Annotated in this window: 44 protein-coding genes, 1 tRNA gene and 1 pseudogene (1 of these 46 running past the window's edge); 21 read left to right on the top strand and 25 right to left on the bottom strand. The window is 61.3% G+C overall.

All coding sequences use genetic code 11. The features are described from left to right. Positions 1-277, top strand: partial view of a DUF7059 domain-containing protein gene (locus tag HMPREF2894_RS01295; RefSeq protein ID WP_246826995.1) — the 3' end only. The gene continues 1,475 nt to the left of window position 1, outside the view; the window shows 277 of its 1,752 coding nt (coding positions 1,476-1,752); its start codon lies off the left edge, out of view; its stop codon occupies positions 275-277. 2 nt (positions 278-279) lie between these two features. After that, positions 280-828, top strand: a complete 549-nt coding sequence (locus tag HMPREF2894_RS01290; RefSeq protein WP_012902938.1) for a pyrimidine dimer DNA glycosylase/endonuclease V — start codon at positions 280-282, stop codon at positions 826-828. Between the two features lie 220 nt (positions 829-1,048). Here HMPREF2894_RS01290 and HMPREF2894_RS09165 read toward each other — a convergent pair. From HMPREF2894_RS09165 to HMPREF2894_RS01260, 6 genes and pseudogenes are all read right to left on the bottom strand, one after another. Beyond that, positions 1,049-1,135, bottom strand: a pseudogene (locus tag HMPREF2894_RS09165) (luciferase); the annotation flags it as partial. A gap of 38 nt (positions 1,136-1,173) precedes the next feature. Continuing rightward, positions 1,174-1,824 carry a cation efflux transmembrane domain-containing protein gene (locus HMPREF2894_RS01280; RefSeq protein WP_070677513.1) on the bottom strand — a complete coding sequence of 217 codons (651 nt, stop codon included), beginning with the start codon at positions 1,822-1,824 and terminating at the stop codon, positions 1,174-1,176. After that, positions 1,821-2,180 carry a Cd(II)/Pb(II)-sensing metalloregulatory transcriptional regulator CmtR gene (locus HMPREF2894_RS01275; RefSeq protein ID WP_049327487.1) on the bottom strand — a complete coding sequence of 120 codons (360 nt, stop codon included), beginning with the start codon at positions 2,178-2,180 and terminating at the stop codon, positions 1,821-1,823. The genes HMPREF2894_RS01280 and HMPREF2894_RS01275 overlap by 4 nt, the downstream gene beginning before the upstream one ends. A gap of 195 nt (positions 2,181-2,375) precedes the next feature. Next, positions 2,376-3,464 carry an LLM class flavin-dependent oxidoreductase gene (locus HMPREF2894_RS01270; RefSeq protein ID WP_070677511.1) on the bottom strand — a complete coding sequence of 363 codons (1,089 nt, stop codon included), beginning with the start codon at positions 3,462-3,464 and terminating at the stop codon, positions 2,376-2,378. A gap of 326 nt (positions 3,465-3,790) precedes the next feature. Then, on the bottom strand, positions 3,791-4,288 hold the full coding sequence (locus tag HMPREF2894_RS01265; protein WP_005504695.1) for a GyrI-like domain-containing protein: 498 nt from the start codon (positions 4,286-4,288) through the stop codon (positions 3,791-3,793). After that, positions 4,288-5,199, bottom strand: coding sequence for an oxygen-dependent tRNA uridine(34) hydroxylase TrhO (locus tag HMPREF2894_RS01260; protein WP_049338579.1), 912 nt, complete (start codon positions 5,197-5,199; stop codon positions 4,288-4,290). Before HMPREF2894_RS01260 ends, HMPREF2894_RS01265 begins: the two co-directional genes overlap by 1 nt. Positions 5,200-5,375: 176 nt before the next feature. Here HMPREF2894_RS01260 and HMPREF2894_RS01255 point away from each other — a divergent pair, with 176 nt between their 5' ends. Then, on the top strand, positions 5,376-8,189 hold the full coding sequence (locus tag HMPREF2894_RS01255) for a DEAD/DEAH box helicase (RefSeq protein ID WP_070677509.1): 2,814 nt from the start codon (positions 5,376-5,378) through the stop codon (positions 8,187-8,189). A gap of 76 nt (positions 8,190-8,265) precedes the next feature. On the opposite strand, the gene HMPREF2894_RS01250 is transcribed toward HMPREF2894_RS01255, so the two are convergent. The 5 genes from HMPREF2894_RS01250 to HMPREF2894_RS01230 form a co-directional block, all read right to left on the bottom strand. Further along, on the bottom strand, positions 8,266-8,850 hold the full coding sequence (locus HMPREF2894_RS01250) for an Rv3654c family TadE-like protein (RefSeq protein WP_049351923.1): 585 nt from the start codon (positions 8,848-8,850) through the stop codon (positions 8,266-8,268). 7 nt (positions 8,851-8,857) lie between these two features. After that, positions 8,858-9,301, bottom strand: coding sequence for a TadE family type IV pilus minor pilin (locus HMPREF2894_RS01245; protein ID WP_239668334.1), 444 nt, complete (start codon positions 9,299-9,301; stop codon positions 8,858-8,860). Positions 9,302-9,442: 141 nt separating this feature from the next. After that, the gene (locus tag HMPREF2894_RS01240) at positions 9,443-10,090 is read right to left on the bottom strand and encodes a DUF4244 domain-containing protein (protein ID WP_070677504.1); all 648 of its coding nucleotides are present in this window, start codon (positions 10,088-10,090) and stop codon (positions 9,443-9,445) included. Positions 10,091-10,219: 129 nt separating this feature from the next. Beyond that, positions 10,220-11,491 (bottom strand): type II secretion system F family protein, encoded by a 1,272-nt coding sequence (locus tag HMPREF2894_RS01235; protein WP_070677502.1) that lies wholly within the window; start codon positions 11,489-11,491, stop codon positions 10,220-10,222. A gap of 41 nt (positions 11,492-11,532) precedes the next feature. Next, entirely contained in the window at positions 11,533-13,143 is a 1,611-nt protein-coding gene (locus HMPREF2894_RS01230; RefSeq protein ID WP_246826994.1) for a TadA family conjugal transfer-associated ATPase, read from the bottom strand. 237 nt (positions 13,144-13,380) lie between these two features. Between HMPREF2894_RS01230 and HMPREF2894_RS01225 the strand changes: the two genes are divergently transcribed. Further along, positions 13,381-15,387 (top strand): bifunctional 3'-5' exonuclease/DNA polymerase, encoded by a 2,007-nt coding sequence (locus HMPREF2894_RS01225; protein ID WP_070677500.1) that lies wholly within the window; start codon positions 13,381-13,383, stop codon positions 15,385-15,387. A gap of 152 nt (positions 15,388-15,539) precedes the next feature. Here HMPREF2894_RS01225 and HMPREF2894_RS01220 read toward each other — a convergent pair whose 3' ends face one another. Both HMPREF2894_RS01220 and nth read right to left on the bottom strand, forming a co-directional pair. Next, positions 15,540-16,325, bottom strand: coding sequence for an NUDIX hydrolase (locus HMPREF2894_RS01220; protein WP_070677498.1), 786 nt, complete (start codon positions 16,323-16,325; stop codon positions 15,540-15,542). 45 nt (positions 16,326-16,370) lie between these two features. Next, positions 16,371-17,306: an endonuclease III gene (gene nth / locus HMPREF2894_RS01215; RefSeq protein ID WP_012902924.1), complete on the bottom strand. Its 936-nt coding sequence runs from the start codon at positions 17,304-17,306 to the stop codon at positions 16,371-16,373. 131 nt (positions 17,307-17,437) lie between these two features. On the opposite strand from nth, the gene aroQ reads away from it, so the two are divergent. Beyond that, positions 17,438-17,878, top strand: a complete 441-nt coding sequence (gene aroQ / locus HMPREF2894_RS01210; RefSeq protein ID WP_005504658.1) for a type II 3-dehydroquinate dehydratase — start codon at positions 17,438-17,440, stop codon at positions 17,876-17,878. Between the two features lie 139 nt (positions 17,879-18,017). On the opposite strand, the gene HMPREF2894_RS01205 is transcribed toward aroQ, so the two are convergent. Further along, on the bottom strand, positions 18,018-19,196 hold the full coding sequence (locus tag HMPREF2894_RS01205; protein WP_070677496.1) for a MarP family serine protease: 1,179 nt from the start codon (positions 19,194-19,196) through the stop codon (positions 18,018-18,020). A 477-nt stretch (positions 19,197-19,673) separates the two neighbouring features. Between HMPREF2894_RS01205 and HMPREF2894_RS01200 the strand changes: the two genes are divergently transcribed. Then, positions 19,674-20,351 carry a Crp/Fnr family transcriptional regulator gene (locus HMPREF2894_RS01200; RefSeq protein ID WP_012902921.1) on the top strand — a complete coding sequence of 226 codons (678 nt, stop codon included), beginning with the start codon at positions 19,674-19,676 and terminating at the stop codon, positions 20,349-20,351. A 146-nt stretch (positions 20,352-20,497) separates the two neighbouring features. On the opposite strand, the gene HMPREF2894_RS01195 is transcribed toward HMPREF2894_RS01200, so the two are convergent. The 3 genes from HMPREF2894_RS01195 to HMPREF2894_RS01185 all read right to left on the bottom strand — a co-directional run bounded on the left by HMPREF2894_RS01195 (position 20,498) and on the right by HMPREF2894_RS01185 (position 22,537). Next, positions 20,498-21,673, bottom strand: coding sequence for an NUDIX hydrolase (locus HMPREF2894_RS01195; RefSeq protein ID WP_070677494.1), 1,176 nt, complete (start codon positions 21,671-21,673; stop codon positions 20,498-20,500). Then, on the bottom strand, positions 21,666-22,148 hold the full coding sequence (locus HMPREF2894_RS01190) for a RidA family protein (RefSeq protein WP_049340984.1): 483 nt from the start codon (positions 22,146-22,148) through the stop codon (positions 21,666-21,668). The genes HMPREF2894_RS01195 and HMPREF2894_RS01190 overlap by 8 nt, the downstream gene beginning before the upstream one ends. Before the next feature lie 185 nt (positions 22,149-22,333). Continuing rightward, a complete protein-coding gene (locus tag HMPREF2894_RS01185) occupies positions 22,334-22,537 on the bottom strand; it encodes a DUF4177 domain-containing protein (RefSeq protein ID WP_005504647.1) in 204 nt (67 codons plus the stop codon). 166 nt (positions 22,538-22,703) lie between these two features. Here HMPREF2894_RS01185 and HMPREF2894_RS01180 point away from each other — a divergent pair, with 166 nt between their 5' ends. The 5 genes from HMPREF2894_RS01180 (at position 22,704) to HMPREF2894_RS01160 (ending at position 29,993) form a co-directional block, all read left to right on the top strand. Then, on the top strand, positions 22,704-24,848 hold the full coding sequence (locus HMPREF2894_RS01180; RefSeq protein ID WP_070677492.1) for a transglycosylase domain-containing protein: 2,145 nt from the start codon (positions 22,704-22,706) through the stop codon (positions 24,846-24,848). 40 nt (positions 24,849-24,888) lie between these two features. Continuing rightward, positions 24,889-25,902 carry a metallophosphoesterase gene (locus HMPREF2894_RS01175; RefSeq protein ID WP_070677490.1) on the top strand — a complete coding sequence of 338 codons (1,014 nt, stop codon included), beginning with the start codon at positions 24,889-24,891 and terminating at the stop codon, positions 25,900-25,902. Further along, the gene (locus HMPREF2894_RS01170) at positions 25,902-27,941 is read left to right on the top strand and encodes an ABC transporter ATP-binding protein (RefSeq protein WP_070677488.1); all 2,040 of its coding nucleotides are present in this window, start codon (positions 25,902-25,904) and stop codon (positions 27,939-27,941) included. Before HMPREF2894_RS01175 ends, HMPREF2894_RS01170 begins: the two co-directional genes overlap by 1 nt. Continuing rightward, positions 27,941-29,809 carry an ABC transporter ATP-binding protein gene (locus HMPREF2894_RS01165; protein ID WP_070677486.1) on the top strand — a complete coding sequence of 623 codons (1,869 nt, stop codon included), beginning with the start codon at positions 27,941-27,943 and terminating at the stop codon, positions 29,807-29,809. Before HMPREF2894_RS01170 ends, HMPREF2894_RS01165 begins: the two co-directional genes overlap by 1 nt. 110 nt (positions 29,810-29,919) lie before the next feature. Beyond that, a tRNA-Pro gene (locus HMPREF2894_RS01160) sits at positions 29,920-29,993 on the top strand. A 187-nt stretch (positions 29,994-30,180) separates the two neighbouring features. On the opposite strand, the gene HMPREF2894_RS01155 is transcribed toward HMPREF2894_RS01160, so the two are convergent. Further along, positions 30,181-31,314: a hypothetical protein gene (locus HMPREF2894_RS01155; protein ID WP_070677484.1), complete on the bottom strand. Its 1,134-nt coding sequence runs from the start codon at positions 31,312-31,314 to the stop codon at positions 30,181-30,183. Between the two features lie 378 nt (positions 31,315-31,692). On the opposite strand from HMPREF2894_RS01155, the gene HMPREF2894_RS01150 reads away from it, so the two are divergent. Both HMPREF2894_RS01150 and HMPREF2894_RS01145 read left to right on the top strand, forming a co-directional pair. Beyond that, entirely contained in the window at positions 31,693-33,276 is a 1,584-nt protein-coding gene (locus HMPREF2894_RS01150) for a cation:proton antiporter (RefSeq protein WP_049349832.1), read from the top strand. 609 nt (positions 33,277-33,885) lie between these two features. Further along, the gene (locus HMPREF2894_RS01145) at positions 33,886-35,445 is read left to right on the top strand and encodes a molybdopterin-dependent oxidoreductase (protein ID WP_005504634.1); all 1,560 of its coding nucleotides are present in this window, start codon (positions 33,886-33,888) and stop codon (positions 35,443-35,445) included. A 239-nt stretch (positions 35,446-35,684) separates the two neighbouring features. Here the strand turns inward: HMPREF2894_RS01145 and HMPREF2894_RS01140 are convergent, their stop codons facing one another. Genes HMPREF2894_RS01140 through HMPREF2894_RS01130 form a run of 3 tightly spaced genes read right to left on the bottom strand, consistent with a single transcriptional unit; the run spans position 35,685 to position 38,777 of the window. After that, a complete protein-coding gene (locus HMPREF2894_RS01140; protein ID WP_005504632.1) occupies positions 35,685-36,329 on the bottom strand; it encodes a LutC/YkgG family protein in 645 nt (214 codons plus the stop codon). Then, positions 36,329-37,966, bottom strand: coding sequence for a lactate utilization protein B (locus HMPREF2894_RS01135; protein ID WP_070677482.1), 1,638 nt, complete (start codon positions 37,964-37,966; stop codon positions 36,329-36,331). Before HMPREF2894_RS01135 ends, HMPREF2894_RS01140 begins: the two co-directional genes overlap by 1 nt. Positions 37,967-37,982: 16 nt before the next feature. Further along, positions 37,983-38,777 carry a (Fe-S)-binding protein gene (locus tag HMPREF2894_RS01130; protein WP_005504630.1) on the bottom strand — a complete coding sequence of 265 codons (795 nt, stop codon included), beginning with the start codon at positions 38,775-38,777 and terminating at the stop codon, positions 37,983-37,985. An 843-nt stretch (positions 38,778-39,620) separates the two neighbouring features. On the opposite strand from HMPREF2894_RS01130, the gene HMPREF2894_RS01125 reads away from it, so the two are divergent. Together HMPREF2894_RS01125 and HMPREF2894_RS01120 are read left to right on the top strand one after the other, a co-directional pair. After that, positions 39,621-41,294 carry an L-lactate permease gene (locus HMPREF2894_RS01125; RefSeq protein WP_070677480.1) on the top strand — a complete coding sequence of 558 codons (1,674 nt, stop codon included), beginning with the start codon at positions 39,621-39,623 and terminating at the stop codon, positions 41,292-41,294. A gap of 221 nt (positions 41,295-41,515) precedes the next feature. Next, positions 41,516-42,364, top strand: coding sequence for a FadR/GntR family transcriptional regulator (locus HMPREF2894_RS01120; RefSeq protein ID WP_070677478.1), 849 nt, complete (start codon positions 41,516-41,518; stop codon positions 42,362-42,364). 123 nt (positions 42,365-42,487) lie between these two features. Here HMPREF2894_RS01120 and HMPREF2894_RS01115 read toward each other — a convergent pair whose 3' ends face one another. From HMPREF2894_RS01115 to HMPREF2894_RS01105, 3 genes are all read right to left on the bottom strand, one after another. Beyond that, positions 42,488-43,414 (bottom strand): phosphoribosylaminoimidazolesuccinocarboxamide synthase, encoded by a 927-nt coding sequence (locus HMPREF2894_RS01115; RefSeq protein WP_005504616.1) that lies wholly within the window; start codon positions 43,412-43,414, stop codon positions 42,488-42,490. A gap of 267 nt (positions 43,415-43,681) precedes the next feature. Then, complete coding sequence (purD, locus tag HMPREF2894_RS01110) at positions 43,682-44,965, bottom strand: phosphoribosylamine--glycine ligase (RefSeq protein WP_049340963.1); 1,284 nt, start codon at positions 44,963-44,965, stop codon at positions 43,682-43,684. Between the two features lie 154 nt (positions 44,966-45,119). Further along, positions 45,120-45,458, bottom strand: coding sequence for a PQ-loop repeat-containing protein (locus tag HMPREF2894_RS01105; RefSeq protein ID WP_049351963.1), 339 nt, complete (start codon positions 45,456-45,458; stop codon positions 45,120-45,122). 439 nt (positions 45,459-45,897) lie between these two features. Between HMPREF2894_RS01105 and HMPREF2894_RS01100 the strand changes: the two genes are divergently transcribed. From HMPREF2894_RS01100 to HMPREF2894_RS01080, 5 genes are all read left to right on the top strand, one after another. Then, positions 45,898-47,025 carry an asparaginase gene (locus tag HMPREF2894_RS01100; RefSeq protein WP_070677476.1) on the top strand — a complete coding sequence of 376 codons (1,128 nt, stop codon included), beginning with the start codon at positions 45,898-45,900 and terminating at the stop codon, positions 47,023-47,025. A 38-nt stretch (positions 47,026-47,063) separates the two neighbouring features. Then, complete coding sequence (locus HMPREF2894_RS01095) at positions 47,064-47,480, top strand: sterol carrier family protein (RefSeq protein WP_005504608.1); 417 nt, start codon at positions 47,064-47,066, stop codon at positions 47,478-47,480. Positions 47,481-47,720: 240 nt separating this feature from the next. Then, positions 47,721-49,472, top strand: coding sequence for an amidophosphoribosyltransferase (gene purF, locus HMPREF2894_RS01090; RefSeq protein WP_070677473.1), 1,752 nt, complete (start codon positions 47,721-47,723; stop codon positions 49,470-49,472). Beyond that, on the top strand, positions 49,472-50,617 hold the full coding sequence (gene purM / locus HMPREF2894_RS01085; protein WP_005504604.1) for a phosphoribosylformylglycinamidine cyclo-ligase: 1,146 nt from the start codon (positions 49,472-49,474) through the stop codon (positions 50,615-50,617). Before purF ends, purM begins: the two co-directional genes overlap by 1 nt. 640 nt (positions 50,618-51,257) lie before the next feature. Next, positions 51,258-53,219 carry a S8 family peptidase gene (locus tag HMPREF2894_RS01080; RefSeq protein WP_070677471.1) on the top strand — a complete coding sequence of 654 codons (1,962 nt, stop codon included), beginning with the start codon at positions 51,258-51,260 and terminating at the stop codon, positions 53,217-53,219. Positions 53,220-53,323: 104 nt separating this feature from the next. Here HMPREF2894_RS01080 and HMPREF2894_RS01075 read toward each other — a convergent pair whose 3' ends face one another. Further along, positions 53,324-55,234: a S8 family peptidase gene (locus tag HMPREF2894_RS01075; protein ID WP_070677469.1), complete on the bottom strand. Its 1,911-nt coding sequence runs from the start codon at positions 55,232-55,234 to the stop codon at positions 53,324-53,326. 606 nt (positions 55,235-55,840) lie between these two features. On the opposite strand from HMPREF2894_RS01075, the gene HMPREF2894_RS01070 reads away from it, so the two are divergent. Then, complete coding sequence (locus tag HMPREF2894_RS01070) at positions 55,841-57,559, top strand: S8 family peptidase (protein WP_070665949.1); 1,719 nt, start codon at positions 55,841-55,843, stop codon at positions 57,557-57,559. Positions 57,560-57,671: the final 112 nt, after the last annotated feature.

Below are 57,671 nucleotides of genomic sequence, written 5' to 3'. Positions count from 1 at the left end.
CCGCACCCAGCTACTCTCCACCGAGACGGCGGGTTTTGCGTCGGCGAGCGATGGTGAGCTTGCCGTGGGTCAGATCGTGGCGGCTCTTGCCATGCTGCTGTCCTGGCCCGAATACGATGAGGCTGCCGCCGCGGTGCGCGGTACGCAGGAGCAGCATCCGCGCGACACCCTGCTGCACGCGGTGCGCGAGCTGGTACTCAAGAGCTTCCTGCACTTTAGCGACGAGCACGCGGGCGCAGCATCGGCTGGCGAGAGCACTGCCGAAGCGCAGGGCTAAGCGTGCGCATTTGGTCCCTTCACCCCTGTCTGCTCGATCGCCGCGCCCTGGTCGCCTGCTGGCGTGAAACCCTGCTGGCGCAGAAGGTTCTGCGGGGCCTGACTCGCGGGTACACGAACCATCCGCAGCTGATTCGTTTTCGCGCGCACCCGCAGCCGCTGGAGGCGGTTGCCGCTTACCTGTCCGGGCTGGCGGATGAGGCGGATGCCCGCGGCTACTCGTTCAACCGCGCACTGATTGGCGCGGGCGAAGACGATGCGGGCAAAGATAGCACAAACGAAAATAGCGCAGGCAAAAACGGTACCGATAAAAACTGCGCTGACAAGGCAGAAAACCCGTACGCTTCGGTCGCGCGTATTCCCGTTTCTTTGGGTCAGTTGGAGTACGAGCTTGCTTTCCTACAGCACAAGGTGGCTGGGCGCGACCCCGAGTGGGAGCACCAGTTGAGCGAGCGCCTGGCGGCGCGCGGCGAGCTGGCGGCGTGTGCGCATCCGCTGTTTGAGGTGGTTCCGGGGGCTATTGAGCCTTGGGAAAAGACGAAAGACTTTTAGACAGAAGGATTTCTAAGAACGTGAGCATAGTAATGCCCCGGCGGAACCCTTGCGGGTGCCTGCCGGGGCATCGCTGTATGTATGGCTCAAGCTCATCTCAGCGCATTACAGAGCGCTGGAAACAGCTTGGCACGGGGTCTTTACCTCAGGGGCTTTACTTGGTGGTCAGCGCGGGCTTAATTTCCTTCACGATTGCCTCAAGCATCTTCAGGTTGAAGTCCACACCCAACTGCAGTCGACCCGCCGCAATGAGATCGGCCATGTCGGCAAGTTCAGCCATGTAGAGCGGGTTTTCGTAGCGCATGTCTGGGTTGCAGCACTGGCTCTTCATCGTCGGGTGACGGGTCAGTCGTCCTCGTCTTCGAGGTCCTCTAGCACTTCGAACGGCGACTCGACGTCGCCGCGCCAGGCCTCCAGGCCTTCGCGCACCGCGAGCACCGCCACGACCAGCGCCGCGACCGAGTCAGCCCACCACCAGCCGAACAGGCTGTCGAGGACGAGGCCGATGAACACCGCACCGGAGAGATAGATGCACAGGATGAGCTGCTTGGCGTCGGCCATCACGCTCTTGGAGCCCAGCTCCCGCCCGGTGCGGACCTCAATCCACGCCAGCAGAGGTATGACGACCAGGCTCAGCGCGGTGATACCGAGACCCAGCGGGCTGCGGTCGGGGCCCTCCTGGCCGACCAGGGCCAGCACCGCGTCGATTGAGACGTAGGCCGCCAGCGCGAAGAACGCGATGCCGATGGCCTTGACGGTGACCGTTTCCCACCGCTCAGGGTCCTTGCGGGTGAACTGCCAGGTGACGGCCGCGGCCGAGAGTACCTCAACAACCGAGTCGAGCCCGAAGCCAATGAGAGCCGCGGACGAGGCGAGGACGCCTGCCCAGACTGCGACGATTGCCTCGATTACGTTGTACGTGATCGTGAAGCCAACGATGAAGCGGACGCGCCGGTGCAGCATCGCGCGGCGCGCGGTGGTCAGGGTCTCGCTCATGCTCCCGCCGCCGTTCCACAGCAGCCCGACACCGAGCATGCCGGGTCGATGCACGGCGCGGCCTCGTCCACCGCGAGCGTGACGTCGATCAGGGACGTCAGTGCCGCGGCGAGGTGCGGGTTGGCGATCTCGTAGCGCGTCTGGCGGCCCTCGGGCTCGGCGACGACGATTCCGCAATCGCGCAGGCAGGTCAGGTGGTTGGACACGTTCGAGCGGGTCAGCTCCAGCTCGCGCGAGAGCACGGCTGGATAGCTCGGGCCGCCGAGGAGGGTCATCAGAATCCGGGAACGTGTCGGGTCGGCCATGGCGCGGCCGAGCCGGTTCATGACGTCGAGGTGTGAAGCAATAGTCAGCATACGATGACTATACAGTGATAACTGACCAATTGTCCACTTGTGCGGGCTGCCGCACGTGCTCCGCGCCCTTGCCCTCGGGAGGCGGCAGAGTTCGCGCTCATCAGCGACCACCGCCCATCACGGAAGCGACGGCGGCACGCTGGCGCGAAACTCTGCTAGCGCAGAAGGTTCTGCGGAATCTTCACCTCAGGGGCTTTACTTAGTGGTCAGCGCGGGCTTGATCTCCTTCACGATTGCGTCGAGCATCTTCAGATTGAAGTCCACACCCAGCTGGTTCGGGATCGTCAGCAGCACGGTGTCTGCCGCCTGAACCGCCTCATCACGAGCGAGCTCTTCGGCGATATCCGCCGGATCACCAATGTAGCTGCGACCAAAACGGGAGAAGCTGTTGTCAATAATGCCGGTGTAATCCTGCGAGTCCTCCGAAGCGCGGCGACCGAAGTAGCGCGCCGAGGTTTCGTCGATAACGGGCAACACCGAGCGGGACACCGAAACACGCGGAACACCCGAATTACCCGCCTTCACCCACTCGGAGCGGAAGAGGCGAATCTGCTGCGCCTGCTGCTGATCGAAGGGAATACCCTTATCTTCCAGCATCAGGGTTGAGGACATGAGGTTCAGACCCTTCTGCGCGGTCCACACGGCGGTGCTATCGGTGCCCGCGCCCCACCAGATGCGGTCGCGCAGACCCGGCGACTGCGGCTGAATCGGGGCGTACTTGCCCGCCACGCGAGCGCTGGGCGCCATGCCCTCACCCTCAATTGCCTTGAGGAAAATGTCGAGGTGACGGCGCGCCATGTCGCTCTCGTTTTCACCCTCTGCCGGGTAATAGCCGAAGCTCTCAAAGCCGCGGATAACGGATTCGGGCGAGCCGCGAGAGACACCCAGCTGCAGTCGGCCCGCCGCAATGAGGTCTGCCATGGCGGCAAGTTCAGCCATGTAGAGCGGGTTTTCGTAGCGCATGTCAATCACGCCGGTACCCAGCTCGATGCGTTCGGTCTTGGCGGCGATTGCGGAGAGCAGCGGGTAGGGGGTCGCCTGCTGCTGGTCAAAGTGGTGTACGCGGAAGAACGCGCCGTCCAGCCCGATGTCTTCGGCACCTACGGCAAGGTCGATTGCCTGATGTAGAGATTCTGCAGCGGAGGGCACGCGGGAGCCGGGGACCTCAGCCCAGTGGCCGAAGGAGAGGAAGCCGAGCTTCTTCTCGTCGCCGCGCATGGGCTCGAGGTGGCTGATGCGGATAGACTCGTCAAGCTGCGGGGTGCTGTTCAGGTTGGTGCTCATGGTTTTTCCTTTGCGGGTTGCGCTCGGGCTCTTGTAGTGCCGGGCTAGTGTTTTAAATCTAAACCCAATTACTTTACATGTCAAGTATTTTGTTTCAGGGTATTACGCACAGAGCATCCCTCCCCAACTTTCGCTGCACACACCACCTGCACGCCTCACCCGCCCGCACGCCTCACCCGCACGAGGCACACATACCGCCACAAAATGCTGGCGCAAAATACAGCCGAAAAGGGCACAAAAAAGCCCGGCGGAACGAACGCATCGCACCACCGGGCCCTTCTATTCAACAGCTAAAACTGCAACTACAACGGCAGAAACAAACTGCCCTAGGAACGCTTCACCAGCGGAACCCACAGCTCCATACGGTAATCAGCCGCCTGCATATCGCCGCGACCGTACACCTCAAGGCCACCCACCGGGCGGTACTGCGGATTCTTCGCGAAGAACGCCTCCTCGAAGCTCGCAAAGCCAGCCGGAATGGACTCCGAAATCGGGCCGGTCACCTCAACCACCGCATAGGTGCTCGCAGGCAACTCCAGCACGCCCAGACCAAGCTTCGCCGCGCTCGCCGGCTCCGACACCAGGAAGCCCGCCGTGTAGCGGACCTGCCCCTTCGGGTTCGGCTGAGTGCACACGCCCAGGTACTGGGTCACGTTCAGAACATCCAGCATCGCCGGGGACGCCTTCTGATTCAGCTCATCCCACAGCGAGGAGAAGTCGCCGTCCAGGGGGAACACCTGCGAAACGCCGGCAACGACCATCGCCGGGTGCTCCTCAATGCGAGGTTCAGAAATCTGAACCGCGCCGCCCTTAGCGGCTGCCATTAGGCGTTCGCCTCAGCTGCTTCGCGGTCCACCGAGCACTCGGGCACGCAATGACGCTTCGCGTCATCAGCTGCGCACTCGGGGCAGAGCAGAACCAGCTCACGGCAGTTCTCGTTAGAGCAGTTCTCGAACTTGTTCGAGGGGGCGCCGCACTGTTCGCACTTGCCGATGGTGACGGTGTCCGGGGTGAACTCCATGTGCATGCGCTTGTCAAAGACGTAGAGCGAGCCTTCCCACAGTTCCTTATCGCCGTACTTCTCGCCGTAGCGCACGATGCCGCCGTCGATCTGGTAGATCTCCTTGAAGCCGCGGTTCTTCATGAGCGCGGAGAGAATCTCGCAGCGAATACCACCGGTGCAGTAGGTGACGACCGGCTTGTCCTTAATGTGATCGTACTTGCCGGACTCAATCTCGCGAATGAAGTCGTGGGTGGTGCGCACGTCGGGAACGATAGCGTTCTTGAACTTGCCAATCTTCGCCTCGAATGCGTTACGGCCGTCGAAGAAGACCACTTCGTCGCCGCGCTCTTCAACAAGCTTGTTAACCTCTTCAGGCTTCAGGTGCACGCCGCCGCCAACGACGCCGTTCTCGTCCACCTGTAGCTCGTCGGGAGCACCGAAAGCCACAATCTCGTCGCGTGCCTTCACGGACAGACGGGGGAAGTCCTCCGCGCCACCCTCGGACCACTTGAACTCCATGTTCTTGAAGCCGGGGTACTTGCGGGTTTCCTTGGTGTACGCCTTGACCGCGTTGATTTCGCCGCCGAGGGTGCCGTTAATGCCGTGCTTGGAAATGAGGATGCGCCCGCGCAGGCCGAGCTTCTCGCAGAGGGCACGCTGCCAGAGCATGACCGCCTGCGGATCGGCGATGGGGGCGAACTGGTAATACAGAATAATCTTATTTTGAGCCACGAAACTATTTTATCGTCATATACGCCTAAAGCATGCAGATTTTTTGATATGTGCGCGCTGACTACGGGGTCGGCAGCACAAAAGCGGTGCCGAGGCGGGGTTCAGACAGGCACGGGGCACAGATTCAGGACGGCACATGACCGGCGGCAGGTCGGGGTGTAGCCCGCCGCTCTACAATGGAACCCATGCCGCACAGCACCCCTTCGCAGAACGCCAACCAGCACCCCGAACAGCAGTCCACACACCAGCCCGAGCAGGGGCAGTCTGCGGCGCGCCCAAAAACGCTCCGTTACCGAGAGCTGCCCACGAGCGCACAGCAGGTGCTGGCATCCCTGCTGCCGGAGGCAGAACGCACCGGAATCCTGCCCGAGCAGGTGACCCATATCCATACCATTGCCGCCAGGGAGGCGAGCTACGCGCCGTGGCCGCAGTGGTTGCATCCGCGTGTGGTGGAGGCTTTTGAATCGCTCGGTATTGCCGAGCCCTACGCCCACCAGGTGCAGGCGGCGAACGCCGCCCATGCCGGTCTCGATGCGGCGCTGGCGGCGAGCGCGGCGCGCTACGGCTGGCAGGCAGGGCGCATCGAAGCTGAGCGTATCGAAGCATCGGCAGCAACGCGCACCGAAGACGCGAAGAGTACCGGCAGCGGCGGGCACGTGATTGTGGCGACGGGTACCGCCTCGGGCAAGACCCTGAGCTACCTGATGCCCACTCTGGACGCTATTTATCGCGCATCGTGCGGTGAGCCGGTGAGCTCAACTTCCGCGTATTCTGGGGCGGAAAACCTCAATAATAGAGCGAACGTTCTCTACATTTCGCCGGCGAAGGCACTCTCCGCCGACCAACTCACCGCCCTCACCTCCTACAACCTACCCGGACTCCACGCGGCAAGCTACGACGGCGACACCCCCACCGGCGAACGCCGCTGGATCCGCGAACACGCCAACTTCATCCTCACCACCCCGGACATGCTCAACTACTCAATTCTGAGCAACCACCGGCAGTGGGCGTCCTTCCTGCGCGGGCTGCGCTACGTGGTGCTCGACGAAGCACACAGCTACCGCGGCGTTTTTGGTGCGCACATCGCCAACCTGCTACGCCGCCTGCGCCGTGTCTGCGCGCTCTACCGCACCGTGCCCGTGTTCTACGGTGCCTCCGCGACCAGTTCCAACCCGGTCGAGTCTTTCTCCAAGCTCATTGGCGTGCCGCAGCAGGCGGTTACCGCCATTACCGAGTCCACCTCCGCGCGCGGTGAAACCACCGTCGCGCTCTGGGAGCCAGAATTCATGCCGCCCAAGGCGCACGATCAACTCGCCAAGGGTGCCCGCAGCACCCAGCAGCAGGCGGTCCAATCGAAGGCAGAGCAGGAGGCGCCGCGCCGCGTCTCCCCCGTGGAGCAGGGCGCGCAAATGCTCACCGACCTGGTGCTTTCCCGCACCCGCTCCCTGGTTTTCGCCGGTTCGCGCCGCAGCGTAGAAATCCTCTCGCAGAAGACCCAACGCTACCTCGACGAGGTGGAGGCGGGCCTCGCCCACCGCGTCGCCGCATACCGCGCCGGGTACACCCCCGAAGAGCGCCGCGAACTCGAACGCAAACTCCGCAACGGCGAACTGCTCGGCCTGGCGAGCACCTCCGCACTGGAGCTGGGCATTGACATCTCCGGACTGGACGCCGTACTCGTGGCGGGCTGGCCGGGTACCCGCGCCTCCTTCATGCAGCGCGTGGGCCGGGCGGGTCGAAGCGGTCAGGACGCGCTCGCAGTGCTCATTGCCGACGACAACCCGCTCGATACCTACCTGGTGCACCACCCGGAGGCGATTTTCGGGCAGGAGGTTGAGGCGACCGTTTTCGACCCGACAAACCCGTACGTGCTCTCACCGCAGCTGTGCGCCGCCGCGCAGGAGGCACCCATCCGCGCTGAAGAACTGAGTCTCTTCGGTCCGCATACCGCGGCTCTGCTGGATCGGCTGGTGCAGCAGGGGTACCTGCGTCGCCGCCCGGACGGCTGGTATTGGACGCACGCCGAATCAGCCGCCGACCTGGTCGATATCCGCGGCACCGGTGGCGGACCCTACCAGCTCATCGACGCCGAAGACGGCACCCTGGTTGGCACCATGGACGCCGCGCACGCCATGAGCCAGGGGCACCCGGGCGCAATCTACATTCACCAGAACGCTCAGTACGTGGTTGAGTCCCTCAGCGAGGGCGAGCGCGTGATCCTACTCAGCCGCGTCTACCCGGACTACTACACGCGCGCCATTGAGAGCACCGAGGTGCGCATTCTGGCGGAGCGTGCGCGGGTCAGTTACGGTGCGCAAAACGCTGTTGGGGAAGCAGTTCCCGGCGAGCCTGCTCCCAGTGAGTATGTTCCCGGTGAACCCGCTCCTGGAGAGCCTGTTCCCGAAATCTCTATCCCCGAAACCAACGCGCAGCAGCTTGCCCCGCTCACCACGCACCGCGGGCAGGTTCAGGTCACCGACCAGGTCACCGGCTACCGGCGCTTCTCCGTCTACGGCGGCGAATACCTGGGCGAAGAGGCGCAACCCATGCCGCCGGAAGTGCTCATGACCGAGGCGGTCTGGTTCACCTTCGAGCCCAGCTACCTATTCGGCGCGGGCGTGACCGAAGAGGACGGCCCCGGCACCCTGCACGCCGCCGAGCACGCCGCCATCGGACTGCTGCCGCTCATCGCCACCAGCGACCGCTGGGATTTGGGTGGACTCTCCACGCTGCTTCACGTGGACACCGGCAGGCCCACCATTTTCGTCTACGACGCCGCACCCGGCGGCGCGGGCATTAGCGAGCGCGGCTTCAACGCGGTTGCGCAGTGGCTGAGCGCCACCCTTGAAGCAATCGAAAGCTGCGGATGCGAAAACGGTTGCCCCTCCTGCGTGCACTCGCCCAAATGCGGCAACCGCAACGAGCCGCTCAGCAAACACGGCGCACGGGCGCTACTGCAGGCGATGCTGCAGAGCATGGCGGAGGCGTAGGTTACTGCAGAAGGCGTAGAGCGGGCTGGGGGCGCGGGGCAAGCTGGGATGACAACTCCCGATGAGCGTAAATAGCCTAGTCGGCTGGGCTTTCTGGCTCAGGCGGGTTTTCTGGCTCAACTGGATTCTCTGATTCTGCGGAGCTTTCTGGTGCGGGAGGCTCGGGCGCTGAGTCCTGCGCAGCTTCCAGCTCTTCCTCCAGCTCGGCTACCTCATCGGGGCTCAGCTCCTCCACGTTGCCCGCCGCGTGCTCTTCTTCGGGGCGCCCTTCTTCGAGATGCTCAGCCCCGGCGCGGGCACGCACCCTCGCCGGGCCCAGCGCACCCATGGGCCCCGCGACCGGGACGGCGACCGTCACCTCCACCGTTTCGGGGCGATCCGGAAAAGTGCAGGATTCCAGGTGCGCGCCGTGGCGTTCGGCAAGATCCGCCGCGACCGCGCACGGGTCCCCCTCAGTGAGCCCGCGGTAGGCGTCCGCCGCCGCGAGCGCACTCAAATCGGCGGCCGCGGAAGCCCTGCGGTTTGCGGACACCACCCCAATGAGCCCGGCAATCACCACGGTCACCACCAGTAGCGCGGCAATAATGGTGAGGGCAAGGACGGTGCCGCTACCCGCTTCGGGGTATTGATTCTCGGAGGCTGTTTTCGGGGTGGGACCCATAGCGGCTCTACTCACCTTCATGACCCGCACCGTTTTCAGCATCGTTTTCAGCGCCGGCTTCAACGCGGGCGTGGGCGTCCGCCCGCAGCACCCAGCCGGTTGCCGAACCAATCACACCGGGGGCGGGGCGGCTCACCCGCACGTGCACTTCCCGGGCGCGCCCCGCCTCTGTCACGACTACATCATCAGGAGAAACAGAAATCTGCACGCTCTGCGCCGGGTCGATGCGGCTGACGGCGGAGCGAATCTGCGCCTCGGAATCTCCGCGGGCGGCGGCTCGTGCAGCCGTTCGCGCGGACTCCTCCACCTTCAGCTGCGCAACCCCCGTGGAGGCGGCACCCAGGCAGAGGGCGAGCACCACCGTCACGGCGGGTAGGGCGACCGCAAATTCGGCGGTGATCACACCCTCTTCTGCCGGGCTCTTGTGCGGGGTCGAGAGTGTCGGGTCCACACTGGTTTTCCCTGCGGAGCAAGTGCGCCGCAAAGCACCCAAATTCACATGAGCGTTCATTCTTTATTCCTCCTTTCTAGCCTGACTTTCCGGGATTCCTTGCCTCTAGAGTTAAACCCTGTGGCGGGTTTCTCAAGACCTCTAGAGCAGCCCCGTGTTACCCGCAATCGACAGGGCGTTACGCACAATATCCAGGAGCATGGAACGCACCTCATCCGACTTGAGAATCAGCACCAGCAGGCCCGCAAAACCGACCGCCGCGAGCATCACAATGCCGTACTCCGCAGTGGAGGCGCCCTCCTCCGGATCCCCCGCGGGGGCGTAGTCTTCGAGCGCCTTTTCGTGCTCCTCAGAGGGTACATATTCGGTGCAGCCGGGCGCGTGCTCACCCAGGCTGCGGCAGGTGGCGCCACATTCGTCCAAGGTGCAGCCTTCGGCGAGCGCGCGGGCAATGGTCAGCGCCTGTTCGGGGCTCAAACGGTCCGTGTTCATATCAATCTCCATTTCGTGAGGGTCAATCCTGGGGCCGGCATGCTTCTGCTCAGCGCCGGTGGAAAGTTCGGTATCAGTGAAGAGCTCAGCATCGGTAAAAAGCTCAGGGCATTCTTCACGCAGCTGCTTCATGGTGGTTGCGATGGCAACGGACAGCGGCACGGGACCCAGAATGGTCTGCGCTTCTGCGCCGGATGCAGCGGGCTGAATTTCACGCGGAGCACCGGCCGGGGCGTTGACCGGAGCATCGACAGCGTGCAGGTCGTGGCGGATTGCTTCGCAGAGGGTGTTCGTCATTGGTTTTCCTTTCGTTGTGCCCCGTTTATTCGGGGCGGGGTGGGCGCTCATCCGCGTTCGCTGCAGATGGGCGAGGGTCTAAACTTTTCGGCATTTCAGCTGGTCAACAGCGCTTATGCGCATGGTTCTTTAGCCGGTCAGCGTGGGTAGTAGCGAAATGATGATGGGCACAATACCCAAGCAGATAAAGGCGGGCAGCGAGCACAGCCCGAGGGGTACCACGAGCGCTACGGAGAGCTTTCCGGCGGCGCGTTCTGCCGCGCGGCGCTCGCTGAGGCGGTGCGCATCGGCAAGGGAGAGCAGCAGCGCAGTGCTGGGTGCGCCACCCGTGTAGGCGGGAGCGAGCGCGTCCCGCAGCTCACCGAAGGTTCCCGCCGCGGACCCCGACCAGGCACTCCCCCAATTGCTACCCATCTGTAGGCGCTGGCAGACCGTGTGCAACGCTCGGCTGTTGAGTGCCTCGGCGAGAGTGCCCAGTGCGGCGAGCGGTGCGAGCCCGACTCTCAACTGCGCGGCAAGTAGTTCCAGCACGAGGGCGGTATCAACGGGCGCGGAACCTGCTGGCGAGGCAGACTTTTCCGTCTCAGATTCAGCATTCACCGCCCCGGTGCTCGGCCTTACGCTCTCCACCTCCGCCCGATGCACGAGCGCGGCGGTCCAACGGCGCCCGGCGAAGGCGAGCCCCAGCCCAAGCAAACCGGTGAGCGCTCCGAGAACGGACCCGGTCAGCACACCCACAGGGTCGCTTCCCATGAGCACCCCCAAGCCGAGGCCGAGCAGCGGCAGCCAGGAGAGGATCCTGCCGGTGGCACGCGGTGCGGCGAGGGCGCTCTGCCTGCCCAGGAGCGCGTCGATGCGTTCTTCGGCGTGTTCGGCGGCGCGTTCCATGCTCGTGGCGAGCGGCGCACCGGCGCTCTCGCTCATGCGCAGGCTCAGCTGCAGGTCGTGCAGGCGCTCGCGGCTGTGCGGGCGCATCCGGGTACTGTTTTCGAGCAGTTGGGCGCAGGCGAGGTGCGCGGGGGCACCCCAGGAGGTGACCGTGGCGAGAGCCTGCGTGAAGCGGCGGATATCTTCGGCGCACCGCTTGTGCCCATACTCTTCGGAAAGGGACCCTCGTGCCCGTCGGGGGCGGGTGCTTTTCCGAGAGCTATTCTTCGCACGCGGTTTCCCCGTACCCGGCACCAGCTCGCCCTGCCCGAACTCCCCGAGCTGCCCGGAGCTCGGGTTGGTGTGCACCGCCTCCTGCAGGGGAATCCCTGCGCGTAGGTTCAGGGCGAGGGTGCGTAGCATGAACGGCCACATGCGCATTTCCTCGGCACTGGCTGATCCGGCGATACGCCCAGCTAGGCGCTCAGTCCAGCGTTCGCGAAGGCTTCCGCCGCTCTTCTCGTTCTGCTTCATTGCTTCCTCCTTTCACGTTTTCTACTTCCCCATTTCGGGGGCTAGTACCCAACTTCAGAGCCAGTAGAAATACGCCTGACCTGCAGGTACTCTTCACTCCCCTGTGTGGCGGGGTGCAGGCTGTAGATACCCTCGATGCGGCGGCGACCATCCCGGTGTTCCAGGTGGATAATGCGTTCAAAAGCCGTCGCCGTATGTAGAGCGACCGTTCTACTATCCAGTCCGGCGAGCGCGCCCAGGGCGCACAAACGCAGGGGCACCGCATGCGCACTATTAGCGTGCAGGGTCGTTCCGGCACCGCGGTGACCGGTGTTCATGGCGGTCAGCAGGTGCACCACCTCCGCGCCGCGGCACTCACCGACCACGAGCCGGTCCGGGCCCATACGCAGCGCCTGCACAATCAGCTCACCCAGCCCGATTTCGCCGGCGCCTTCGGAGTTGGCGGTACGGGTTTTGAGGGTAATAACCTGCTCATGCTGCGGCGCGAGTTCCGGGGTATCTTCGAGCAGAATGAGGCGCTCCTGCGGCGTGCACAGCCCCAGCAGGGCGTTGAGCAGGGTGGTTTTGCCGGTGCCGGTGCCCCCGCTAATGAGGAATCCGCGGCGTTCGGCAATCATGCGGCGCAGGTAGGCGGCGGTCGCCTCATCGCACAGCCCAGCGGCCTGCAGCTGCGCCAGGGTGGGGCGCTCGCGGGCGGGTAGACGCACGGAGAGCCGGGTGCGTTCGCTCAGCGGCGGGATAATCGCGTGGATGCGCCTGCCGTGCTCATCGCTAATGTCAGCCGCCGGATGCGCGGCGTCCAGCTGCCCGCCGTGCCTGCGGATGAGCCGCTCGGCGAGGTCGCGCACGCGCCGCTCATTGCCGAGGCTCAGCGCCACGGGGCGGATGGTTCCGTTGACGCCCACCCAGATATCGCAGGGCGAGTTCACGTAGATATCGGTGATGGTTCCGGCGCGTTGCCCCTCGTCAAGGAGCAGGTCGAGGGCGCCGAGACCGTAGAGTTCCGCGGCGAGGTAGCGCAGCGCGGTCTGCCGGTTGACGGGCACGTATTCCACACTGGGGTAGCTCCAGGAGGTGGGCGCGGGTTGCACCGTTTTGGTGCGGAATTTTCGGGGCTTCGTCACATTAGTTCTGTCTGCGCCCGTTCCTTCTGCGCTCGCGTTCCCCCAGGTGTTCCCCTGGTATCCGCCGTCGATGGCGCAAATTGCCTCATCCACGGCATTTTCGAGGATCTCGCGGAGGGGCTGGGATTCTTGGAGTAACCCACCGCCCGCGGCACTCGCAGCGTTTGCACTGCCCGCGGCAACCACACCCTCTGCGGGCGGCCGCTCCCCTGCCTTCTCGACTCCGGCACTGAATCCGTTACTGGGTCCGCCGCTGAACCCGCCGCTAAAACCGCCCAGGGCGATAGCGCTCATCTGCGGCGAGCGCAGAATCAGCTCGCGGGCGTGCAGGGCGACGGCGCGGGCGCGATAGTCTTCGGGAATGAGCAGGGCGGGTAGCGAGTGCGCGCCGGTGTTCTGGACACCCGTATTCTGTGCGCCCGGCTGATTCGCGCCCTGTGCGGCACGCGGCGAGCAACCGTTGGGGTTGCCGGGATTGTTGGCAGGGTGCCCGGCGGGATTGCTGGAGGGATTCATGGCGGAGTTCATGGCTCTAGGAGACCATTACGCCCGCCTCGAATTTTTAAGAGAATGAGCGTTCTGTGGATAACTCCTCGCGCACCCCGAAATATCCACGATGCACGCGTCTCAAACGAACAAAACGCACACATCCGGCGCTTTTATGACAAACCGCGGCGCATTCAGCCCTCCCCTGCCTCTTCCGCAAACCGCCCGCCCGCGACCACAAACCACGCGCCTTCGCACCCGGTCACCGATAATGGAAGAATGTACGTTCTGCTCAGTCCTGCCACCGGCGCGGGTATTACCGCCCAGACCGGCACCCCCGCACACCCGGTCACGTCGGCTATTGCCGCGGGTGCGTCCCCGCGCGGTGCTCAGCCGGTGACCTCGTGGGGTGCTTTTCATTTTTCGACGCCGACCGCTGAACAGTTGCAGGACCCGACCTTTATTCCGCGGATTACGCGGGCGGATCGGGTGAGTGCGGCGAATCTTCCGGCGTATGTGCGAGAGGTAGAGCGGCAGGCGGCTGATTCGGCACAGGGGCGTTTTCCGCGCTGGATTTGGGCTGATACCCGCCACGTTGACCCGCTGCTTCTGCGTCGCGGGGTGCGGGTGCATCTGTGCCATGATTTGCGTCTGGTGCAGCGGATTTTGGCGACTGCCGCTACGCATCCGAGCGGTTTTGTGGAGTACAGCCCGGTGCTGGATCTTTCTGATGTGCGTGAGGCGGCTGAGCCTCAGGGGTATCTGCCGGTGGCGCGGCAGATTCAGGGTCAGGAGGAACTGTTCGGCGCTGATTTTTTGAGTGCCCCCGCCACCTCTTCCGCCGCACCCGCCGATTCCTCTGCAGATTCCTCCTCGGATTTCCTGGAGGCGGCGCCTCATGAGCCTTTTGCCCCGCAGTTGGCGGCGGGCCCGGTGACTCTGCTGCCGGAGCATCCGGTGGTGCGTGTGCTGATGCGTGAGTGGCTGGCGCAGGCGCGCGCTATTAGCGAGTCGAGGCACCCGGAGCGGCTGCGTCTTTTGGCGGCGGCTGAGTCTGCCGGTGCATTGGTGGCGGCTGAGATTGGCTATTACGGCATCCCGTTTAATGTGCAGGCGCATCATGAGCATCTGTGCGAGTTGTTGGGGCCGCGTCCGGTGCCTGGGGAGCGTCCGCAGAAGATGCAGGAGTTGGCGGAGCAGATTCAGCGCATGCTGTTTATGCCGTCGTTGAACCCGGATTCGCCGCAGGATCTTTTGCGTGCTTTGCAGTCTGCGGGGGTTTCGGTGAAGTCTACGCGTTCGTGGGAGTTGAAGAGTTGGGCGGATGCGATTCCGGCTCAGCGGGAAAAGCGCTGGGCGCTGATTGACCCGATTCTGCGCTATAAGAAGCTGTACCGTATTTGGACTGCTAACGGCTGGACGTGGGCTGATACGTGGGTTTCTGAGGGTGCGTTCCGCCCGCATCTTGAGGTGGGTGGAGCCGCGACCGGGCGTTGGGGCGCTTCCGGCGGTGGTGCGTTGCAGCTGCCTGCGGAGATTCGTCAGGCGGTGCAGGCGCCGGAGGGTCAGGTGCTGACGGTGACGGACGGCTCGCAGATTGAGCCACGTATTTTGGCGGCGTTGAGCCGTGATGAGGCGCTCGCTTCGGCGGGTCGTGGCGCTGACCTGTATGCGGGTATTGCCGAGCTGGCGCGCATGAAGGGTGTGGGTTTGACGGAGCGTTCCCACGCGAAGGTGGGCATGCTGGCGATTATGTATGGCGGCCGCAGCGGTGAGATTGGCGCCCTGTTGCCGCATGTGGCGGCGCTTTTTCCGCAGGCGATGGACTTTACGGAGCGTGCCGCGCGTATTGGTGAGGCGGGCGGTCAGGTGACGACTTTTTTGGGTCGTACCTCCCCGCCGGTGGATGAGCGTTTCCGTGAGATTGTGGCTGATCGGTCTTCGCCGGCGGCTGAGTCGCGTGCGGTGTCGAGTGCGCGTGCACACGGGCGTATGACCCGCAATTTTATTGTGCAGGGTACGGCGGCGGAGTGGGCTCTGTGTTGGATGGGCGCGGTGCGTTCTCGTCTGTTGTCGGAGCGGATTTTTGGTATGCCGATGCGCACCCGCATTGTGTATTTTTTACACGACGAGCTTCTGCTGTGCGGCCCCGAGCTGGAGGCGGATCGCGTGGAGCGTATTGTGCGTGAGGGCGCTGCGGAGGCGGCGCGTCTGCTGTTCGGTCGTGTGCCGGTTGATTTTCCGGTGTCGGTGGCGCGAGTGCGCAACTACGCTGAGGGTAAATAATCTGCGGTAAATAATCAGCCGCGCATAAGCGGCACCGTGCAACAGCGAAAATAGGGGCGGCAGGTAGCTTCATTCAAGCTACATGCCGCCCCTATCTGCATACTATTCTGCACCCTATATCCGCTGGTCAGGCGCTTATTCTGCGATGAGCTTTACTCCTCGTAGCCGGGTGCCGGGCGCATCTTTTTTGTATCCCAGGGCACGGTCCAGCCAAGCGAGTCGAAGATCCGGTCCAGCAGAATCGCGGTGAATCCCCACACCGTGAATTCTTCGCCGCCGGGCATACGCACCTCGAAGGCGGGGGTGCGGTGTGAGGTGCGGCCGCGTTTGACGTAGGCGGTGTGCCGGTTGGCGGGGTTGAGCAGGTCGCGCACGGGCACGCGGGCGATGAGCGCGGACTCGTTGTGGTCGACGACTTCGACGGGCACGGGGCTGTTCCACCAGCCGATGACGGGGGTGACCATGAAGTTGCTGATGGGTAGCGGCAGGGTGTGCAGCTGGCCGAGGATCTGCACGCCGGCGGGGTCAAGCCCGGTTTCTTCCACCGCTTCGCGCAGGGCGGCGATGTGGGCGACGGGTTCGCCGGTGGTTTCGGCGAGCGCGTAGTCTTCGGGGTCGATTTTGCCGCCGGGGAAGGCGGGCTGACCGGCGTGTGAGCGCAGGGTTGCGGCACGTACGAGGAGCAGTACATCCAGGTCGGCGCTGACGTTTTCGGGGCAGCCGTCAAATTCGCCGGTGGAGGGCGAGTTGTCGAGCACGCCGAAGAGGATCAGCACGGCGGCTTCTTTGCTCAGGGGGCTGGCGGGTGCGCTGCGCAGTAGGGCTTGGACGTCAAATTCCACGCCGCCCTCTGCGAGAGCCGCCAGTGCCTGCTGGGCGGGGTGCTGCGCGTCCTGCCGCGCCGGTTCGGGTTGTACCGACTGCTCGGGTGCGCTCATCTGTGTACCTCTCTTCTGCGCGGATGCATTCCGGTTCAGTCGCCGTTAGGCGCTGAGCGGGTAGCCTTCTGCCATGAGTTCGCGGCGGGTTGCCCCCTGCAGGAATCGCAGGTGCAAGTCTTCTCGGCCGGGTGCCATTTCGTATTTCATGAGTTTACGTGCTGCTTGTTCGTTCGTCTCCCCGGCGCCATAGGACGGGCAGAGGTCGGCGACGGGGCATACGCCGCAGGCGGGCTTTTTGGCGTGGCAGATGCGGCGGCCGTGGTAGACCATGCGGTGTGAGAAGAGCGTCCAGTCTTTGCGTTCGATGAGTTCGGCGACGTCTTTTTCGACTGTCTCGGGGGCGTCTGCGGTGGTAAATCCCATGCGGCGGGCGAGGCGGCCGAAGTGGGTGTCTACGGTCAGTCCGGGCACGTCAAAAGCGTTTCCGAGGACCACGTTCGCGGTTTTGCGGCCGACTCCGGCGAGTTCTACGAGCTCTTCAAGGGTTGAGGGAACCTGCCCGTTGTGGCGTTCGACGAGCTGCTGGGAGAGGGTGACGATGGAGCGTGCCTTGGCGCGGTAGAAGCCGAGGGACTGAATGTAGGGTTCGACCTCTTCGGTGCGTGCGGAGGCGAGCGCGGCGGCGTCCGGGTAGCGTGCGAAGAGTGCACCGGTGACGGAGTTGACGCGCACGTCGGTGGTTTGTGCCGAGAGCACGGTGGCGATGAGTAGCTCGAAGGGGTTGTCAAAGTCGAGTTCTGCGACGGCGTAGGGGTAGGTTTCGCCGAGGATGCGGTTAATTTTGCGGGCGCGGCGCACGGTGGCGAGGTGGCTTTCGGGTGCGCGGGCGTTGAGGCGGCGTGCGGCGGCTGCGGCTTTGAATTCGGGAACGAATCGGATCTGTAGGAGCGATTCGGCGTTCTCTGCCGCGTTGTTCTCAGCCGCGTTATTTTCTGCCGCGGTGTTCTCTACTTCGGTGCGGGTGGCGTTCTCGGTCATAGCGCGAGGGTACCGGGCTTGGGCGTGTGGGCGGTAGCGAGGTTCACCGTACTTGGCCCGCTCCCCATCATTTTCTGGGCAGTTCGCGTCGGCTCCTGCTGTGCGGTCGCTCGCTGTGCCACACTGGTTTTATGTCAGATACGATTTTTGTGCTTAATGGACCGAATTTGAACCTGCTTGGGCAGCGCCGCCCCGAGGTGTACGGCTACACCACTCTGCACGATATTGAGCGTATGGTGCGTGAGCGCGCGGCGGATCATGGTTTTGATGTTGAGTTTATGCAGTCGAATCATGAGGGTGCGCTGGTGGATGAGATTCAGCGTGCTCGTACTCGTGGCGCGGCGATTATTATTAACCCGGCGGCGTACACGCACACCTCGGTGGCGCTGCATGATGCGCTGGAGGCAGCTGAGCTTCCGGTGGTTGAGGTGCATCTGTCGAATGTGCATCGTCGTGAGCAGTTCCGTCATCATTCGTTTGTGTCGCCGCAGGCTACTGCGGTGATTGCCGGTGCGGGTGCGTACGGCTATGTCATGGCGGTTGATTTCCTGGCACAGCACCTGGCGGAATAACAGCGCAGCATCTCGCTGAATAGCGCAGCCCAGCGCCTGGCGGAATAGCCCAGCACTGCCTCCGTTCGTTAAATAGTTCAGGCTCCCGTTCCTCGTGTGAGGGCGGGAGCCTGAACTTTTATCGCTATTTAGCGGCTAGTTACTTGCGGCAGGTGCCGGTGGAGACTGCGGCGGTGTTGTCGCCGCCTTCGGCTAGTGCCTGCTTGAGGGTGCTTGCGGTGATGGCGTAGCCGGTCTGGCCGGTGGTTGCCCTACCGAAGATCACGCCGATCACGTTGCCGTTTTCGTCGAGGACGGGGCCGCCGGAGTTGCCGTGCTGCACGTCGGCTGCCAGCTGGTAGACCTGGCGCATGGCGTTGGCTCGGCCGGTATCGGCGTCGATGGTCTGGGTGTTGCCGATGCCCTGCACGGTCGCGGGCAGTGCCTTGAACGGGCCGCCCTTGGGGTAGCCCATGAAGGTTACGAGGCTACCTGCGGTGGCGTTGGAGCCGATGTTCAGCGGTGCGAGCGGCAGCTTGGGAACGCTGATGAAGGCGAGGTCCTGTTCGGTGTCCATGTAGACGACGGTGCCGGGCCAGGTGCGGCCGCGGGAGTCCTGCACGACCGGGGAGGTCACGCCGGCGACCACGTGGGCGTTGGTGACGACCAGTCCGTTATCCGCCACGAATCCGGAGCCAGTGGAGGTGTAGCCGCACTGCTCTGCGGCGCCCAGGATCTCGACCACGGAGGCTGCCGCCTGGTCCAGTGCCGCGGATTCTACGGTCTGGGTGGGGGCGCTGGTTTCGGGGGCGATGAGCTGGCTGACTTCCGGAATGGTTCCGAAGGCGAGCACGTCATTGCGTACCGTGTTGATGCGGTCCTTGACGACCTCGGGGGTGGAGGCGACCATCCAGGAGAGGGTCTTGGATTCGCTGAGCGCAGTGTTGAGCTGCGGGATGGGTACGGTGCGCATGGAGATGGTCAGCACTACCATGACCAGGGCGCAGGCGGCGAGGTTCAGCACGCCGCCGAAGAAGCGTTCAATGCCCTTGAGCGGGGTGATGTCAGTGACGCGGCGGATGGTGCGTCCGGCAACGAGGCCGAGCCACTGTCCGATGGTCAGGCAGATGATGAGCACGCCGACGGCGGTAATGAGGCTCCACTGGGATCCCACGGATGCCACGGCGAGGGGCACGAGCCAGGCTGCGGCGCAGACGCCCAGGCCCAGGCCGAGGAAGGTTCCGAGGGTGGTGAAGAATCCGCTGCGGACTCCGGCGAGGAAGTAGAGCAGCAGAATGATGGGGATAGCAATATCAAGCAGGTTGATGCCAGTCGTCACGACTAATTGCCTCCTTGGTGGGTAGAAGTGGTCACGGTGTGCCCATTGTGGTTGGTGCGGGCTGTGCCCGGTGAGTGTGGCGGCGTGCTGTCACCCGGGTATGGCGGGGCGGTTCCGGGTTTTTGGGACCGGGTTTCTGCCTCGTCGCATCGTACCGCGTGTGGAGGCGGGTGCCTGTTTGTCATGAGGGTGTCTGCGTGCTTGGTACCGATAAAAGTACACACCTGAATGCCTGATATTAGGTGGTAAACCTGTGGGGAAGCTTTGAATTTTCTCGGAAGAAATAACTTTTGGTGTAAAGCTCGCTGTATCGGAATGCATAAAGCGCTTTTTTAGGGTACGCTCGTATCAGTTGAATATGTCACACTAGCTTGAGCCTTCTCACATTTCAGATGTTGAGACGCATGACACCGGTTCGGGCTCACTCACTGAACATTTACGAGTTTCGGCTCATCACCTCATATCTAGGAGAACTTTATGGATCTCGAGATCCTCCGTCGTACCCCTCTCTTTGCTAACCTCGACGACGCAGCTTTCGCTCTGCTGACCGATGACATTCAGGAGATTGACCTCTCCCGCAACGCCGTCCTCTTCTACGAGGGTGACCAGGACGACCAGCTCTTCGCTGTACTCTCCGGTAAGGTCAAGCTGGGTCGCACCGCCGCTGACGGCCGCGAGAATATGGTTGCAATCATGGGTCCCGGTGACGTCTTCGGCGAGATGGCTCTCTTCGATCCTTCGCCCCGTTCGACCAACGCTGTGGCTGTCTCTGAGACTCGCCTGGCTGCCATCAAGCACGAGTCCTTCAAGCGTGCACAGCAGCTCGATCCCACTATCTCCGATCAGGTTATTAAGACTCTGGCTCGCCGCCTGCGCCACGCTAACGAGGCACTGGCTGACCTGGTCTTCTCCGACGTTCCCGGCCGCCTCGCTAAGGCGCTGCTGGACCTGGCTGACCGCTTCGGCCGCCCCGCAACCGACGGCGTGCTCGTTGCTCACGAGCTGACTCAGGAAGAGCTGGCACAGCTGGTTGGCGCATCCCGCGAGACCGTGAACAAGGCTCTTGCCGAGTTCGTTTCTCGCGGCTGGATCCGTCTGGAGGCACGCGCAGTTGTCATTCTGGACCTGCCCCGCCTGCGCCAGCGTTCCCGCTAAGGTCTCTTTGAGTTAGGGCATTCTAGGACGCCCTCGCTGAAAGACGCACAGCTTAAATAGATCAGGAGCCGTTTCCCTCTGCATGGGGAAACGGCTCCTGATTTCTTTAACGCTTCATCGTACGAGCGAACGGCTGCAATACCCTCTTAGAGCGCACCCATCGCGCCGGTGTATATGGAACCGGTGGTAGCCGGAACCACCTCGGTGAAGGAGAGCATGCACGCACCGTTGTGGGTGACGAGCACGGGCTTCTTCACCTCAATATTGCGGCGCTTGGACAGCCACGCCACGGAAGTCTGTGCCTTCGCCAGCGATTCGAGCATGCACATCACGCCGGGGGTGATGAGCTGGTCGAGGGTGCGTCCCACCGTGTTGGGCTGGCCGATGCGGTCGCCCAGTTCACTGGTGTCCTTGGCTTCGAGCAGTTCACGCACGTTCAGCCAGTCACCCCACACGCCCTTACCGAGCAGCAGCTTCGGGTCCTGACCGACGGGCAACGCCGTGGTGAAGTAGGCGATATCGTAGCGCTTGAGGAAGAAGTCCGGCGACTGCCAACGCGCGACCGGGCGCAACAGGTCGGCGCGCACGCTCAGACCACTGGAGGTCAAGAAGTTAGAGAAGCTCTTGTCCTGCTCGGCAACCGCTTCACGCCACGCCATGAGCTCGGGGGTGCTGGAGCGTTCCACCACGTCCTGATCGTCCTCGCCAGCGAGCAGAATGCCGGTCTCTTCGAAGGACTCACGCACGGCAGCCATGACGCTGCGGCGTGCCTGAGTTACGTCAGAGAAGTGGAACTGCTCTTCCCAGTATTCGGCACCGGGGCCGACCCAGGATGCAGACTCATCATCACCGGGAAGAGCCGTACCACCGGGGAAAGCCACCACACCCAGCGGAGAGGTGCCGGGGCGGTAGGTCAGAATCGTTTCGAGGCCGTTGTCACCATCGCGCACAAAAATGACGGATGCCGCCTGGCGCATCGTGCAACCGGTCGCACCTTCGTTACCGCCTTCACGCCAACTTTCGGCGGCGGTGCGCATGAACTCGGGAATAGTGTAGAGACGCTGGATGCAGGAGGTTCGCGGGTTAGCCGCAGACTGGCGGCCGGTAAACATGCGGGGGCGCTCCACGCCTTCAGCCGGGGTGGGGGTGCCGAAGCGGCGTTCCTGCACCGGCTGGGGTAGAGTCTTGATATCCTGCGATTCGCCGGATCCGTGACCGTCGATACCGTTCACCGTCTTTTGGGTGCCACTTTGTGCTGCCCGCTGAGCCTGGGCAGCACGAATAGCAGACAGCGGCAGCGCGCCGGTGTACAGATTAGACATATTCAACAATGATCTCGACCTCTACGGGCGAGTCCAGGGGAAGAACGGGAACACCGACGGCGGAGCGGGCGTGCTGGCCTGCCTCGCCGAAGATTTCGCCGAGCAGTTCGGAGGCACCGTTAATGACGGCGGGCTGAGCAGTGAAGTTCACCTCGGATGCCACGAAGCCGACAACCTTCACGACGCGCTGCACGCGGTCCAGGTCGCCAATGACGGACTTGACCGCTGCCAGGGCGTTGAGCAGGCAGATACCCGCGTACTTCTTCGCATCCTCGGGGGTCACGAAGCCTTCAGCGCCGGAGTCGGATACCTTACCGGTTTCGGGCAGCGCACCCTCAACGAAGGGCAGCTGACCGGAGGTGTACACGTAGGAACCGGACGTAACAGCCGGAACGTAGGCTGCAACGGGGGCGGGTGCTACGGGCAGTTCGTAACCGAGTTCGCGGATACGTGCTTCAATACGGGATTCAGTCATGATTACTCCAGAAGGATGGCGGGTGCTGGCACCCAAACGGTGATAGGGGAAATGCTGTAAATCTAAACGCTACTGATATTCAGGCAGCTGTTAAACGGCTAACCGGCGGTCTGCCTCATCTATTCCCGCACTCCCCTAGTTATAGGAGAGTCGGGATAGCGAGGTGACCGCCGGGTACGCTGCTCTTAGTCAGCCTTCTCGCGCTTAAAGTAGGCGATGGGGTTGCCCTGAGTCGGAGCGACCATGTTCGACGCGGGGGTTGCGCCAGCAGGTGCGGATGCGCCGGGGAGAACAGTTACGAGCTCCCAGCCATCTTCACCCCAGTTATCGAGGATTGCCTTGGTCGTGTGGATCATCAGCGGTACAGTTGCGTATTCCCATTTCTTCATACCCTCTAGCCTATCGCCCGGTGTTCAATAAGTAAAAGGGATTCACTATGGTTTTGGTCAATGTCCGGCGCTTTTGGGGGCTTTATTCTCAGAGCTGAGGCGCCCACCTCCCTATGGGGTGGCGAGACGGGCCTTCTCTCACAGCTTCATGGGATAAACTGAGTGAATGGCTTCATCTAAGAAAACCCGTGCGCGTCGCCGCCCGGGAGATTTTTTGCAGTTCCTCGCGTTCAGCGTGATTGCCGGTTTCCTCGCGGCAATTATTGTCGTACCCCCTGCCGTGAGCTTGGGTATGGTCACGAACGCGTCGATGTCATGGTTCCAGGACCTTCCTGACGACATTGCCGATGGCATCTCCTCCCGTCCTTCTACTATTTACGCTGCTGACGGCAAGACCGAAATTGCGACCTTCTTCGAAGAGAACCGTGAACCGGTCAAGCTGGATCAGATTTCTCAGCACATGAAGAACGCTATCGTCTCGGTGGAGGACCGTGACTTCTACAACCACGGTGCTGTCTCCGCTATCGGTATCGGTCGTGCGTTCCTGAACAACATCATTAACTCCAACAGCGGCCGCCGTCAGGGTGCATCCACCCTGACCCAGCAGTACGTTAACAACCTCATTGTTGACTCCGCTGTGGCTCGTGGTGAGGACGCTACCGCAACCCTGAACGGTAACAAGACCTACGCTGCAAAGATTCGCGAGATGAAGCTTGCGATCTCTATGGAGCAGAACAAGTCCAAGGACGAAATCCTTGAAGGCTACCTGAACATCGTGAACCTCGGTGGTTCCAACTACGGTGTTGAGGCTGCGGCACAGTACTACTGGGGTATTTCCGCTAAGGACCTGAACGTGGCACAGTCCGCGCTTCTTGCCGGTCTGGTGCAGGCACCGAACGTGTACGACCCGACCGTGAACCCCGAGCTGGCTCGTGAACGCCGCGACATCGTTCTGGGCACCATGCTGCGTGACGGCAAGATTACCGACAAGGAATACAGCGACGCTATCGCCAGCGACATTAAGCTCAACGTCCACACCAAGTCCCAGGGTTGCTCCCTGGCAGGCGACAAGGCGTTCTTCTGCCGCTACGTGGTCAACTACCTGCTGCAGGATGAGTCCCTCGGCGCAACCGCTGAGCTGCGTAACACCGCTATTAAGCGTGGCGGCCTGAAGGTGATCACCACTCTGAACCCCGAGGCTCAGACCGCGGCTAAGCAGGCAGTTGACTCCACCCAGCCCGCAGCAACCAACTGGAACGACGTGAACTCCGCCCTGACCAGTGTTGAGCCCGGTACCGGTCGCGTCATCGCGATGGCACAGAACACCGAGCTCGGCACCCCGGCTGACGCAAACGACCATTCCAAGACCGAGTACAACTACAACGTTGATAGCGCCTACGGTGGTACCCGCGGCTTCCAGCCCGGTTCGACGTTCAAGCCGATTATTCTGGCTCAGTGGCTCATCAGCGGCCGCGGCGCTAACGCTACCGTGAACGGTACCCAGCTGTTCTGGCCCACCAGCTTCGGTTGGAACGCCAAGTGCTACGACGGCGGTAAGTACTACTACACCGGTCAGCCGAACGGCTGGTCCTATAAGAACGCAGTCAACGGCGGTCTGACCTACGGTACCGCTGCGTACGGTATTCGCCAGTCGTTGAACTCGTACCTGTACGGCATGCTCTCCCAGATTGACCTGTGCGATGTGCACGACCTGTCCATCAAGATGCACGCCCTGGACGGTACCGGCGAACCGCTACACAGCATCCCCGACCTGGGTACCAACATTGGTGGTACCAAGTACGGTATCTCCCCGCTGACCAGCGCATCCATGTACGCTATCTTCGCTTCCGAGGGTAAGTACTGCACCCCGCGCCCCATCGAGAAGATCACCAAGACCAACGGTGAAACCATGAAGGAATACCAGAACCAGTGTGAGCAGGTTATGGACCCTGACATCGCAAACGGTGTCAGCTGGGTTCTGAAGGGCGTTATCCAGCCTGGCGGTTCCGCTTCTCAGCGCGGTATTGGTCTGCCGAACGGTTCGGCTGCGAAGACCGGTACGAACGATAACTCCTCCCAGACCTGGCAGGTTGGCTACACTCGTGGCCTGTCCACCGCGTCTTGGGTTGGTTCTAACAACCTCGGCTTCCGCTCCCTGAACGGTGTGGGCATTAACGGTCGAGTCCTCGAGTACGTCGATGGTGCAACCTACGCGGGTGCACAGTGGCAGTCGTTCATGAAGACGATGGCACCGAAGTACAACACGAAGGACTTCACCGCCCCCAGCGATAAGATTCTGTCGTACAGCTAGAATCACAGCTCACCAGCTGAAGCCTGAAAGGCGATTGATAATGTGTGAAAACGCAGTCAACGCCCGCGTCCCCGTGGCGGTCCCCGGCGCACGCGGCTCCTCCCCGCTCCTGAAGAAGGTAGCGGGGGCGGTAGCCGCCACTGCAGCCTTGGGGGCCGCCACGGCGGCGTATGGGCACTTTATTGAGCTGAACAATTTTCAGCTCCGCACCGAGTCCCTGCCGGTGCTGCCCGCCGGGAGCCCCGACTTCAGGATTCTGCATATTTCGGATATGCACATGATTCCGGGCCAGCAGAAGAAGATTGACTTCATGCACTCGCTGGCTACCCTGGAGCCGGATTTGGTGATGAACACGGGTGATAACCTCTCCCACGTGGACGGTATGGGCCCGCTGCTGGAGGCGCTCGACCCGCTCATGGACTTCCCCGGCGTGTTTGTGCCCGGCTCGAATTGCTATTTCGCGCCAGTGTTCAAGAACCCGGCGCGTTACCTGTGGCAGCCGCGCACCCCGCAGATGATTGAGGAGGGCTCGCGCGTAGCACTGCCCATTGAGCGGATGCACGAGGCGTTCGAGTCGCGCGGCTGGACGGGCCTGGTCAACCGCTACGATACGCTGAACCTTAAGGGTCTGCGTCTGGAGTTCTCCGGTGTGGATGACCCGCACCTGCGCTACGATGAGCACCCCGGCTTCGCCCCCGGCGCCTTCGATGAGGGGCAGGAGCCGAGCGTCCGTATCGGCGTGGCGCACGCCCCCTACATGCGTACTCTGCATCGCTTCGTGCAGGACGGTGCGCAGGCTATTTTTGCCGGTCATACGCACGGCGGTCAGGTCTGCCTGCCCGGCGGTCATGCCCTGGTCAGCAACTGCGATTTGCCGCCTTCGCGTGCGAAGGGTGTCAGTGAGCAGTCCGGTATTCCGGTTCAGGTTTCTGCCGGTTTGGGTACCTCTCGTTTTGCGCCGGTGCGTCTGTTCTGCCCACCGGAGGCAATCCTGGTGACCCTCACGGCTCGTGATAAGGGTGAAGCTGACGCTTCGAAAGGTGGCCGCCGCTAATGTCTGAGGCTTCTACAGCACACACGGCTAAGCGCCGCCGTAATCCTTTCCTGGAGACGGCGAGCGAACCGACCCCCGACCCGATCGACTACGCGCACGGTCAGCGTGCCCCGCGCACCCTCGCCGCGTATGCGCGTCCGATTCGTGTGCGCTGGGGCGTGGGCCTGCTCGTGGCGTTCGGTGCCGGTGCCCTTGAGATTTCCATCCCGCAGATGTTGCAGATTATTGTGGATCATCTCTCGCAGAGCACCACTGAGAGCGCCATCTGGATTGCCGGCGGCCTGGTGCTTCTGCTGGGTATTGCGCACGCCTCCTTCATGTATTGGAGGCGCTGGCTGATTGTGGACCCGACCTCCACGATTGAGCTGTCCATGCGCATGAACTTTTTTGACCGCCTGCTCAGTGCCCCGCTTTCTCTGCTGGATCGTTGGCCCTCCGGTCAGTTGCTGACCCGTTCCATGAGCGATTTGGGTACGATTCGCCGTTGGTTGTCTTTCGGTATTGTTCAGATGCTGACTGTTGTGGTGATGTTCCTGGTCGGTGGCTTCTTCATGCTGCGTTCTTCGCCGTCGCTGGCGCTGGTGTTCGTGGTGACCGTGCCGATTCTGGTGCTGTCGCTGGTGAACTTCACCCGCAAGTACTACCGCGCTTCACATGAGATTCAGCAGATGACGGGCGACCTCTCCACCCGCATTGAGGAGTCGGTGCGCGGCATCCGCGTGATTAAGGCGCTGGGCCGCTCCCCCGAGCAGATTCAGGAATATTCCGAGTCGGTAGATGCCCTGCAGGTGCGCGAGTACGGCAGGTCGATGCTGGTGGCTCGTGTTGCCCTGTACCAGGGCCTGATTGTGGGTGTCTCCACGGCGGTGGCGCTGGCCGTGGGCGCCTCACAGGTTGCGGCGGGCACCTTGAGCCTGGGCGCGATGACCGCCTACTTTGCGGTGCAGACGACCGTACTCAGCCATGTGACGCGCTCGACCGCGCTGATGTCTGCCTATTTGAGCTATAAGGTGGCGCTCGAACGCCACAACGAGGTTATGGATGAGCCCGGCTTTGAGGCGGTGCCGCTGGTTCGTGGCTCCGAGGCTGTGTCTGGGCCCGAGCATCCGCAGGGTGCTTCTGATTCGTCAACAGTAGCTGGAGTGTCTGCCGAGGGCGACTCCGGGAAGGAAACTATGCAGTACCCCAGCGGTGGCGCAGTGTCTGTCACTTTCGATCACGTTCAGTTCAGCTACGACGCTATCAAGGCGCCGGCTGAGGCTACCACTGAGGCGAATTCTGAAGTTGCTTCTGAGACGAAGGCACCCGAGGTTTCCGTGCTGAAGGACGTGGACTTCAAGGTCTTCCCGGGTGAGATTCTGGCGCTGGTGGGTGCAACCGGTAGCGGTAAGTCGACCGTGCTGTCGCTGGTTCCGCGTTTCTACGAGCCGACCTCCGGTTCCCTGCGTTTTGGCACCCGAGACACCGCCGACATGTCCATTGAGGAGGTGCGCGCCCAGACCGCGTTCGTCTTTGAGGAGGCGGTGCTCTTCTCCGGCACGGTCCGCGAGAACGTGCTGATGGGCGTTGCCGAGCAGTACGAGCGCGGCACCGAGGATGAGGATTACCCCGCCGCAGAAGAGCTGGAGGCGACCCTCCAGACCGCACTGCAGCTGGCTGCGTGCGATTTCGTGGCGGAGCTTCCGCAGGGTCTGGATACCGTCATTGGTGAGGAGGGTCTGAGCCTGTCCGGTGGTCAGCGTCAGCGTCTGTCGTTGGCGCGTGCTTTGGCGAAGCGCCCCTCTGTGTTGCTGCTGGATGACCCGTTCTCGGCGCTGGATGTGAACACCGAGGAGCGTATTATTACCGGCCTGCGTGAGGGTCTGGAGGGTCTGGCCGGCGCTACTACCCTGTTGACGGCGCACCGCCCCTCCACGGTGGCTCTGGCTGACCGTGTGCTGCTGATGGTTGATGGCACCGTGGTGGCTGAGGGCACTCACGCTGAGCTGATGGACTCTTCGGAGCAGTACCGCCAGCTGATGACGATGGAGGAGGGCTAATGGCCCATCATGGTCCGGCAGAGCGGCGGGAGGAGCTGAGTCCGCAGGAGCGCGCGGAGACTCGCGAACGCTCGATGGCTCTGCTGCGCCAGATGTTGCGCCCGCACCGTGGGGCGTTGGCTCTGTCGATTATTTCGGTGCTTTTGGTGTCGGGTTCCTCGGCGGTTGCACCGATTCTGATTGCCCGCGTTTTGGATAGTTCCATTGAACCGCTCAAGCAGGGTGACGTTTCTCCCCTGCTGACCCTGCTGGTATTTTTTGTGGCGGCTACCGCGGTGACCGCGATTTTTTCGTGGGTCAACGTGGCGTACACGGTGCGTGTGTCGCTGGGCGTGGTGGTGTACCTGCGTAAGCGGGTGTTCCGCCACGCGCAGTCGCTGAGCGTGTCGTTCCATGAGCGGTACACCTCGGGCAAGGTCATTTCGCGTTTGACCAGCGATATTGATACGGTCCGCAGCTTCTTGGACAGCGGCATCAGCCAGTTGGCGATTACCTTGCTGTCCATGGTGATTTCTGCGGTCGCTATTTTCCTTCTGGATTGGCGTATTGGTCTGTTCATGCTGGTCATGGGCGTACCGATTTACTTCTTGACGCGCTGGTTCCAGAAGACCGCGGTGCCGGTTTTCCGTACGATGCGTACCGAGTCTGCGCATTTGACGAGCCGTTTTGTGGAGACTTTTACGGGTATCCGTGCGGTGAAGGCGTTTGGTGCGGAGGCGCAGATGCGTTATGAGTACGCTCAGGCGTCGGAGCGTTACCGCCTTGCGGTGATGGATTCCATTAAGATTTTCGGCGTCTACTCACCCGTGCTGATGCTTTTGGGCAATGTGTTTATTGCCGGTGCGCTAGTGCTGGGTGGTTATGCGGTGCTGGGCGGCACCATGCAGATCGGTACCCTGCTGGCGCTGGTGATTTACGCGAACCGCGTGTTTGAGCCGGTCATGCAGCTGTCCGAGTTCTACAACATGTTCCAGTCGGCGATGTCCGCGCTGGAGAAGCTGTCGTCGTTCTTGGCTGAGGAGCCGGAGGTTGCTGAGCCGGATCATCCGCATGAGCGCGCTGTAGAGTCTGCTGCTGAGTCTAGTGCTGCTGAGGGCGCGTCCGGCTCGGTTCAGGGCGCTTTGGTGGAGCTGGATTCGGCGGTCTTTGGGTACACGTCGGATCGTCACGCGTTGAAGGAGACGACCCTGCGCATTGAGCCGGGTACGACCGTGGCGCTGGTGGGTGCTACGGGTGCTGGCAAGTCGACTATCGCTAAGCTGGTAGCTCGTTTCTACGATGTTTCAGCCGGTCAGGTGCGTATTGACGGCGTGGACGTTCGCCAACTGGCGGATGTGCAGCTACGCCGTGAGGTGCTCATGCTCACCCAGGAGGTGTTCCTGTTCTCCGCGTCGATTCTGGAGAATATCCGCATGGGTAACCCGCAGGCGTCCGATGAGCAGGTGAAGGTTGCCGCAAAGGCGGTGGGTGCTGACGCGTTCATTGAGCGTCTGCGTGAGGGCTACGAGTCGCAGCTGGGCCGCGGCGGTATTACCCTGTCGGCGGGTCAGCGTCAGCTGGTGTCCTTTGCTCGCGTGTTCTTGGCGAATCCGCGGGTGCTGATTCTGGATGAGGCGACGGCTTCGCTGGACATCCCGAGTGAGCGTGCGGTGCAGGCGGCGCTACGAACCGTGTTGGCGGGGCGTACGGCGCTGGTGATTGCGCATCGCCTCTCGACGGTTCTGGGTGCTGATCGTGTGCTGGTGATTCATGAGGGCTCCGTAATGGAGGATGGCTCCCCGCAGCAACTGATTGCCTCCGGCGGTCGTTTTGCGGCGATGTACGCCTCCTGGGATGAGCTGAATCAGGTTCAGGAGACTGAAGCCTAGAAGCTTTATCTGCCCCTCCTCCGAGCGGTGGTGTGCCGCTGTGTTGCGTTCTGATTTTTTTTGGGTTATCCTAGGTGAGTTGCCTACGGTATTTGCTGATAGGTCAACATCGGGATGTGGCGCAGCTTGGTAGCGCGCGTCGTTCGGGACGACGAGGTCGCAGGTTCAAATCCTGTCATCCCGACAGTTAGCCCCGGTCCACTGGACCGGGGCTTTGTCGTACCCGCAGTATTTCTGTTGCAGGCTCCTAGTCAGATTCCTAGTCAGACTCTGGCGCAGATTCTGTTGCAGATGTTGAGTATATAGAGGCGACCCTCTACCCGCGCAGGAACGTGGGGAGGGGGTCGCTTTTGTGTTGAGTTCAGATTCGGCTAGCCGCGCCCGGAGATGAGGGCGAGAATCGCCTCCAGGGGGCCGCGACCGGCAATGGAGCGTGCCATGCGTGACCAGAGGGTGCAGAAGCCCAGGGCGATAACAGCGCCGAGCAGTAGGAAGGCGCTCCAGTACACGGCGGTGCCCCAGCCTCCGGTGGCGATGTAGTGCTCCCCCACGGTGAGAGCCTTGACGGTGGGACCGGCGTAAATAATGATTCCGCTCAGCACAATGGAGGCGCTCAGCGACATCTGGCCCAGGCGGGCGATGGGGGTAAGCATTCCCGCCTGTGCGGAGAGCAGGCGCGCGCATTCGGCCCAGAAGTAGAGGGTTGCCGCGAGGTTTAGGGTTAGCAGCACCTGCGGGCTGTTGAGGAAGCCGAGCTCGGTGTAGGGGTTGAAGGTGCGATAGACGGCGAGCGCCAGCACGGCGAGTACTACGGGGATTGCGAGCTTTGCCTGCAGGTTGTCGTAGAGGCGCACGAGCACGATGCCCAGGCACATGACCCAGATGAGCTGGGCGCTCTGCGCGTGGTTGACGCCGTGGTTTGCCAGGAACGGCAGCTGGGTAGCGGTCCACTGGTCGGCCCGAGCGGCTACGTCCATGAGGAGGGTGTAGGTCCAGGTAATGAAGGGGCTGGTGACTACCGCTAGCACTGCGATTGCCCACAGGGGCAGGTGCACGACGAATAGGGTCAGCAGGGTGAGTAGCGCCAGGTGCACGAGCATGTCGAAGGGCAGGGAGTAGGAGAAGCCCTGCGTCGGTACGGTCACGCCGGCTTGCGGCAGGTAGGTGATGCCCTGCATGAGTGCCACACCCAGTAGCAGCAGCGCGAGGAATCGCACGATGGTTCCGGCAAAGAGCTGCGGAAAGTTTGCGGTGCGGGCGTAGCGCCAGGCGGCGGCACCCAGGATTGCGGCGAAGAGCGGTTCTGCCGGTACGAGGGTCTGAGGGATCCAGAACTTCCAGGACACCGGGATCAGTTGCAGCCAGTATCCGAAGGGGATGAGCAGGCTGAGCACGGCGAAGGCGCGGGCAAGGTCGAGCCCGAGGTCGCGTCGGGTGCCTCCGAGGGAGGCGGCGCGTGCCCCGCTGCTGACGGTGGGGATGGGTTGAGTGCGCCCTGCTGCCATGTCCTCGCTCCTTGTAGTGCCGTGTTTGAGAGTCTGCGCGCCCTACCAGGGGTGTGTGCCCGTGCCAGGGGATGTGCGCTGCCAGGGTATCTGCCGCATCCGGTGGTGTGTGTCGGATGCTCTGGCATAGGTGTTAAGTGTAACGGTGGAAGCTGTGTCTGGTCCGGTGGTGGCGCGGAGGTTTTGCTCTCATGTGGTTTCCTCGTGCGGTTATTTTCGGTGTTCAGGCGCTCGATACGTGCTGTTCAAGTGTTGTTCACGAGGTTAGGTGTGTACCATTGGTACGTTCTTAAAGGTGGGGCAATCCCGCGGGAGCATGATTTCGCTCCTTTTACTGTCCCAAACGCGCCCCACCTGCACACACCACGTTGAGGTTTTATGTTTTCGACTTTTTCCCCGCTTTTCTTGACGGATTTGGGGGCGTCTGGTGCTCTTCTTGCCTCGGGTACGACCCTCTCGGAAGGGTCGAGCCACGATAGCGGCCAGTTTGTGTCCATTTTCTGGATTACGTTGGTTGCGTTGCTTTCCCCGATTCTTTCCCGCGTGACGGGTAAGAAGATTCCGGATGTGGTCTTCCTGCTCATTTTTGGTCTGCTCATTGGCCCGAATATGTTCAATCTTGCCAGCAGTGAGGGCGGCATCCCGCTGCTGAAGGAGCTTGGTCTGGGCATGCTCTTTTTGATTGCGGGCTTTGAGATTAACGTGTCCTCGCTGCGTAGCCGCCAGGGTTATAGCGCTATTGCCACGTGGTTTGTGTGTTTTGCCTTGGGTATGGCGGGTGCGGCGGTGATTACGTCGTTCTCGCGTGAGCTGAATACGTATGTTGCGGTGGGTGTGGCGCTGAGTTCCACGGCGTTGGGTACGCTGCTGCCGATGTTGAAGTCTCACGGTGCCGCTGGCACGCCGGTGGGTAATGCGGTGCTGGTGCACGGCGCTGTGGGTGAGCTTCTGCCGATTTTCGCTATTTCGTTGCTGCTGTCTTCGCGTTCGCCGGGTATGGCGTTTGTGGTGCTGCTGGCGTTTATGGTGGTTGCGGTGATTGTGGCGCTGATTCCTCACCGTCTGTTTGCGCATGTGCCGGGTCTGCGTCAGATTATGGCTGCGGAGGCGAACACTACCGGTCAGACGGTTCTGCGTCTTGCGATGTTCCTGCTGGCGACCCTGATCATGTGCACCGCACTCTTCGATTTGGATGCGGTGCTGGGCGCGTTCGCGGCGGGCCTGATTCTGCGTACTCTGACCCCTCCGGCGGCTTTGCATATGATGACTCGCCGCCTTGAGGTGGTTGGTTTTACGTTCATGATTCCGTTGTTCTTTGTGGTCAGCGGTATGGGTATTGATGTCTCTGCCGTGGTGGCTAAGCCTTTGGGTCTGCTTGCCGTGGTGGTGGGTATTCTGCTGTGCCGTGGTGTTCCGGTGCTTTTGGCGGAGCATTTCTTCGATACCCGTTCGGGGTTGACTACTCGCGCACAGAAGGCGCAGTTGGCGTTGTATTCAGCTGCGGGTCTGCCGATTATTGTGGCGGTGACGGAGGTTGCGACCAGTTCGGGTCTTCTGGAGGAGTCCACGGCATCGTTGCTGGTTGCCGGTGGCGCGCTGACGGTTCTACTGTTCCCGCTGTGGGCGTTGGGTATTCGTCAGGCGTTTGGTTCTGGTCAGCCGGCTCAGCAGGAGCCGAGCCGTAAGGAGCAGATGAATGCGTTGAAGGCTCAGCGTAATGCGCAGGCGAAGCTTGCCACGGGCATGATTCCGGTGGTTCAGCTGAAGTCGCAGGCTGATTCCGAGACCCAGCCCGATTCTGAGTCCCAGCCCGATTCTGAATCCCCGGCCGATGCTCAGCCCGGCTCTGCCGAGGCTACGGACACTTCCGCTGGTTCTAGTGTTGCGTCCCGAGCAGCCTCTCGGGCTGAGGCAAAGAAGCGTAAGGGTTCTGCGGAAAATACGGGTTCTGCAGAGATCTAGTAGCGGCTACGGTACGGTTGCCTTCGGCGTTTTCAAGGTCGGGTTACAAACCGGTTTGAGCGGGTATCTCGCTTACAGTCACCGCAACCTTATGTGGGATTGAATTTATAAAACCACACAATACCAGGCAGTTAAAGCCCTGCAAACCAACATGCATCCCACATATAGGATCAAAACCCACCGCATCCCCTCTTGAGGCTGCGGTGGGTTTTTTGCACCCGAAAGACCCTATAAACCGCGGAAAGATGAGAATCTTCCTTAAATTCGGATTTTTTATGCAAATATTACAGAACATGACGTGTCTTAGCTTTCACGACTGACACTTTGTCCTATAAAATTGAAAGCGGACAGGGAATTTCCCTAAAACACACATAAACCAACATACATACACAGAGTCGCTTCCGCCCCAGCGGGAGCTGGAGCACCTCCCCTCTCACACACGGGAGGCGCCCCTTTCGGGAGTATCCGTGACGATACCCCCGGCGGCTCCCAACCACGGAGGAGGATCATATGGGTCAGAAAGGTAATTATTTCTAACCTCTTATCTCAAGGCCTCGCACTGAATCCTAAAGATTGTCTGCACACACAGTCATTTCCGAAGGAAATATCATGCACCAACTACTCCTCACCGCGAGCACTGGTGGCGTAGAGCTGGACTTCCCGGCCTGGCTCCGAATTACGCACTTCATCAATTTCATTATGATGGGCTTCCTGATTCGTTCAGGTTGGGAAGTTCTCGCCTCTCACCCCCGCCTGTACTGGAACAACCACTGCACCCCGGGTTCTGAGTGGATTAAGTTCACCAAGGACAAGGTCCCTACCACCCCCGGCGCATTTACTGCGCGCGATGACCAGCGCACCCTGTCTCCCCTGATTTCTCTGCCCGGTAAGGCTCAGATTGGTCTGGGCCGCGCATGGCACGCACTGGTCACCGTCATCTGGATCGTTAACGGTCTCGTCTACGTCTCCTTGCTGTTCCTGACCGGTCAGTGGCGCCGTATCGTCCCGACCAGCTGGGACATCATCCCCCAGGCGTGGGAATCCATCCAGATTTACGCTGGTTTCCAGATTCCCTCGATTGAGCATTTCCAGCCGTACGACGCTCTGCAGCAGATTATGTACTTCACCGTGGTGTTCATCGTGGCACCGCTGATGATTGCAACCGGTCCGATCATGAGCCCGGCATTCTGCGGCCGCTTCCCCGGCTACGTGCGTCTCTTCCGTAACCGCCAGACCGCACGTTCCATCCACTTCCTGGGTATGGCCTTCTACTGCGTATTCACCGTCATTCACGTGGCTCTGGTGTTCGTGGTTCACCCCCAGTACAACATCGCCCACATGATGCTGAACAAGCCCTATAACGAGGTGGACGCAGCACAGTTCGCTCAGGCAGTCACCATGCTCATTGGCGGTATTGTCTTTGCCGTCGCTCTGTGGATCTTTGCTTCGTACTGGTCCCTGCGCGACCTGCGATTCACCCAGACCTTCATTTGGGGTCTGACCCAGCCGATTCGTAACGTCCTGCTGGACCGTATCACCTCCCGTCAGGTGCAGAAGAAGACCTTCACCGATGCCGATATTTCGCCCTTCCACTGGGTCAACACTCGCCCGCCGACCGAGCGTGAGAGCACCGAGTGGAACCGTCTGAAGGAGCACGAGTTCGTTGACTACCGCCTCGAGCTGGGCGGCCTGGTGAAGGAATCCAAGTCCCTGAGCATTGACGAGCTCAAGCAGCTGGGCAAGGAAGTCAACATCACCATGCACACCTGCATGCAGGGTTGGACCGGCATTGCCAAGTGGGAGGGTGTACGCCTGCGCGACGTTCTCGCACTGGTCGAGAAGACCGACGAGGCACGCTACGTTATGGTGACCTCCTTCGGCCACGTGGGCCACACCTACGACGGCCGCCCGACCGAACCCTACTACGAGTGCCTGGACATCTCCATGGCAATGGAAGATGAGACCATCCTGGCGTGGGGCATGAACGACAAGCCCCTGCCCGATGTGTACGGTGGCCCGCTCCGTCTGCGTGCGGACTCCATGCACGGCTACAAGATGGTCAAGTGGGTTCAGAAGATCGAGTGGATCAAGGACTACCACGATGTTGGCGATGGCCAGGGCGGTAGCCGCGAGGACTCCGGTCTGCAGCACTTCGACGCACGTGCCTAAGCGCCAACGCGGAGGCATCGCTACGGTAGAGCCTTCAGCGCTCCGCTAGGTAGCGCGTCGATAAGCAACCATATAAAGCACCGAACGGTGGCGGGTACATGGGCCCGCCACCGTTTTTGCATCCTCATGACTGGTGCATATGCTTCTGAAGACTAGGAGCCTCGAGGGCATAAAGAAACCGCCCGGGAGCCTTAGCTCTCGGGCGGTTTCTTTAGAGGTTTGCCTTCTGGCGCTGCACCTTAAGCGTCGTAGATGATGACGTCCAGGGTACGGGGGCCGTGCACGCCCTCCACGCGGATCAGCTCGATATCACTGGTTGCCGACGGACCGGAAATCATGGTCACAGGGCGGGTGTAGGTGATACGCTCAATCGACTCGGGAACCAGCTCCACCACGGTGGAACGGGGAACCACGCAGATGTGGTGGTCGGGCACCAGGGAGATGGCGCGGCGACCCTCATCGGGGTTGGTGTTCAAGAAGATCGTGCCGGTCTCTGCGCAGGAGACGGTCGAACCGGTGACCACAGCGTCAACTGCGTCCAGTTCTTCCAGGCTCAGGCAGCCGGGCTTGAGGGTGCTACCGGAGTCGGTGACGCGCTTGCGGTCAGCGGTGTCAGCCGGCAGCCACTCCATGTTCAGGCCCTCGGGAACCACGTAGGTGGACTTTTCACCCAGTCGCTCTGCGATGACCTTGGAGATGTTCTCCTTGTTCGCGTGGAACACGTTTGCCTTGTAGTCAATGAGGCGGTCGACGAGCATCTCAATGGTCTGCTCTTCGTTCAGCTCGCTGACGCGGCGGTAGTTACGTACGGGCTCGGGGGCGACGGGTGCGTCAGCCAGGGACGAGCGGATACGTGCGAGGATATCTTCCTTAGCAGAGGACATTAGTTGTTCTCCTTAGCTTCACGGGCTGCCTGGGCGTCCATAGCTGCCTTGGCGTTTGCTGCCGCCTCAGCGACCTTACCCTTGTTTGCCTCGATGAGGGCCTGAATGTCAACGCGCTGTGCGTTATCGCGTGCCGGAGCCTGACCCTTCTCCTTCTTCCACCAGTTGCGGAAGGATTCCTTGGGGGGCTCGGGGATGTCGCGGTATGCGGTCCAGCCGCCGACGATACCGGGAACAGCGGTGATCTTGTGCTTGCGGCCGCTAATGAGGCGGGACATGGGCAGACCACGTTCTGCAATCGACATCATCTTGCCGGAGGTGAAGAGCTTCTTCGCACCGAGCATCATGCCGTCCATCTGCGAGAAGGGAGCCTTCTTGTTGCCCTCGAACTCGCGGATAGCGTGCTTGGACTCGACGTCCTTAGCGCGCAGGTGCACGAGGACCTCGGGGAAGTTAATCTTCACGGGGCAGACCTCGTAGCATGCGCCACAGAGGGAGGATGCGTACGGCAGGGAGTTGTTCTCTGCAGCCTCGATACCGGAGAGCTGCGGGGACAGAATCGCGCCGATGGGGCCCGGGTAGGTGGAGCCGTAGGCGTGACCGCCTGCGCGCTCGTATACGGGGCACACGTTCATGCAAGCGGAGCAGCGGATGCAACGCAGTGCCTGGCGGCCCAGCTCGTCGGACAGAACGGCGGTACGGCCGTTGTCGATGAGGATGACGTGCATGTTCTGCGGGCCGTCACCGGGGGTCACACCGGTCCACATGGAGGTGTAGGGGTTCATGCGCTCACCGGTGGAGGAGCGGGGCAGCAGCTGCAGGAATGCCTCGTAGTCCTGGAAGGTGGGCAGAATCTTCTCAATACCCATGAAGGTAATGAGGGTGTCGGGCAGGGTCAGGCACATACGGCCGTTACCCTCGGACTCCACGATGGTCAGGGTACCGGTCTCGGCAATACCGAAGTTGGTGCCGGAGACTGCCACGGTGGTGTTCAGGAACTTGTTACGCAGACGGTTACGCGATGCCTCTGCCAGTTCTGCCGGCTCATCGGTGATGTCCGGGTTAATACCCTCAATTTCGCGCAGGAAGATGTCGCGGATTTCGCGGCGGTTGCGGTGAATTGCGGGCACCAGAATGTGGGAGGGGCGGTCGTGGCCGAGCTGGACGATTTCTTCCGCGAGGTCGGTCTCAATAGCGTTGATGCCATTTTCCTCGAGGAATTCGTTCAGGCCGGTCTCTGCGGTTGCCATGGACTTAATCTTGATGATTTCGTCCACGCCCTGCTCGCGAATCAGGTCCAGAGCAATCTGGTTCGCCTCGGTGGCGTTGCGTGCCCAGTGCACGTGGCCGCCTGCGGCAGTGAAGTTACGCTCGAACTGTTCGAGCAGCTCGGGCAGGTTCGCCAGAACGTAGTTCTTGACGGACTCACCGGTGTTACGCAGGTCCTGCCAGTCGGGCACCTCTGCGGTGACGCGTGCGCGCTTGTTACGGATCGCGTGGGTCACGAAGCGCAGGTTGGCGCGTAGCTGCTCGTTCTTGAGCTCTTCCTTCGCGTACTTGGGGAAGGGGGTTTCTTCGAAAATGTTGCCCTCGCCGTAGTGAACGACCTTGGGCATACCAAGCTGAATAGCGGTCATGAGGTCTTATCTTTCCTTAGCCGATCGAGAGCTCGACGCGCTCGGAGTTAATCTTGAGCGGGTTTTCCTTGGTGGATGCGAGGATCTCAGCGAAGTGGATGGTCTGAACGTCCGAGCCGCGACGCATCAGCGCACCGCCGATGTTCATCAGGCAGGAGCAGTCGCCGCCGGTGCAGACGGAAGCACCGGTTGCTTCAACGTTGTCTGCCTTGTCGTTGACCATTGCGCCGGAGACGTCAGCGTTCTTGAAGGAGAAGGTACCACCGAAGCCGCAGCACTGGTCCATGCCCTCGAGCTGGGTGTACTTGATGCCTTCGACGGTGCGGACCAGGTCCTGCTGGCGGGTGCCCAGGCCGAGCATACGCATACCGTGGCAGGAGCTGTGGTAGGTGACGTGCTCGGGGAAGTAGGAGCCGAGCTGCTCGGCAGCGTTGGTGATGCCCAGGATGTCGATTAGCAGCTGGGAAAGCTCGAAGGTGCGGGAAGCAATCTGCTCTGCCTTCAGAGCCAGCGCTTCGTCGCCGCGGCTACGTGCGACCATTGCCTGCTGGTGACGCAGGGAAGCAACGCAGGAGCCGGAGGGTGCAACAGCTACGTCCCAGTCCCAGGAGTCGAAAGCTTCAACGTGGTTCTTGATGACTTCGTAACCGTCATCGAAGTAGCCCGAGTTGACGTGCATCTGAGAGCAGCAGGTCTGGTTCGGGGGGAAGACAACCTCGTGGCCCAGGCGCTCAAGAATTTCGACGGTGGCGCGTGCTACGCGGGGGTACATGCCGTCAACGATGCACGTGGAGAAGAGTGCAATGCGCATGACTTGTCCGTCCTTTCCTCTGTGTTCAGAGTTTCTCGGTCTCACCGCCTGCGTCTGGGGCAGGCGGGGCACAGTCCGAACAAGTTCGGTCTTCCAAAGAAGCGACTCAGATGTATTGAGTCGGGGAAGCTGGGCCGGATGGTTCCGGCTAATGTGCGCGCCCCAAGTGGAGGTGGGATGCGGTGGGATCAGAAACCGTGGTGATGTCTTTTATCTTTCTAGCCATTTAACACCGTTGGACGGCTTTTCTCTAGTCGAAATAGCGCATACTTTCCTTGTTAAATAATGGGTTAGGTCTACCTGACCTTAAGGTATATTTTCCTACCTTCCGGTACATATGACCTCATCTAGTTTTCACTCTCGCCACACCCCCTATGCCTCTTTAATTATTGAACGTTTATCAAACACACATCTTTGGCGGCTAAACCCCCTAGAAATCCGCCTTTCTGAAGCGTTAATGATTGTTTTATGGGGCGACTCCTCTTTAACACAACATTCTTTTCAAGAATGTGCCCACAGTTGAAGGTTCCTCAATAGATAAAGCAGTCACTCATACACCCAATCCTTTACGCCTTCAGAAATATTCGAGTTTCAGAAGCTGGCATTAACTGTCAGAGCCGCAATATTTCGGTAAATTCACGGGATACAAACCCTCCAGACACCCCTTAGTCGCGGAAATGAGTCAGGTCACTTTTGGTGAAACGCCGCACTATCCGCTACTCTTCTAAACATGCGATCAATGGTCTGACCACATCCCCGCATGGGAAACAATGACCCGTTCCCCAGCGGGATTATCTATGGTCTGACCACACACAAGACACACCCTGAACCAAAGGAGTTCCAGTGGAAACTTATACCGCTGTAACCAATGCAGTGGGAGGTAGCCTCGGCCTCAGCGCGCTCGTGGCAACCATTCCCCTCCTCACCTTCTTTGTGATGCTACTGGGCGTTAAGGCACGCGCTCACTGGTCCGCACTCGTGGCACTGGCAGCATCCATCCTCGTAGCAGCGCTGGGCTTCCACATGCCCGCTGACCTCGCCGGCCTGAGCGCCGTCCGCGGCGCCATCTACGGCCTGGTCATCTGCTGGGTGATTCTGGGCGCCATCTGGTTCTACCAGATCACCGTTCTCTCCGGTCGATTCGAAGACCTGCGCCGCGTCTTCGACCGCCTCGGCGGCGGCGACCTGCGCATCCAGGCTATCCTCATCGCATTCTGCTTCGGTGGTCTGCTCGAGGCACTGGCTGGCTTCGGCGCTCCCGTTGCAATTACCGCAACCATGATTCTGGCACTGGGCGTCAAGCCCCTCAAGGCTGCTATCACCGTTCTGCTCGCTAACACCGCACCCGTGGCATTCGGCGCGGTTGCTGTCCCGATTACCACCGCAGGTGAAGTCGGCGGCAAGGACCCACACGTTATCGCAACCATCGTTGGTCACCAGGCTCCGTTCCTGGCAATGCTCGTTCCGCTCATCCTGCTCGTCATCCTCGACGGCATGAAGGGCCTGAAGGACGCTTGGCTGCCCGCACTGGTCATCGGCGTTTCCTTCGCTATCGCACAGTGGGTCACCGCCGCTACCCCCGCATACAACCTGACCGACGTTGTTGCCTGCATCGTCTCCATGGGCGTTGCCGTGATCTTCCTGCAGTTCTGGAAGCCGCGCGGCGTCGCAGGCGTTCGTGAACGCTACGGTCTGCCCGCACAGGCTGAAGAGAAGGAAGCTCTGCCCGCCGTTCGCGTCTGGATGGCACTGCTGCCCTACGTCATCGTCGTTGCAATCTTCGGTGTTGCTAACCTGCACGCTGGCCTGAAGGCATGGCTGAAGAGCTTCGTCATCAAGATTGATATCCAGGCTCTGAGCTCCCGCCTCGTCACCGCTGACGGCAAGCCCGTCAAGGACGCTGTCTACAACTTCGCGTGGATGTCCAACCCCGGCACCCTGCTGATCATTTCCGGTCTGGTTGTTGCTGTGGTCTACTTCTTCTTCAACGAGAAGGGCCGCTACGCCTTCAAGTTCCCGGCAATCTTCACCGAGTTCGGTTCCGTTGTCTACCGCATGCGCTGGTCCATCCTGACCATTGCTTCGGTTCTGGCACTGGCATACGTCATGAACTTCTCCGGTCAGACCATTGCTATGGGTACCTTCCTGGCAGGCCTGGGCACCGTCTACGCGTTCCTCGCACCGGCTCTGGGCTGGATCGGTACCGCTGTGACCGGTTCGGACACCAGCGCGAACGCACTGTTCTCCAAGCTGCAGGTGTCTGCTGCTGAGAACCTGCAGCACGCAGGTATCCACGGCGCAACCCCCGAGCTCATGCTGGCTGCTAACACCACCGGTGGTGTGGTCGGTAAGATGATCTCCCCGCAGTCGCTGGCTATTGCTGCTACCTCCGTGGACATGGAAGGCAAGGAATCCGACATCCTCAAGGCTGTCCTCCCCTGGTCCTTCGCTATGCTCCTGTTCGTCTGCGTCCTGGTCTTCCTGCAGACCAACGTGCTGTCCTTCATGATTCCCTAATCTGAAGCTCAGGTTTTAGAGAGTTCCTGAAGCATCCGCTTCACGAACAGTAGGACATTCGCCCCGGTTTGACCGGAGGCCACAGCGGGGCGGCGTACCTTTCCGGTATCGCCGCCCCGCTTTTTATGCCCCTTATGACTCGATAGGTTGCCCCAATAGTTTGGGAGAACATGCTGAGTCGAGACTTCTTTTCGTTATCCGCCTCGTTATCAGGAGAGAGTATGCCTCGTTCTTTTGACGACACCCAGCCTGCAGAGGCGCCCCCTGCGGTTGAGCGCCAGCCGATTCTGGCGGACCGCAGCTACAGCATCATCCTGGAGACCTTTGAGCGGCGCCTGCGCCTGGGTGAGTTGCGTGTGGGCGATAAGCTCCCCTCCGAGCGTGAGCTTGCCGCACGGCACGGCATTTCCCGCCCCTCGGTCCGTGAGGGCCTTCGGGTTTTGAACGCGTTGGGCCTGATTCGTTCCAGTACCGGTTCGGGACCGAAGTCGGGCGCGATTATCATTTCGGAGCCGTCGGATGCGCTCAGCTGGGCGTTGCGCATGCACATTGCGACCCGTAGCCTGCCGGTGAAGGACGTTGTCTCAACCCGCCTGCTGTTGGAGGGCCCCGCGGCACGTGCGGCAGCCGCAGCGCCGGATACTCCGGAGCGTGCGGCAGCGCTGGAGCGGGCGCGCGTACATCTGGCGGAGATGGATGAGCAGATCAGCGATGAGCGTTTCCATTTCTGCGATACGCGTTTTCACTATGAGCTGTCGAAGCTCGGCGGCAATATTGTGCTTGATACGGTGATCGACTCTCTGCACATGGCGACGATGAGTTATGTGCAGGAGGCGGTTCCTTTCCTGAAGGATTGGGAGGCGGTCAAGCGCACGTTGCAGCAGCAGCATTACGGCATTATTGAGGCGATTGCCTCTCACGATGAGCAGGCAGCCTATGAGCGGGTGTGCGAGCACATTACGTGGTTTTATTCGCTGTCTGACAGGGCTGCGGAGGAGCGGGCGCGGCAGCATCCGGCGCGGGATATTCTGCACGAGGATTTATGCCACGAAGGCGTGCACAGCAGCTAAGGTGCACCCCTCACATTCGTATCTCGCTCTCATAAACCCACATAGCTAAGGGCGGTGCCCCGGAAGAATGACCTTCCGGGGCACCGCCCTTTATCAAAGACTTATTGAGCCCGAATATTCGGTTTAGAACTTCGTGCCGGTCAGACGCTCATACGCCTCAACGTAACGGGCACGAGTCTTCTCCACAACCTCCTCAGGCAGGTGCGGCACGTTATCCGAACCGTCCCAACCCGCCTCCGGGGAACGCAACCAGTCACGCACATACTGCTTATCAAAGCTCGGCTGCGCACGACCCGGCTCATACTGCTGAGCGTCCCAGAAACGCGAAGAATCCGGAGTCAGAACCTCATCACCCAGGGTGATCTCGCCGCGGTACGAATCAGTACCGAACTCCATCTTGGTATCCGCCAGAATAATGCCCTGCTCACGAGCAATCTTCTCCGCAGTGGTGTACAGGCTCAGGCTCAGCTCCTCCAGGCGCTCACCCACCGGCTGACCAACCTCAGCGTACAGCTCCTCACGGGTCACCAGCTCATCATGCTCACCCACCTCAGCCTTACCGGTCGGAGTGAAAATCGGGGTGTCCAGGCGGGAACCATCCACCAGACCCGCAGGCAGCTTCACGCCAGCAATCTCACCAGTCTCGTTGTACACAGCCAAACCCGAACCGGTCAGGTAACCGCGCACAATGCACTCCACCGGGAACATGTTCAGGGAGCGGCAAATCATTGCTCGACCAGCCACAACATCCGGAACGTCAGTGGACAACACGTGGTTCGGAACCTGCTTAAGCTGCTCAAACCACCACAGGGACATCTGAGTCAGAATCTTGCCCTTATCCGGGATCTCGGTGGGTAGAATACGGTCAAACGCGCTAATACGGTCCGAGGCAACAACCATGACCGAACCGGCACGCAGCTCAGCGTCATCATTGACGGTCAGGCCGGTAGCGTCAAAACGTTCCTCATTCGGAACGTACAGGTCGCGGACCTTGCCGGAATAAATGTGAGTCCAGCCAGGAATCTCCACGGGGTTAGAACGAGAAGTCATGAGAATTTCTCCTGATGAGGTGGTGTGATGTGGATGCAAAAAGTCTGTGTAATTACAATACCGCGACAGGCGCGGCTACCGATAGTGCCATCAGCCATCAATACGGCACAATCTTGAGAGCCCAACCTACCCCGGTCGCCGCCGACAGCACCCCGAGCCGAGGAAATGAACCCGGGAAAAGCTGAGGCGGCAAGGAATAAAGAAGCGAGTGGCAAAGAAGCGACCGGCTCCCCCACCCTCAAGCGGGGAAGCCGGTCACCTTAGGTTTTAGCCGCGCGGGGCGGGAATGTGGATGCGGTTCTCCACAGCCTTCAGCGCGATGTCGGTGCGGTACTGCGCGCCAGCCCAGGAGATAGCGCGAACGCCCTCGTAGGCGGCGTCGCGGGCGGCGCCCAGGTTCTCACCGAGCGCCACGACGGCCAGCACGCGGCCGCCGGCGGTGTGGATTTCCTCGCCGGAAACCACGGTGCCCGCGTGAATCACGTGCACGCCCTCCAGAGCATTCGCCTCATCCAGACCGGAGATAACATCACCCTTGCGGGGAGTGTCAGGGTAGTTCTCAGCAGCCATAACCACGTCCACTGCGGTGCGGGGATCCCAATCCAGCTCGGTACCCTCAGAAATTTCACCGCGAGCAGCCGCACGCAGCAGCTGACCCAGCGGGGTGCGCAGACGCGCCAGAACCGCCTGGGTTTCCGGGTCGCCAAAGCGGGCGTTGAACTCGATAACGCGCACGCCGCGGCTGGTCACAGCCAGGCCGCAGAAGAGCACACCCACGAACGGGGTGCCGCGCTCAGCCATACGAGCCACGGTCGGGCGGGCAACCTTCTCCACGACCTCCTGCACGAAGCCCTCGGGCAGCCAGGGAAGCGGGGTGTAGGCGCCCATACCGCCGGTATTCGGGCCCTCATCGTTGTCAAAAATGCGCTTGAAGTCCTGAGCCGGGGACAGCGGCAGAACGTTCTTACCGTCAGAAATGACGAAGAGGGACACCTCGGGGCCGTCCAGGAACTCTTCGATGACCACGGTACCGCCAGCGTTGAAGCAAGCCTGAGCGTGCTCCAGTGCTGCGGTGCGGTCCTCGGTCACCACAACGCCCTTACCTGCTGCCAGGCCGTCGTCCTTCACCACATAGGGTGCACCGAACTCGTCCAGGGCAGCCTGCGCCTCAGCAGCATTCGTTGCCACGTAAGCGCGGGCAGTCGGCACGGAAGCCTCTTCCATGACCTGCTTAGCGAAAGCCTTAGAACCCTCCAGCTGAGCGGCAGCTGCGGAGGGGCCGAAAACATCAAAACCCGCCTCACGCAGTGCATCGGAGACACCTGCGACCAGGGGCGCCTCCGGGCCGATAACGACCAGGTCGGCGTTCAGTTCGCGTGCCAGGGCGGTTGCCTGGGCGGGGTCATTCGCATCAATTGCGTGGACGGGAACGTCCTGGGCAATGCCGGCATTGCCGGGGGCGCTGTGCACCTCGGTTACCTCAGGGTCGCGCAGAAGCGCTCGAATAATTGCGTGTTCGCGGCCGCCGGGGCCCAGTACCAAAACCTTCATGCTATTCAGGGTACCCGGTATCACTCTAAAAATGTGAGCTGGGCTCACTAAAAATGCGGCTCTTCTCATCTAGCGGCACGCTCAAAAGAATGCCTATCAGAGAAGAACCGCATCGGGTGAGTATTCACCACAACATAGGTGGCTTTGATTCGGGTTAAACCAATGCTGTCACAGCCGCAAGACCACCAAAAACAATGCCGGGGGCATTAGCGATGACAATTGGTATGTCCTTCTTGGGGCGCCACAGGCCGTACAGCAACCATAGAGTGCAGTTTATAGCGGCTACCAGGGGCTGAATCCAGTCGCCCTTGTGACCGTTCAGGTTACCGATAATCTGCGGGAAGTAGAAGACATACATGAGCACGGCAGTAATCGAAGCGACTCGCGCAAGAATGGGGAAAAACTTGGCGTGAAATTCAGATTCAGCGCTCATGCCGCTTTTTTCTGCGGTGTTCTTAGGGGTGGTGGAAGAAGAGTTGTTCTGCTCTGCCATAAAATTACCTATTTCTGATGATCTAGTGTGCGTATTATCTGGTGCTGTCGTTCTCGCAAACAGTGGAGACGTAGATGATGGGAGGATCTGTTCTAGGTGGCTCCAGGATAGGTGGCGCTAGGATACATGGCGCTAGGAAGGGGCCGCTCCCATTTTGAGAGGTATGCGCAGACCTCACGGGTATACTCCACGAATATTCTATTCCTCCCCATGCTAAAGACGTAACCCCTACCACCAATTAATATGAGAGGTATCACATATACAGCTCACTGTCAGCCCAAAAATATCACGTAAACATACAAAAATAAGGATGAATCCGCCCCACCCTTACAGGCAACGTTCTGCACGGAAATATTTGCGGGGGATACCATTCTGAGCCGCCCTATACACGTAAAACCGCGCACATAAGGCAGAACAATACACCCCTTAAACTAGAAGAATGACCAACAGCACCACCCCACAGGCAACCACTCACACCACCAACCCCAGTAGCGCCTTCGACGTAGAACTCGCGCAACTCACCCGCAACAACCTCATTGAGGCACGACACCGCGGCCGCCTCATCCTGCTCAACCCCGACGGCGATGTACAGCTTGCCCTCGGTGATATTCACGAGCCCTTCTACCTGCGCTCCGCCGCTAAGCCGTTGCAAGCCATCGGATCTATGAAGGCGGGCGCGCCCCTGCGCGGCTCCCAGGTCGCCATCGCCTGCGGCTCGCATCGAGGCACCTTCGAGCAGATGCGCGCCGTGCAGGACGTACTCACCCAGGGCAGCACCGAAACCAACCCGCTCACCCCGGCAAACCTGGCACTCAAGCCCACACTCCCCTCCGACAAGCAGGCACGCCAGGCAATGGTTCAGGCGAACCTTGCCGCTACTGCCCTGGCGCACCCCTGCTCCGGCAAGCACGCCGCCTTCCTGTGGGCGTGCACCGCCAAGCTTGAACGCGGAGACCTCGAAGAAGGCTCGCAGAACTGGACCCTGCACAACTACCTCGACCCCGAACACCCGCTGCAGCAGGTCATCACCGAAGAAATTGAGGCGTTCACCTGCGAGCCGGTAGCCGCAATCGGCGTTGATGGCTGCGGTGCGCCCGTGCACGCCGTCTCCCTTGCCGGTGCCGCACGCGCCTACTCGACCCTGGGTGCGGCAATCCGCAACCTCGGCGCGGATGCGCGCGCCTCCACGGTCGCCACCGCCATGGTGGACTACCCCGAACTGATTCAGGCACCCGGCTCCCCCGACACCGTGCTCAGCGAAGAACTGGACGCGATCGTCAAGGGCGGTGCGGAGGGCGTGCTCTGCATTGGTCTGCGTTCGGGCGCGTCCGTGGTGGTGAAGATGAGCGACGGTTCGCACCGCGCCATGTACGCCGTGGCTCTGCGTGCTCTCGCCGCTGGCGGCTACCTGAGCGCCGAGGAATGCGAGCGCCTACTCGCGCTGGTGGTTCACCCGGTGACCGGCGGCTACGTGGACGGCAAGCCGGTTGTGGTGGGCGAGCTGCGTGTGTATGAGGAGCTTTTCACCCGCGAGGGTCTGGTTCCCGGCGCCCCGGAAGAGGACTAATCGTGGCGATTCGACGTAAAACTTCCGAAGCAGACGGCATGGCGGCGGTACGCGAAGTGCGTGCTTTCTTTGAGGCGCAGCGTGCGGCAGCCGGCGAGCCTGCAGATTCGCACACCCGAGGCGAGTACCTGCTGAACAGCCCCGAGGTGGAGCAGGCGTTTGCCGCGCTCCCCCGTTCGGTGCGTGCGACCTTCGTTCGCTTCACCCTTGAGGAGCTTGCGACCCTCGCCCCCGGCAATAGCGTGGAGGTGCGTGTGCCCCCGCTGGGGGTGACCCAGTGCGTGGCGGGTCCTCGCCATACGCGCGGCACCCCGCCGTCCGTGGTGGAGGCGCGTCCGTTCGTGTGGGCGGCGCTGGTGTTGGGTGCGTGTTCGTGGGCGCAGGCGGTGGGTGCCGGTGCGCTGGACGCTTCGGGCGAGCGCAGTGACCTTTCGGGCCTGTTGCCGCTTTTCTAGAACTTGCTACGAGCCCGCAGGCCCACGCAGTTTTCGTGATTTGGTGTGTTTATTGCCCGTTCTAGCGGTCCATCCTGAGGTATTTAGCATATCCTTCACCGCATCGACCCCGAAACCCGGTACACTTTTAAAGGTCTGGTGTATGCTACGGCACACGCAGGCAGGTGTGAGTGCGGCAACACGCCCTAATCTTGCGCCTGCGCAGACGCATCCGCAGTCCCAACGTCGAAAAGAAGTGAATTGATTCGCCCCGACGGAAAACTCACTCACGATCTCGATCCGATTGACCACGGCCCCAAGGACGCCTGCGGCGTCTTCGGCGTCTGGGCACCCGGCGAGGACGTGGCAAAGCTAACCTACTACGGCCTGTACGCACTCCAGCACCGCGGCCAGGAATCAGCAGGTATCGCAACCAGTAACGGCAAACGTATCCACGTGTACAAAGATATGGGACTCGTCTCCCAGGTCTTTGACGAAGCCACCCTCAGCTCCATGCCCGGCGACCACGCTATCGGCCACGCCCGATACTCCACCACCGGCGCATCCCACTGGGCTAACGCACAGCCGACTCTCGGTACCACCCCGCACGGCACGCTCTGCCTGGCGCACAACGGTAACCTCACCAACTCGGCAGACCTCTACGAGCGTCTGATTGAAAAGAACGGCGGCAAGCCCCCCAAGCACGGCGAACTCGCCCAGGGTAACACCACCGACACCGCACTCGTCACCGCCCTGCTGGCGGAGCACGACTTCGATTCCCTCGAAGAAGCAGCACTCGACCTGCTGCCGACCCTGCGCGGTGCCTTCTGCCTCACCTTCATGGATGAGAACACCCTCTACGCCGCACGCGACCCGCAGGGTGTACGCCCCCTCGTACTCGGTCGCCTGGAGCGCGGCTGGGTTGTCGCATCCGAAACCGCGGCACTTGATATTGTCGGCGCATCCTTCGTGCGTGAAGTTGAACCCGGCGAATTCCTCACCATTGACGAGAACGGCCTGCGCTCCCAGCGCTTCGCTGAGGCTAAGCCCGCAGGTTGCGTCTTCGAGTACGTTTACCTCGCTCGCCCGGACACCACCATCTCCGGCCGTAGCGTCTACGAATCCCGCGTAGAAATGGGCCGTCAGCTCGCCCGCGAACACGCCGTCGAAGCTGACCTGGTCATGCCCACCCCCGAATCCGGTGTTCCGGCTGCTATCGGTTACGCCGAAGAGTCCGGCATTCCTTACGGTAACGGTCTGGTCAAGAACGCTTACGTGGGTCGAACCTTCATTCAGCCCTCGCAGACCATCCGCCAGCTCGGTATCCGTCTGAAGCTGAACCCGCTCAAGTCCGTGGTTGCTGGCAAGCGCCTCGTCGTTATTGACGACTCCATCGTTCGCGGTAACACCCAGCGCGCGCTCGTGCGTATGCTCCGCGAAGCCGGCGCGAAGGAAGTGCACGTGCGCATTTCCTCCCCGCCCGTAAAGTGGCCCTGCTTCTACGGTATTGACTTCGCCTCCCGCGCGGAGCTGATCGCTAACGGCCTGTCCGTGGACGAAATCGCTTCCTCCCTGGGTGCCGACTCGCTCGGCTTCATCTCCCAGGACGGCATGATGGCAGCCACCGAGCAGCCCGCCGAAAACATGTGTACCGCATGCTTCACCGGCGAGTACCCGATTGAACTGCCCAGCGAAGAACGACGCGGCAAGTCCCTCTTCGACGCTGAGGAAAAGGGCAAGGGCGGCCCCCTCGCCGGTAAGGCGGCAGAGGTGACCGTGGAACGTCCCGTTCCCTCCAAGCCCGAGCACGCCGAGGCTGTCTCCATTGAAACCCGCGAAGGCACCGAAACTCTCGAAACGAAGTTCGACCCCTCCGCAGTACAGATTGCCGCAGACGATGCCGGTATGGGCATGTGCAACCCCGGCCCCGACGCCGACCTCGAGGCACTGCTCACCGAGCAGGACCGCACCCCCGCAAACTCCTCCGCTACCACTACCCCGAAGGAATCCTAATGAGCGAGAACACCACCACCGTAACCTACGCAAGCGCAGGTGTTGACGTAGAGGCTGGCGATCGCGCCGTTGAGCTGATGAAGGGCGCTATCAAGGCAACCCACAACTCCTCCGTCGTTGGTGGCGTGGGCGGCTTCGCGGGCCTGTACGACGTCTCCGAGCTGGTCAAGTACCGCAAGCCCTACCTTGCCACCTCCACTGACGGTGTGGGCACCAAGGTCGCTATTGCGCAGGCACTCGATATTCACGACACCATCGGTTACGACCTGGTCGGCATGGTCGTGGACGACATCGTCGTGTGCGGTGCGAAGCCGCTGTTCATGACCGACTACATTGCCACCGGCAAGGTCGTTCCCGAGCGTATCGCTGACATTGTGCGCGGTATCGCTGGCGCATGTGCACAGGCTGGCACCGCTCTGGTTGGCGGCGAAACCGCCGAGCACCCCGGCCTGCTCGCAGAAGACGAGTACGACGTTGCGGGTGCGGCAACCGGTCTGGTTGAGGCTGACGAGCTGCTCGGCCCCGAGCGCGTGCGTGAGGGCGACGTGCTGATTGCTATGGCATCCTCCGGTATTCACTCCAACGGCTACTCTCTGGTCCGCAAGGTCCTGAACGTTGCCGGCTGGGGTCTGGAGCGTCAGGTGGACGAGCTGGGCCGCACCATCGGTGAAGAGCTGCTCGAACCCACCCGCGTGTACGCGGCAGACTGCCTGGACCTGGCAGCGGCATTCCCCGTCAACGGCGAAGACGGCACCACCGGCAGCGGTGTACGCGGCTTCTCCCACGTGACCGGCGGCGGCCTGGCTGCTAACCTGGCTCGCGTTCTGCCTCAGGGCCTGGAGGGTCGCGTGGACCGCTCCACCTGGCAGATTCCCGCCATCTTCTCCCTGATCGGTTCGCTGGGCAACGTGCCCCTTGCCGACCTGGAACGCACCCTGAACCTGGGCGTGGGCATGATCGCTATCGTTGACCCCTCCGTGGCTGAGGCTGCTACCAAGCGTCTGAACGACCGCGGTATCCCCTCCTGGATTATGGGTGACGTTGTTGCCGCCGGTGAGCCCGAGGCTAACAACCCCGATTACGTGCAGGGCGCTAAGGGCGTGGACGGCGGCGCGGTTCGCCTGCTGGGCTCCTACGCTTCCTAAGGACGCTTTCTCCAGTAGGTAGCGAGCGCCAGCTTGCTGGTGCTGATGATTCTATAGACCGGGGCGGTCACCCATGCGGTGGCCGCCCCGGTCTGTGTGTCTACCGGCGGGGCGTGCTGTCCCGCGTGTTTGATGCCAGCTTTTTATTTATTTTCACGCGTATTTTGGGCTATTTTTATTTTTTGCTATCAACTGCATTTTTAATGCATTCTAGTGCTTACACCATAGTGTTAAAACATTTATTTCTCTCCCCTGTCAGCAAGAGGTACCGCATATCCTGCCTCGCACATTCCAACCCTCAAGCTTTACTTACATAAACTCTCAATCATTGGGCGCTATTCAGCCTCCAGAGGTTGATTTTCTGCACATTAACCCGTGAAAAGCACCTCAAAAATCCCTCAAGTTCACCTTGAAGTGATACCTTAGAAATGTACGTTGCACACCGTCCAAAAAGGGTTCTTTCGGTACGCAAAAAAGGGTCAAAGAAACGCTATTCCCTCACCCCATTCATTACTTCAGCGCGCCCAAAAAGGCCTCTTTTACTGCCCCGTAAAAACCATATACGCACCTCGCGCACCTACAGACGGAAACACCAGTACACATCACACAGTCCGCATACCACCTACATCAGGAGAACCAGATGAGGCTTCCATACATCGGTGCGCAGCGCACCGAAACACCTCCTCGCCCCCGCATCGATAACCACTGCATCGATAACCGCCGCCGCAAGCGCCCCGCACGCGCAGCACTGAGCCTGCTCGCCGCCGGCGTCATCCTCTTCGGAGGCGACCTACCCGCCGTCCTCGCGCAGGGGCCCAGCGACGAAGCCATCCTGGCAGCAGCTCAGGCAGCGCCCCAGATTGAAGGGCCCGTCAGCCCCCTCACCCTCACACGCAACGGCGCGGCACGCCCCAACACCCCCACCGCGGCGGCGCCCGGTACGCTCCCCCAGCAGGTGTTCGACCGATTCATCGTCACCTACACCAAGGAAGCCAAGCAGCGCAAAATGCAGCGCGACGGCGACTGGGACGCAGTCCGCGGCATTGTTGACGACATCATGGACACTGTCGAGGTCGTCAGCGAAGCGCTGAACGTCGATACCAAGTTCCTGCACAACACCTCCACCGATGACGCCGTCATCCAGACCTCCAAAACCCTCAACAAAAACGAGGCAAAGGAGTTCATGGCGAAGGTCGCCTCCGACCCGGACGTAGCATCCGTCGAGCCCGACTACATCAACTACCCCGCCGCAGAAGGCGACATCACCTTCCAGTTCAACGACCCGCAGTACAGCAAGCAGTGGAACCTCACCAACCCCACCACCGGCGTGCAGAACACCGGTAACGCTCGCCTGCGCCGCGGCGCAAACGTGAAGGTCGCCGTGCTCGACACCGGCTACGTGCCGCACCCCGACCTGGTCACCGGCATGGCGAACGGCTACGACTTCGTCAGCGACCCGCTCAGCGCCCGCGACGGCAACGGCCGCGATCCCAACCCCCTGGATGAAGGCGACTACGCACCCTACAACCTCTGCAAGGATCAAGCGAACGCCCACACCTCCACCTGGCACGGCACCAGCGTTGCCGGCATTATCGGCGCCCGCGGCAACAACGGCATGGGCATGGTTGGTACCGCCGACCTTGCCCGTGTGCAGCCCGTGCGCGTGCTGGGCCGATGCGGTGGCCGCACCTCCGACATTGCCGACGCCATCATCTGGGCAGCCGGCGGACACGTCGACGGGGTGCCTGATAACACCTACCCCGCCAAGATCATCAACATGTCCATCGGCACCGTAACCCAGTGCCCCGCCGCTTACCAGCGCGCCATCAACATCGCCCGCTCCAAGGGCGCAATCGTGGTCGCCGCGGCAGGTAACGGCAACACGGAGGCGTCCAAGTACGCGCCCGCCAACTGCATGGGCGTCATCACGGTTGGTGCAACCACCAAGGCTGGCACGCGAGCTTCGTTCTCCAACTACGGCACGAGGGTTAACATCTCGGCACCGGGTGAGGACATCCTCACCCTGTCCATGAACAGCCTCGACCGCCCTGATAACACTAAGTTCAGCTACGACTATGAGAGCGGCACCTCCATGTCGGCACCGCACGTCTCCGCTCTGCTGGCACAGCAGCTGGTCAACGGCACCTCCATGACCACTAAGCAGGTCGAGGAGGCGTTCACCCTCATGGGGACGAACCGCATCAAATGCGATAAGTATTTCTGCAGCCGAGGTATTATCAACAGCTTCAACCTGGCTAAACAGGCTGGAAACCTGGACGCGAACGGTAGGGTGACCTACCTGCGACCGCGCAAGACAATCAAGGTGATCTCTAAGGGACTGAGCGCAGGCGCGTCTAACACCAAGATTGCCGATAGAGCCGCCGCCGCCGAGGCAGCCAAAGCAACCACAGAAGCTCTCACGGCAGGAGCCAACGGCGAGAGCCTCACCGGTGACTACGACCGGATTCCCGGCGCACCCGCCATGGAAATCCCCGAAGATGCCCAGGTCTACGACCTGAACGGTGACGCCGAGCCCATCACCCAGGACGAACCGCTGGTCACCAACCCCGCGCAGAAGCCCCGCGAGGTCAATGAACAATAAGCTATCCGCTACCGGCTCCGCACCAGGCCCAGTCGACAGCGCATAGTAAAAGCCCCCGATGAGAGAACTCATCGGGGGCTTTTCGTATCTAAAACGAGTTTCGACTAGCGGCGGTTACCGGTCGCGAAGCCCAAGTAACCATTGTTCGGGTAGCCGCTACTCGGGTAGGTGTTCGCGGATGCACCGTACCAGGAGCGGTAACGGGAGGTGTGACCGTGACGCGGACGCGACGGGTAGGAGGGGCGGGTCACCGGGCGGGACGGGCGGGTCCTGGCCTTCGGAGCCGGGGTCACCTTCGGTGCAGGAGTTGCCTTAGGTGCGGGGGCCTGCTGACGCTTAGCGTCCTCTTCAGCCTTCTTGCGTGCCGCCTCTTCAGCCGCCTTCTTACGTGCGGCCTCCTCCTCAGCCTTCTTGCGTGCCGCCTCTTCAGCCGCGGCAGCATCCGCAGCCTCACGGTCGGAGCGGACCTGCTGAACCGCGCGCGCCGCATTCACAATGCCGGAACCGCACGCGGACTGGTCGCACTCAACACCCTGAGAGGTGGATTGCAGAGCCTTCTTCGCCTGAGCATACGTCAGCTTCGGGTCGACCGACTTCATGAGCGCCACAATACCGGCAACATGCGGTGCCGCCATGGAAGTGCCCTGGTACTCGGCGTAGTCGGCCTTACCGGGAGCAGTCTTACCGGCGTTCAGGGTGGAGAGAATACCGCCACCCCAGTAGCGGCGGTCGCCACCGGGTGCGCTCACGTCCACGCGGGAGCCGTAGTTAGAGAAGTAGGAGCGCTTGCCATTCTTATCGGTTGCGCCCACATTGATGACGTCCTCGCAGTTGCCGGGGCTGGACTTCGAGGCATCAAAGTTGTTGTTACCCGCCGCGACAACCACGATGGAGCCGCGCTTATTCGCCTGAGCAATCGCCTGGCGGTACGGGGTGGTGCAGGTGCCCTCGCTACCGATGGACATGTTAATGACCTGGGCGGGGTTCTGGTTTGCCGGAACGCCGCGCACGCTACCGCCAGCAGCCCAGATAATACCGTCGGTGATGTCCGAGTCGAAGCCGCCGCAGGCGCCCAGAACGCGCACGGGCACAATCTTCGCCTCGGGTGCCACACCGGCAATGCCTTCGTTATTGTTCGCGATAGCGGCAATAGTGCCCGCCACGTGGGTGCCGTGCCAGTCGGAGGCGGTCGCCTTCGAACCGGTGAAGCACTGGTTATCTACGGTCCAGTTGCCAGCATCGGTCGGGTCGGAGTCGCGGCCGTTACCGTCGTTGGAGAACGCCGACTCGGCAATAAAGTCGTAGCCGGGCAGCACGTTAACGTCCAAGTCCGGGTGGGCGGTAATGCCGGAGTCCAGCACCGCCACGGTTACGCCCTTACCGCGGGTGGTGCCCCACGCCTCCAGCGCAGAGACGCCCTTCTCACCGGTGAGGGACCACATGCGGTTCATCTTCGGGTCGTTGATCTTGACGGTCTCCGAGGTGTTGTCCACGGTGGCGTAGCGGCGCATATCGGGCGACACGGAGGCGACCTTGGAGTTCGCGCTCAGGGCGTTCATGTACTGCTGCGCCTGCGCGGGGGTGAGCTCCGCGGAGGTGGTGACCACGCTGGCATCCAGCGCGGTGGAGCGGACGTAGCTGGTCTTAATGTTCAGCAGCTCGTCAATGCTCTGCACCTCGGAGCTGATGCCCGCGTAGAGTGCGTCGCTCCAGGTTGCCTGCTGGGTACCGGCGGCTGCGGACCAATCAATCTGGTCTGCGGTGGCGTCAGCGGAGGCGGCGTTCTTCGCCTCATCGGTGTAAGTGATGATGAAGCGGTTGTATGCCACGGGCGCGGACTGGGTGGTGTTAGAAGCCTGTGCCGCCGCAGAAGCCTGGGTTGCGTGGGTGGCCTGCGCGGTGGGTGCCGCCACGGCGGGGATCACGCTTGCCGAGAGCAGGCAGGTTGCGGTGACGAAGCTCAGCAGGGAACGCTGTGAGGAGCGTGCCTGCGAGGGGCGAGCAATGCGAAGCATGGACGTCCTTGAGGTGAGTGGTACCGGGTGCGCACGATGCGGCGTAGCGTTGCCGTCTCGCGTTGAGGGCGTGTGCTCGGTACGAGTGAATACGGAAGAGTGAGGTGTTGGTGCATTGTGTGTGCTGTGAAGTGGTTCCACAATGTGCGTGCACGGGTACGCACCGTGAGATACTCTAGCACCCTTTTTCAGTTACTTTATGAATAAAATAACCTTTGTGATGCAGGTCATTTTATGCATAGATGAGTAAAACTTAAATCACTACTTTAAGTCGCGAGAATATTCCGACTAGGCATTTCTTTATCTGCATTTACATGAAAGAAAAATCTCATTATTTACGCCACACTATCGAGTTTTAGCCCCGCCAAACATAGAAAAAGGTGCTAGGATAGCGATATCTCACCACATAAACTACTTCCGATGAACTCCCGCACGGGGGTTTAGAGAAAAATACACATCAATGCAGTGATGTGCATTTTCTTTTTCTATTCGCTCCTCACAAGCAAATATGCAAAAGAATGCAAATATTTTCTCGAAGGTGCATTTATGTGAGTGGATGACCAACCCACTTGCCGCTTCCGGCACTCACATACGCAAAGGACCTCGATGTCTTTTACCACTCACCCCTCAGCGCGCGGTGTCGCACGCACCGCTCTGAGCCTGGGTACCGCCGCAGCACTCGTCACGACCCTGGGCGCCCCCGCATCCTTCGCGGCACCCGCACAGGCCAACAGCGCCGAGCGCGCCAAGGCGCACACCACCATTTCCTCCCTCAGCTCCGCACAGCAGAAGGCAGGCTTCAACCGCTTCGTCATCACCTACACCGACAGCGCGCTGAACGCCGGCGGCATCAACTGGGCAAGCCCCGCAGGCACCCAGGTCGCCACCTGGAACGACGGCCTCTACCAGGGCCTCACCTCCGAGGTGAAGAGCGTCGATGACCTCTTCAAAATCAAGACCAACTACGTACGCACCACCGCCCAGAAGGCAACCGTGGTGACTCTCTCCTCCAAGCTCACCGCAGAGCAGGCAGAGAAGTACATGGCAGCGCTGAGCTCTAACCCCTCCGTTGCGTCGGTTGAGCCCGACCTGCTGCGCCGCTCCAACGCACGCACCCGTACCGCCGCAAACTCCAAGGTCGCTCAGGTAGCCCAGGCTGCCCAGGCGTCGAACCAGGTTGTGGCGCCGAACGACACCCTCTACCCGCAGCAGTGGAACCTGCACGGCACCAAGGGTCTGGCTACCCCCGAAGCGTGGAAGACCACCCAGGGTGCCGGCGTGACCGTTGCTGTAATTGACTCCGGCATCGTCAAGCACCCCGACCTGGACGCTAACGTCCTGCCCGGCTACGACTTCATCACCGAGCCCTCCATTGCTCGTGACGGCAACGGCCGCGACTCCGACCCGACCGACCAGGGCAACTGGGAAGAAGCGGGCGTCTGCGGTGCTGATGCAGAGGCAAGCGAGTCGAACTGGCACGGCACCCACGTTGCCGGCTCCATCGCGGCGATTATGAACAATAAGCGCGGTATCGTCGGCGTGGCACCCTCCACCAAGATCCTGCCCGTGCGTGCCCTGGGCATGTGCGGCGGCTACGACTCCGACATTGCGGATGCAATGGTTTGGGCAGCCGGCGGCACCGTTGAAGGCGTTCCTGCGAACTCCAACCCCGCCAAGATCATTAACCTCTCCCTCGGCGGCGAAGGCACCTGCCCCGCAACCTACTCCAAGGCTATTGCTGAAGTGAACAAGCGCGGCGCGATTCTCGTTGTCGCTGCTGGTAACGATGGTCAGGACACTTCCAAGGTCGCTCCGGCTAACTGCGGCGGTTCGATCGTGGTGGGTGCTACCGACCAGAACGGTAAGCGTAGCGACTTCTCCAACTACGGCAAGATTGTTGATGTGAGCGCTCCCGGCAGCAACATCATGTCCACCGTGGATCTGGGTACCACCGTGTCCACCGGCGCAGGCTACACCGAGTACGACGGCACCTCCATGGCAGCACCCCAGGTTGCTGGCGTGATTGCTCTGATGAAGTCCGTGGATCCCTCGCTGAACGCTGAGCGTGCAAAGCAGATTCTGAAGCAGAGCTCCAAGCCGCTCACCTGCGATGTGAACGGTTGCGGTTCCGGCATTGTGAACGCCGCGAGCGCACTGGCTATGGTGCAGGGCAAGAAGGACCCGAACCCGCAGGCAAAGCCCTGGCCGAAGCGTGCACCCAAGCACCCGACCCGTGCGGCTCGTGTTGGTTACGTGACTAACCCGGCTGTTAACCACAACCCGCCGTTCCTGATTACTGCTCACGGCCTGATTCCCGGTCAGTAATCGGCATGTTGCCAGCTCGGAAGCCGGTGAGCCAATAGGCTTCTGAAGGATGCCACATACAAAAAGCCCCCGTTGAGTTTTGAACTGCGCCCCGAAACTTGGACGCTATAAA

The organism is Rothia sp. HMSC066G02 (assembly GCF_001813145.1).
Lineage (GTDB): Bacteria > Actinomycetota > Actinomycetes > Actinomycetales > Micrococcaceae > Rothia.
This window is presented reverse-complemented; position numbering and strand designations above follow the sequence as displayed.

What these genes read in the sequence shown, in the direction of transcription:
- HMPREF2894_RS01280 (WP_070677513.1), bottom strand. Translation starts at nt 1,824, where the DNA reads ATGAGCGAGACCCTGACCACCGCGCGCCGCGCGATGCTGCACCGGCGC.
- HMPREF2894_RS01275 (WP_049327487.1), bottom strand. Translation starts at nt 2,180, where the DNA reads ATGCTGACTATTGCTTCACACCTCGACGTCATGAACCGGCTCGGCCGC.
- HMPREF2894_RS01270 (WP_070677511.1), bottom strand. Translation starts at nt 3,464, where the DNA reads ATGAGCACCAACCTGAACAGCACCCCGCAGCTTGACGAGTCTATCCGC.
- HMPREF2894_RS01265 (WP_005504695.1), bottom strand. Translation starts at nt 4,288, where the DNA reads ATGGCAGCCGCTAAGGGCGGCGCGGTTCAGATTTCTGAACCTCGCATT.
- HMPREF2894_RS01255 (WP_070677509.1), top strand. Translation starts at nt 5,376, where the DNA reads ATGGAACCCATGCCGCACAGCACCCCTTCGCAGAACGCCAACCAGCAC.
- HMPREF2894_RS01250 (WP_049351923.1), bottom strand. Translation starts at nt 8,850, where the DNA reads ATGGGTCCCACCCCGAAAACAGCCTCCGAGAATCAATACCCCGAAGCG.
- HMPREF2894_RS01240 (WP_070677504.1), bottom strand. Translation starts at nt 10,090, where the DNA reads ATGACGAACACCCTCTGCGAAGCAATCCGCCACGACCTGCACGCTGTC.
- HMPREF2894_RS01235 (WP_070677502.1), bottom strand. Translation starts at nt 11,491, where the DNA reads ATGAAGCAGAACGAGAAGAGCGGCGGAAGCCTTCGCGAACGCTGGACT.
- HMPREF2894_RS01230 (WP_246826994.1), bottom strand. Translation starts at nt 13,143, where the DNA reads ATGAACTCCGCCATGAATCCCTCCAGCAATCCCGCCGGGCACCCTGCC.
- HMPREF2894_RS01225 (WP_070677500.1), top strand. Translation starts at nt 13,381, where the DNA reads ATGTACGTTCTGCTCAGTCCTGCCACCGGCGCGGGTATTACCGCCCAG.
- HMPREF2894_RS01220 (WP_070677498.1), bottom strand. Translation starts at nt 16,325, where the DNA reads ATGAGCGCACCCGAGCAGTCGGTACAACCCGAACCGGCGCGGCAGGAC.
- nth (WP_012902924.1), bottom strand. Translation starts at nt 17,306, where the DNA reads ATGACCGAGAACGCCACCCGCACCGAAGTAGAGAACACCGCGGCAGAA.
- aroQ (WP_005504658.1), top strand. Translation starts at nt 17,438, where the DNA reads ATGTCAGATACGATTTTTGTGCTTAATGGACCGAATTTGAACCTGCTT.
- HMPREF2894_RS01200 (WP_012902921.1), top strand. Translation starts at nt 19,674, where the DNA reads ATGGATCTCGAGATCCTCCGTCGTACCCCTCTCTTTGCTAACCTCGAC.
- HMPREF2894_RS01195 (WP_070677494.1), bottom strand. Translation starts at nt 21,673, where the DNA reads ATGTCTAATCTGTACACCGGCGCGCTGCCGCTGTCTGCTATTCGTGCT.
- HMPREF2894_RS01190 (WP_049340984.1), bottom strand. Translation starts at nt 22,148, where the DNA reads ATGACTGAATCCCGTATTGAAGCACGTATCCGCGAACTCGGTTACGAA.
- HMPREF2894_RS01185 (WP_005504647.1), bottom strand. Translation starts at nt 22,537, where the DNA reads ATGAAGAAATGGGAATACGCAACTGTACCGCTGATGATCCACACGACC.
- HMPREF2894_RS01180 (WP_070677492.1), top strand. Translation starts at nt 22,704, where the DNA reads ATGGCTTCATCTAAGAAAACCCGTGCGCGTCGCCGCCCGGGAGATTTT.
- HMPREF2894_RS01175 (WP_070677490.1), top strand. Translation starts at nt 24,889, where the DNA reads ATGTGTGAAAACGCAGTCAACGCCCGCGTCCCCGTGGCGGTCCCCGGC.
- HMPREF2894_RS01170 (WP_070677488.1), top strand. Translation starts at nt 25,902, where the DNA reads ATGTCTGAGGCTTCTACAGCACACACGGCTAAGCGCCGCCGTAATCCT.
- HMPREF2894_RS01165 (WP_070677486.1), top strand. Translation starts at nt 27,941, where the DNA reads ATGGCCCATCATGGTCCGGCAGAGCGGCGGGAGGAGCTGAGTCCGCAG.
- HMPREF2894_RS01155 (WP_070677484.1), bottom strand. Translation starts at nt 31,314, where the DNA reads ATGGCAGCAGGGCGCACTCAACCCATCCCCACCGTCAGCAGCGGGGCA.
- HMPREF2894_RS01150 (WP_049349832.1), top strand. Translation starts at nt 31,693, where the DNA reads ATGTTTTCGACTTTTTCCCCGCTTTTCTTGACGGATTTGGGGGCGTCT.
- HMPREF2894_RS01145 (WP_005504634.1), top strand. Translation starts at nt 33,886, where the DNA reads ATGCACCAACTACTCCTCACCGCGAGCACTGGTGGCGTAGAGCTGGAC.
- HMPREF2894_RS01140 (WP_005504632.1), bottom strand. Translation starts at nt 36,329, where the DNA reads ATGTCCTCTGCTAAGGAAGATATCCTCGCACGTATCCGCTCGTCCCTG.
- HMPREF2894_RS01135 (WP_070677482.1), bottom strand. Translation starts at nt 37,966, where the DNA reads ATGACCGCTATTCAGCTTGGTATGCCCAAGGTCGTTCACTACGGCGAG.
- HMPREF2894_RS01130 (WP_005504630.1), bottom strand. Translation starts at nt 38,777, where the DNA reads ATGCGCATTGCACTCTTCTCCACGTGCATCGTTGACGGCATGTACCCC.
- HMPREF2894_RS01120 (WP_070677478.1), top strand. Translation starts at nt 41,516, where the DNA reads ATGCCTCGTTCTTTTGACGACACCCAGCCTGCAGAGGCGCCCCCTGCG.
- HMPREF2894_RS01115 (WP_005504616.1), bottom strand. Translation starts at nt 43,414, where the DNA reads ATGACTTCTCGTTCTAACCCCGTGGAGATTCCTGGCTGGACTCACATT.
- purD (WP_049340963.1), bottom strand. Translation starts at nt 44,965, where the DNA reads ATGAAGGTTTTGGTACTGGGCCCCGGCGGCCGCGAACACGCAATTATT.
- HMPREF2894_RS01105 (WP_049351963.1), bottom strand. Translation starts at nt 45,458, where the DNA reads ATGGCAGAGCAGAACAACTCTTCTTCCACCACCCCTAAGAACACCGCA.
- HMPREF2894_RS01100 (WP_070677476.1), top strand. Translation starts at nt 45,898, where the DNA reads ATGACCAACAGCACCACCCCACAGGCAACCACTCACACCACCAACCCC.
- HMPREF2894_RS01095 (WP_005504608.1), top strand. Translation starts at nt 47,064, where the DNA reads ATGGCGGCGGTACGCGAAGTGCGTGCTTTCTTTGAGGCGCAGCGTGCG.
- purM (WP_005504604.1), top strand. Translation starts at nt 49,472, where the DNA reads ATGAGCGAGAACACCACCACCGTAACCTACGCAAGCGCAGGTGTTGAC.
- HMPREF2894_RS01080 (WP_070677471.1), top strand. Translation starts at nt 51,258, where the DNA reads ATGAGGCTTCCATACATCGGTGCGCAGCGCACCGAAACACCTCCTCGC.
- HMPREF2894_RS01075 (WP_070677469.1), bottom strand. Translation starts at nt 55,234, where the DNA reads ATGCTTCGCATTGCTCGCCCCTCGCAGGCACGCTCCTCACAGCGTTCC.
- HMPREF2894_RS01070 (WP_070665949.1), top strand. Translation starts at nt 55,841, where the DNA reads ATGTCTTTTACCACTCACCCCTCAGCGCGCGGTGTCGCACGCACCGCT.